This is a genomic window from Rossellomorea sp. FS2 (assembly GCF_047915635.1).
GTDB lineage: Bacteria > Bacillota > Bacilli > Bacillales > Bacillaceae_B > Rossellomorea > Rossellomorea marisflavi_A.
On sequence record NZ_JBLRVS010000003.1, the window covers coordinates 13,658 to 71,328 of the forward strand.

52 protein-coding genes (1 of these 52 cut by a window edge) are annotated in these 57,671 nt (G+C 50.9%); 42 read left to right on the forward strand and 10 right to left on the reverse strand.

Features of this window, described 5'->3' with window-relative positions:
• Positions 1–187: 187 nt before the first annotated feature.
• Positions 188–1,132: a polysaccharide deacetylase family protein gene (locus ACNA6I_RS10005; RefSeq protein WP_416313238.1), complete on the reverse strand. Its 945-nt coding sequence runs from the start codon at positions 1,130–1,132 to the stop codon at positions 188–190.
• A gap of 212 nt (positions 1,133–1,344) precedes the next feature.
• Between ACNA6I_RS10005 and ACNA6I_RS10010 the strand changes: the two genes are divergently transcribed.
• Genes ACNA6I_RS10010 through ACNA6I_RS10020 form a run of 3 tightly spaced genes read left to right on the forward strand, consistent with a single transcriptional unit; the run spans position 1,345 to position 4,669 of the window.
• Positions 1,345–2,577: an FG-GAP repeat domain-containing protein gene (locus tag ACNA6I_RS10010; RefSeq protein WP_148796169.1), complete on the forward strand. Its 1,233-nt coding sequence runs from the start codon at positions 1,345–1,347 to the stop codon at positions 2,575–2,577.
• Positions 2,578–2,595: 18 nt separating this feature from the next.
• Positions 2,596–3,285 carry a response regulator transcription factor gene (locus tag ACNA6I_RS10015; RefSeq protein WP_148796167.1) on the forward strand — a complete coding sequence of 230 codons (690 nt, stop codon included), beginning with the start codon at positions 2,596–2,598 and terminating at the stop codon, positions 3,283–3,285.
• Positions 3,275–4,669: a sensor histidine kinase gene (locus ACNA6I_RS10020; RefSeq protein ID WP_416313239.1), complete on the forward strand. Its 1,395-nt coding sequence runs from the start codon at positions 3,275–3,277 to the stop codon at positions 4,667–4,669. Before ACNA6I_RS10015 ends, ACNA6I_RS10020 begins: the two co-directional genes overlap by 11 nt.
• A gap of 45 nt (positions 4,670–4,714) precedes the next feature.
• On the opposite strand, the gene ACNA6I_RS10025 is transcribed toward ACNA6I_RS10020, so the two are convergent.
• Positions 4,715–5,974: an MFS transporter gene (locus tag ACNA6I_RS10025; protein WP_416313240.1), complete on the reverse strand. Its 1,260-nt coding sequence runs from the start codon at positions 5,972–5,974 to the stop codon at positions 4,715–4,717.
• Between the two features lie 642 nt (positions 5,975–6,616).
• Here ACNA6I_RS10025 and ACNA6I_RS10030 point away from each other — a divergent pair.
• The 4 genes from ACNA6I_RS10030 to ACNA6I_RS10045 all read left to right on the forward strand — a co-directional run bounded on the left by ACNA6I_RS10030 (position 6,617) and on the right by ACNA6I_RS10045 (position 12,043).
• A complete protein-coding gene (locus ACNA6I_RS10030; protein WP_416313241.1) occupies positions 6,617–8,194 on the forward strand; it encodes a hypothetical protein in 1,578 nt (525 codons plus the stop codon).
• The gene (locus ACNA6I_RS10035) at positions 8,191–8,619 is read left to right on the forward strand and encodes a VOC family protein (protein WP_156185319.1); all 429 of its coding nucleotides are present in this window, start codon (positions 8,191–8,193) and stop codon (positions 8,617–8,619) included. The genes ACNA6I_RS10030 and ACNA6I_RS10035 overlap by 4 nt, the downstream gene beginning before the upstream one ends.
• The gene (locus tag ACNA6I_RS10040; protein WP_416313242.1) at positions 8,603–9,715 is read left to right on the forward strand and encodes a serine hydrolase domain-containing protein; all 1,113 of its coding nucleotides are present in this window, start codon (positions 8,603–8,605) and stop codon (positions 9,713–9,715) included. The genes ACNA6I_RS10035 and ACNA6I_RS10040 overlap by 17 nt, the downstream gene beginning before the upstream one ends.
• A gap of 159 nt (positions 9,716–9,874) precedes the next feature.
• The gene (locus ACNA6I_RS10045; protein WP_053072086.1) at positions 9,875–12,043 is read left to right on the forward strand and encodes a right-handed parallel beta-helix repeat-containing protein; all 2,169 of its coding nucleotides are present in this window, start codon (positions 9,875–9,877) and stop codon (positions 12,041–12,043) included.
• A 38-nt stretch (positions 12,044–12,081) separates the two neighbouring features.
• Here ACNA6I_RS10045 and ACNA6I_RS10050 read toward each other — a convergent pair whose 3' ends face one another.
• Positions 12,082–12,441 (reverse strand): winged helix-turn-helix transcriptional regulator, encoded by a 360-nt coding sequence (locus ACNA6I_RS10050; protein WP_048007311.1) that lies wholly within the window; start codon positions 12,439–12,441, stop codon positions 12,082–12,084.
• A gap of 229 nt (positions 12,442–12,670) precedes the next feature.
• On the opposite strand from ACNA6I_RS10050, the gene ACNA6I_RS10055 reads away from it, so the two are divergent.
• The 5 genes from ACNA6I_RS10055 to ACNA6I_RS10075 all read left to right on the forward strand — a co-directional run bounded on the left by ACNA6I_RS10055 (position 12,671) and on the right by ACNA6I_RS10075 (position 16,244).
• A complete protein-coding gene (locus tag ACNA6I_RS10055) occupies positions 12,671–13,873 on the forward strand; it encodes an MFS transporter (RefSeq protein ID WP_048007310.1) in 1,203 nt (400 codons plus the stop codon).
• 109 nt (positions 13,874–13,982) lie between these two features.
• Complete coding sequence (locus ACNA6I_RS10060; RefSeq protein ID WP_262370547.1) at positions 13,983–14,111, forward strand: hypothetical protein; 129 nt, start codon at positions 13,983–13,985, stop codon at positions 14,109–14,111.
• A 127-nt stretch (positions 14,112–14,238) separates the two neighbouring features.
• Positions 14,239–14,697: a DinB family protein gene (locus tag ACNA6I_RS10065; RefSeq protein ID WP_416313243.1), complete on the forward strand. Its 459-nt coding sequence runs from the start codon at positions 14,239–14,241 to the stop codon at positions 14,695–14,697.
• A gap of 180 nt (positions 14,698–14,877) precedes the next feature.
• On the forward strand, positions 14,878–15,537 hold the full coding sequence (locus tag ACNA6I_RS10070) for a VOC family protein (protein WP_416313244.1): 660 nt from the start codon (positions 14,878–14,880) through the stop codon (positions 15,535–15,537).
• Positions 15,538–15,614: 77 nt separating this feature from the next.
• The gene (locus tag ACNA6I_RS10075; protein ID WP_416313245.1) at positions 15,615–16,244 is read left to right on the forward strand and encodes a LysE family translocator; all 630 of its coding nucleotides are present in this window, start codon (positions 15,615–15,617) and stop codon (positions 16,242–16,244) included.
• Between the two features lie 31 nt (positions 16,245–16,275).
• On the opposite strand, the gene ACNA6I_RS10080 is transcribed toward ACNA6I_RS10075, so the two are convergent.
• Complete coding sequence (locus tag ACNA6I_RS10080) at positions 16,276–16,755, reverse strand: DUF4306 domain-containing protein (RefSeq protein WP_048007306.1); 480 nt, start codon at positions 16,753–16,755, stop codon at positions 16,276–16,278.
• Between the two features lie 288 nt (positions 16,756–17,043).
• Positions 17,044–17,577, reverse strand: coding sequence for a GbsR/MarR family transcriptional regulator (locus tag ACNA6I_RS10085; protein WP_048007305.1), 534 nt, complete (start codon positions 17,575–17,577; stop codon positions 17,044–17,046).
• A 315-nt stretch (positions 17,578–17,892) separates the two neighbouring features.
• Between ACNA6I_RS10085 and proV the strand changes: the two genes are divergently transcribed.
• The 3 genes from proV to ACNA6I_RS10100 are packed head-to-tail and all read left to right on the forward strand — an operon-like array spanning position 17,893 to position 20,881.
• Positions 17,893–19,155, forward strand: coding sequence for a glycine betaine/L-proline ABC transporter ATP-binding protein ProV (proV, locus tag ACNA6I_RS10090; protein WP_048007304.1), 1,263 nt, complete (start codon positions 17,893–17,895; stop codon positions 19,153–19,155).
• Positions 19,152–19,985 carry an ABC transporter permease gene (locus tag ACNA6I_RS10095; RefSeq protein ID WP_048007303.1) on the forward strand — a complete coding sequence of 278 codons (834 nt, stop codon included), beginning with the start codon at positions 19,152–19,154 and terminating at the stop codon, positions 19,983–19,985. The genes proV and ACNA6I_RS10095 overlap by 4 nt, the downstream gene beginning before the upstream one ends.
• A 14-nt stretch (positions 19,986–19,999) precedes the next feature.
• The gene (locus tag ACNA6I_RS10100) at positions 20,000–20,881 is read left to right on the forward strand and encodes a glycine betaine ABC transporter substrate-binding protein (RefSeq protein WP_048007302.1); all 882 of its coding nucleotides are present in this window, start codon (positions 20,000–20,002) and stop codon (positions 20,879–20,881) included.
• Positions 20,882–20,936: 55 nt separating this feature from the next.
• On the opposite strand, the gene ACNA6I_RS10105 is transcribed toward ACNA6I_RS10100, so the two are convergent.
• On the reverse strand, positions 20,937–21,392 hold the full coding sequence (locus ACNA6I_RS10105; protein WP_416313246.1) for a GNAT family N-acetyltransferase: 456 nt from the start codon (positions 21,390–21,392) through the stop codon (positions 20,937–20,939).
• A 290-nt stretch (positions 21,393–21,682) separates the two neighbouring features.
• On the opposite strand from ACNA6I_RS10105, the gene ACNA6I_RS10110 reads away from it, so the two are divergent.
• Both ACNA6I_RS10110 and ACNA6I_RS10115 read left to right on the forward strand, forming a co-directional pair.
• Entirely contained in the window at positions 21,683–22,807 is a 1,125-nt protein-coding gene (locus tag ACNA6I_RS10110; RefSeq protein ID WP_048007300.1) for an ATP-grasp domain-containing protein, read from the forward strand.
• Positions 22,804–24,501, forward strand: coding sequence for a methyl-accepting chemotaxis protein (locus ACNA6I_RS10115; RefSeq protein WP_416313247.1), 1,698 nt, complete (start codon positions 22,804–22,806; stop codon positions 24,499–24,501). Before ACNA6I_RS10110 ends, ACNA6I_RS10115 begins: the two co-directional genes overlap by 4 nt.
• A 62-nt stretch (positions 24,502–24,563) precedes the next feature.
• Here ACNA6I_RS10115 and ACNA6I_RS10120 read toward each other — a convergent pair whose 3' ends face one another.
• From ACNA6I_RS10120 to ACNA6I_RS10130, 3 genes are all read right to left on the reverse strand, one after another.
• Positions 24,564–25,469, reverse strand: a complete 906-nt coding sequence (locus ACNA6I_RS10120) for a hypothetical protein (protein WP_048015201.1) — start codon at positions 25,467–25,469, stop codon at positions 24,564–24,566.
• A gap of 90 nt (positions 25,470–25,559) precedes the next feature.
• Complete coding sequence (locus ACNA6I_RS10125) at positions 25,560–28,139, reverse strand: ABC transporter permease (RefSeq protein ID WP_416313248.1); 2,580 nt, start codon at positions 28,137–28,139, stop codon at positions 25,560–25,562.
• A complete protein-coding gene (locus ACNA6I_RS10130) occupies positions 28,136–28,882 on the reverse strand; it encodes an ABC transporter ATP-binding protein (RefSeq protein WP_159643425.1) in 747 nt (248 codons plus the stop codon). The genes ACNA6I_RS10125 and ACNA6I_RS10130 overlap by 4 nt, the downstream gene beginning before the upstream one ends.
• 118 nt (positions 28,883–29,000) lie before the next feature.
• Here ACNA6I_RS10130 and ACNA6I_RS10135 point away from each other — a divergent pair, with 118 nt between their 5' ends.
• The 12 genes from ACNA6I_RS10135 (at position 29,001) to kduD (ending at position 41,006) form a co-directional block, all read left to right on the forward strand.
• The gene (locus tag ACNA6I_RS10135; RefSeq protein ID WP_416313249.1) at positions 29,001–29,696 is read left to right on the forward strand and encodes a response regulator transcription factor; all 696 of its coding nucleotides are present in this window, start codon (positions 29,001–29,003) and stop codon (positions 29,694–29,696) included.
• A complete protein-coding gene (locus ACNA6I_RS10140; protein ID WP_416313250.1) occupies positions 29,689–31,032 on the forward strand; it encodes a sensor histidine kinase in 1,344 nt (447 codons plus the stop codon). Before ACNA6I_RS10135 ends, ACNA6I_RS10140 begins: the two co-directional genes overlap by 8 nt.
• 230 nt (positions 31,033–31,262) lie before the next feature.
• Positions 31,263–32,084: a VOC family protein gene (locus ACNA6I_RS10145; protein ID WP_416313251.1), complete on the forward strand. Its 822-nt coding sequence runs from the start codon at positions 31,263–31,265 to the stop codon at positions 32,082–32,084.
• Positions 32,081–33,040: an aliphatic sulfonate ABC transporter substrate-binding protein gene (locus tag ACNA6I_RS10150; protein ID WP_079513798.1), complete on the forward strand. Its 960-nt coding sequence runs from the start codon at positions 32,081–32,083 to the stop codon at positions 33,038–33,040. The genes ACNA6I_RS10145 and ACNA6I_RS10150 overlap by 4 nt, the downstream gene beginning before the upstream one ends.
• Before the next feature lie 15 nt (positions 33,041–33,055).
• Positions 33,056–33,829 (forward strand): ABC transporter permease subunit, encoded by a 774-nt coding sequence (locus tag ACNA6I_RS10155; RefSeq protein ID WP_231888717.1) that lies wholly within the window; start codon positions 33,056–33,058, stop codon positions 33,827–33,829.
• A gap of 15 nt (positions 33,830–33,844) precedes the next feature.
• Positions 33,845–34,624: an ATP-binding cassette domain-containing protein gene (locus tag ACNA6I_RS10160; RefSeq protein ID WP_416313252.1), complete on the forward strand. Its 780-nt coding sequence runs from the start codon at positions 33,845–33,847 to the stop codon at positions 34,622–34,624.
• Positions 34,625–34,783: 159 nt separating this feature from the next.
• Positions 34,784–35,671, forward strand: coding sequence for an ROK family protein (locus tag ACNA6I_RS10165; RefSeq protein ID WP_416313253.1), 888 nt, complete (start codon positions 34,784–34,786; stop codon positions 35,669–35,671).
• A 1,182-nt stretch (positions 35,672–36,853) separates the two neighbouring features.
• Complete coding sequence (locus ACNA6I_RS10170) at positions 36,854–37,522, forward strand: bifunctional 4-hydroxy-2-oxoglutarate aldolase/2-dehydro-3-deoxy-phosphogluconate aldolase (protein ID WP_048007289.1); 669 nt, start codon at positions 36,854–36,856, stop codon at positions 37,520–37,522.
• Complete coding sequence (locus ACNA6I_RS10175) at positions 37,500–38,510, forward strand: sugar kinase (RefSeq protein ID WP_416313254.1); 1,011 nt, start codon at positions 37,500–37,502, stop codon at positions 38,508–38,510. Before ACNA6I_RS10170 ends, ACNA6I_RS10175 begins: the two co-directional genes overlap by 23 nt.
• Positions 38,511–38,553: 43 nt before the next feature.
• A complete protein-coding gene (gene kduI / locus ACNA6I_RS10180) occupies positions 38,554–39,384 on the forward strand; it encodes a 5-dehydro-4-deoxy-D-glucuronate isomerase (RefSeq protein WP_148796133.1) in 831 nt (276 codons plus the stop codon).
• 11 nt (positions 39,385–39,395) lie between these two features.
• The gene (locus ACNA6I_RS10185; protein ID WP_416313255.1) at positions 39,396–40,229 is read left to right on the forward strand and encodes a sugar phosphate isomerase/epimerase family protein; all 834 of its coding nucleotides are present in this window, start codon (positions 39,396–39,398) and stop codon (positions 40,227–40,229) included.
• Positions 40,230–40,250: 21 nt separating this feature from the next.
• Positions 40,251–41,006 (forward strand): 2-dehydro-3-deoxy-D-gluconate 5-dehydrogenase KduD, encoded by a 756-nt coding sequence (gene kduD / locus ACNA6I_RS10190; RefSeq protein ID WP_048014005.1) that lies wholly within the window; start codon positions 40,251–40,253, stop codon positions 41,004–41,006.
• Positions 41,007–41,056: 50 nt separating this feature from the next.
• Here kduD and ACNA6I_RS10195 read toward each other — a convergent pair whose 3' ends face one another.
• Positions 41,057–41,818 carry an IclR family transcriptional regulator gene (locus ACNA6I_RS10195; RefSeq protein WP_048007284.1) on the reverse strand — a complete coding sequence of 254 codons (762 nt, stop codon included), beginning with the start codon at positions 41,816–41,818 and terminating at the stop codon, positions 41,057–41,059.
• 258 nt (positions 41,819–42,076) lie between these two features.
• Here ACNA6I_RS10195 and ACNA6I_RS10200 point away from each other — a divergent pair, with 258 nt between their 5' ends.
• The 13 genes from ACNA6I_RS10200 to ACNA6I_RS10260 all read left to right on the forward strand — a co-directional run.
• Complete coding sequence (locus ACNA6I_RS10200; RefSeq protein ID WP_048007283.1) at positions 42,077–43,333, forward strand: ABC transporter substrate-binding protein; 1,257 nt, start codon at positions 42,077–42,079, stop codon at positions 43,331–43,333.
• A gap of 62 nt (positions 43,334–43,395) precedes the next feature.
• Positions 43,396–45,888 carry a hypothetical protein gene (locus ACNA6I_RS10205; protein WP_416313256.1) on the forward strand — a complete coding sequence of 831 codons (2,493 nt, stop codon included), beginning with the start codon at positions 43,396–43,398 and terminating at the stop codon, positions 45,886–45,888.
• A gap of 78 nt (positions 45,889–45,966) precedes the next feature.
• The gene (locus tag ACNA6I_RS10210) at positions 45,967–46,836 is read left to right on the forward strand and encodes a carbohydrate ABC transporter permease (protein WP_231579142.1); all 870 of its coding nucleotides are present in this window, start codon (positions 45,967–45,969) and stop codon (positions 46,834–46,836) included.
• Positions 46,833–47,660 carry a carbohydrate ABC transporter permease gene (locus ACNA6I_RS10215; protein ID WP_048014002.1) on the forward strand — a complete coding sequence of 276 codons (828 nt, stop codon included), beginning with the start codon at positions 46,833–46,835 and terminating at the stop codon, positions 47,658–47,660. Before ACNA6I_RS10210 ends, ACNA6I_RS10215 begins: the two co-directional genes overlap by 4 nt.
• A 90-nt stretch (positions 47,661–47,750) precedes the next feature.
• A complete protein-coding gene (locus ACNA6I_RS10220; RefSeq protein WP_416313257.1) occupies positions 47,751–48,866 on the forward strand; it encodes a glycoside hydrolase family 88/105 protein in 1,116 nt (371 codons plus the stop codon).
• Positions 48,867–48,914: 48 nt separating this feature from the next.
• Complete coding sequence (locus tag ACNA6I_RS10225) at positions 48,915–49,931, forward strand: LacI family DNA-binding transcriptional regulator (protein ID WP_048007280.1); 1,017 nt, start codon at positions 48,915–48,917, stop codon at positions 49,929–49,931.
• Between the two features lie 81 nt (positions 49,932–50,012).
• Positions 50,013–51,041, forward strand: a complete 1,029-nt coding sequence (gene iolG, locus ACNA6I_RS10230; RefSeq protein ID WP_148796127.1) for an inositol 2-dehydrogenase — start codon at positions 50,013–50,015, stop codon at positions 51,039–51,041.
• A complete protein-coding gene (gene iolC / locus ACNA6I_RS10235; protein WP_416313258.1) occupies positions 51,038–52,039 on the forward strand; it encodes a 5-dehydro-2-deoxygluconokinase in 1,002 nt (333 codons plus the stop codon). The genes iolG and iolC overlap by 4 nt, the downstream gene beginning before the upstream one ends.
• 25 nt (positions 52,040–52,064) lie before the next feature.
• A complete protein-coding gene (locus tag ACNA6I_RS10240) occupies positions 52,065–53,528 on the forward strand; it encodes a CoA-acylating methylmalonate-semialdehyde dehydrogenase (RefSeq protein ID WP_048007277.1) in 1,464 nt (487 codons plus the stop codon).
• 69 nt (positions 53,529–53,597) lie between these two features.
• Positions 53,598–55,517 (forward strand): 3D-(3,5/4)-trihydroxycyclohexane-1,2-dione acylhydrolase (decyclizing), encoded by a 1,920-nt coding sequence (gene iolD / locus ACNA6I_RS10245; protein ID WP_416313259.1) that lies wholly within the window; start codon positions 53,598–53,600, stop codon positions 55,515–55,517.
• 14 nt (positions 55,518–55,531) lie between these two features.
• Entirely contained in the window at positions 55,532–56,428 is an 897-nt protein-coding gene (gene iolE, locus ACNA6I_RS10250; RefSeq protein WP_063191103.1) for a myo-inosose-2 dehydratase, read from the forward strand.
• 21 nt (positions 56,429–56,449) lie between these two features.
• Positions 56,450–57,238: a 5-deoxy-glucuronate isomerase gene (locus ACNA6I_RS10255; protein ID WP_416313260.1), complete on the forward strand. Its 789-nt coding sequence runs from the start codon at positions 56,450–56,452 to the stop codon at positions 57,236–57,238.
• Positions 57,239–57,356: 118 nt separating this feature from the next.
• Positions 57,357–57,671, forward strand: the 5' end (the start) of a protein-coding gene (locus ACNA6I_RS10260; protein WP_416313261.1) for a hypothetical protein. It continues 414 nt past the right edge of the window; only the first 315 of its 729 coding nucleotides appear in the window; its start codon is at positions 57,357–57,359; the stop codon falls past the right edge of the window.

The window sequence follows — 57,671 nt, forward strand, 5'->3', positions numbered from 1 at the left end:
GCGTGCCGAGGAGGCTCACGGGCTACCCGCGGAAAGCGAAGTCTTGCACGGAGATCATGAGCGGCATTAAGATCCTATACTGATTGTGTTCGGCATTAAAGGGGCCTTTTTTAGTTTTGTCCCATGCTCTTTAGATCGTAAAAAGTCTTTGGGCGTTTCATGGGGACTGCGCGACCCTCTATTCCCTTTACCCCTTGAACGTCACAGGCTCCATCTCCTGATCGAGGGCCTTCATTTCATAGCCCTGTTCGGTCAGCTGTTGAAGGAGTTGGTCAAGGGAAGCGAGGGTCGTCTTTTTGTCGTGCATGAGGATGACCCTCGGTGTTTCGTGATATTGATAGTCTTCGAGTTGTTTCATCACGTTAGGGACGTAGGCGGGGCTCAGGAAGCGCCAGTCTTCGCTGTCGATATCCCAGTCCCACAGTCGGAAGCCGGCATCGTTCACGGCCTGTCGGTAGGCAGGTGTCATATTCGGCACAGAACCGTATGGGACGCGGATGAGATCGCTGGTTACACCGGTGAGTTCTTGAAGTGTCGCTTGCCCTTGTTTCATTTCCCCTACCACGCTGTCCTTGGATTGATAGATTTTCTTCACATCATGGCTGACGCCGTGCATCCCGACGGAATGACCGGCAGCAACCATCTCCTGAATGGCAGTGCTGTATGTCTTCATATTCGGTTCAAGCATGAAGAAGGTGGCTTTGGCATCGTATCGATCGAGCACCTCAAGGATGCCTTCGGTATTTTCATTCGGACCGTCATCGAATGTCAGATAGACGATTTTTTTCCCTGTCGCTTGTTCTTCTTGATTAGCGTCTGGTTCCGGTGCATCGGCATCAGGTGCTGGTTCGACAGGCTCCGTGGCTTCTTGATGATCATTCTGTGTCTGCTGGTCCGTGTCGTCCTTCGGTTCAGGATCAGCAGGCTGTTCTTTTTCGGTATCCTTGGTCTTTTCCGGTTTTTCCTGTTTGTTGATCTTGGCCGCTTCCCCACCTAAGGGGGATTCCGATTGGTTGAAGGCAATCCATTTGTCTCCGACCCCAGAGCTCTTGGCCACCACGATATCTTTGATCAATATACTGGATAATAGGATAAGTACGAGGGTCAGTGCGCTCAAGATGACCCGTTTCACGTTTAATCTCCTGTTGTATTTTCGTTCCTGCTGTTGCATTCCCCTCACCTTTCTTCTCGCTGTTTGTCTCTATTTCCCATGGTAAAACATTCTTGATGGAAAAGGGTTACTAATCGGTTACAAACATCCGTCGAACGCTGTAACTTTTTTGTTACTTTTGTCGAGAAGGTTTACACTATACTGATGGAAGCTATAAGTAGGAAGTGAATAGAATGAAGCGATTGATGATACAAGTGGTCCTTATACTATTGATATGCAGCGGATGCTCATTATTTCAATCGAATTCGTCGTTGATGAAGCCCCCTGAGCTCCCCGTCCAGCAGCAGGAGCTGAAGCAGGCGATCGGTCAGTATGTGCCGGCCCAGGCAGAGTGGCTCTCCCCTCTTGAAGGTGGCGACACAAACCGGATCATCGAACGGGATCTTGATGGGGACGGTGAGAAGGAGTTGATCGTCTTTTACCGGATGCCGGATAAAACGTCTCAGATGGAAGGGATCATCCTTGAGAATCGCAAGGGGAAATGGGAGAAGAAAATCCATTTCAGCGATCTTGGCAGGGAGCTGCAGAAGGTGGAGTTCGCGGATCTTGACGGAGATGGGGAGGATGAGGTCCTGATCGGGTTTTCCTATTCCAATGAGTCATCGGATAAAGCCCTCCTCGTCTTCAATGTGAGCGGAAAGAAGCCGGAGAAGCTGTTTGAATCTCAATACAGCGCCTTTTTTGCCGACGATTATGACGAAGATGGAACGGGTGAGCTGATGCTTGCGTCCCTTGTCCCGAACCAGGAACATAACGTCACCCTCTACTCGTTCCAGGACAAAATGGAAAAGGTCGATGAGCTCAAGCTGGACCCTTATGTATACCCTTATTATCATACGGTGGCGGGATACGTCACTCCATCCGTAAAGGGAGCTGTCCTGGATTCCAGTGTGGGGGCGCACTCCTCCACCTCTTTCATCGTGGGGGTGAAAGACGGTAAGCTGAAGGAAGTGAAACCGAAGGGATTGACGGAAGAAGATCTCTTCAGGGCAACAGCGGCGAATAGTATCGATACGAATGATGACGGGATCATTGAAATCCCTGTGCTTGTTGAAGGGAGCGCAGACAAGCCGTATGTGGATATGCCGTTCATCAGTGAGTACTACCAGCTGAAGGATGACGGAGAAGCCCGCTTCATCGAAAGCACATATGAAAATGTGAACTATCAATATACATGGAAGCTCCCCGATTCGTGGCCGGATGTTGAAATCGACACGAGCGGAGACCGTCGGTACGTCAAATTCATCTCCAAGGAAGATGGCAGTGTCCTGTACGATATCTATGCCGTCGAGAAGGATAAAGTCATCCCGGATGAAGGCTGGAATGAATTGAGTGAAAGCAATCAATTCATCTACCTGACCAAGTATTCGCCAGAGCGGTACCCGCAAAACTTCCAAGCGAACTAAGAAATGTAGGTGTGGTGTATGAAACGGATCATGATCATTGAAGATGAAGAATCGATCAGAGGATTCATCAAAGTCAATCTCAAACGATATGGATATGAGGTGCTCGAAGCAGGAAGTGCAGAAGAAGGAATCGAACTTCTGAAGGCACAGGGTGCGGATATCCTTCTCCTGGATGTCATGCTCCCTGGGATGGACGGGTTTGAAGCGTGCGGGGAAATCCGCAAGTGGAATCCGGCTGTCGGCATCATCATGCTGACGGCCAAGGTCCAAGAGATGGATAAAGTCCACGGGCTGATGAACGGGGCCGATGATTATGTGTCGAAGCCCTTCAGTCCGAACGAACTGATTGCGAGGATTGAATCTCTCTTCAGGAGACTCCGGCCAGCTCCAGTGCCGAAACCCGTGCCCGACTGGTTCCTTGATGAGAAGAAGCGGCTCTTCTATGTCAAGGGGAAGGAGATTGACCTTTCTCCCGTTGAATATGAGCTGGTCACCAGTATCATTAGGAAAAATGGACAGGCGGTGAGCCGGAACGATCTTCTGGATAAGGTGTGGGGTGTGAACTACATGGGCGACCCGAAGATCGTGGACGTGAACATCCGCAGGATCCGCCAGAAGATCGAGGAGAACCCGTCCAATCCACGCTTCCTCCTGACCGTTTGGGGCTTCGGATACCGATGGAATGAGGGCCGGGAACATGGGGATTAAAAAAAGGCTGCTGATCCAGAACCTGAGCATCATCACGCTGACGATCCTCCTCTTCCTCGGGATCCTCATATCTGGAATCTATCATTATTACTACAGCGGGACGGCAGAGATCCTGAAGAATCACGCTGAAAATTCAGCCCAGTTCTCAAAGAGGTACATGGATCTTTCCCCGTATACGATCAGGGATCAGGTGCAGGATATCCAGACGAATTTTTCCCTGCCCCAGGCCGAAACACAGGTGATCAGTACGGACGGGAAGATGCTGTCTTCCTCCGAAGGGTTCATCAGTCATGAAAAGCTCGACTTCCCTGATATTCAGGATGCCTTTAGGAAAGGGGAAGGGACGTGGATGGGGACGAACCCTGAGACGGACGAGCATGTGCTGGCCGTCTCGATCCCCCTGGAGTCTGATGGGAAAACGGTGGCCCTCCTGCGTTTCGTTTCATCCCTGGAACCGCTGGACGATAACTTCAAGACGATCCTCGCCACCTTGATCGGCATCGGACTCAGCATCCTCCTCATGGTGTTCGTGATCAGTACCTTCTTCTCGCGCATGATCACCGACCCCGTCGTGGAGCTGACGAACGCTTCGCAGAAGCTTGCAAAAGGAGACCTTGAAGCAAGAATGACGGGTACGTATAAAGATGAGTTCCGTACATTGAGCCAATCCTTCAATGATATGGGGCAGGAGTTGCTGAAAACGGAGAAGCTGAAGAATGAATTCATCTCCTCTGTCTCACATGAGCTCAGGACCCCCCTCACCTCGATTAAAGGATGGGGTGAAACCCTGCTGACAGGGGATATGAAAGATGAAGAAGAGATGAAGACGGGGCTCAACATCATCACAAATGAAACGGACCGCTTGATAGCCATGGTGGAGGAACTGCTGGACTTTTCACGTTATGCAAAGGGTACCTTTGAGATCTCACCGCACCCTTTCCCGTTTCATCGTCTGGTTCAGGAAGTGGTCCTTCAGCTCGATAAGAAGCGGCTGGCGAGGGAGATGGAAATCGTATTGGAGAATGGCGAGCCGGTCAATCTGGAAGCAGATGAATACAGAGTCCGGCAGGTCATCTTGAATCTCCTTGATAATGCGATCAAATATTCAGCCCCGGGTTCGACAATCTCAATCCGCTATCGCCGTGATCAAAGCAACCTTGTGTTCGAGGTGGAGGATGAAGGTGTCGGGATCGAGAAGAAACATCTCCAACAGGTGCTGACCCTATTCTATAAAGAAAATGAAAAATCGGAGGGAGTCGGTCTTGGTCTTGCCATCAGCAAGCAGATCATCGAACTTCATGGTGGACAGCTTTATGTAAGAAGTGAGAAAAATGTCGGGACGGTTGCCGGATTCACCCTCCCCTTGAATGATAAAACACAGTAAAACCCAGAGCCTGTATGGTTCTGGGTTTTGCTCGGTAAATGACTTCTACCGGCTTGATTCAGATGGGGGCACATCGAGGGCACTGACATCCGTGAATCGTAAAATGGGGTGAATGGCCACAACAAGGCCAAGAGTCATGGTCAGTACGCCACTGAACAGAATCGTCTGCGTAACACCAACCAGCTCAGCCAGGAGTCCCCCTGCATAGACCCCGATCGGGAAGCCGATCCCTGCAATCAATCCATACACTCCGAATACCCGGCCCCTCATCGCATTGGGTACAAGCTGTTGACGGAGGGTCGGTGACACAATATTGAAAGGCGCATAAACGATGCCGCCCAAAAACATAAGGACGTAGATGATCAAGATGTGTGTGTGAAAACTTAAGCTTGTCGGTACGAGTCCCCATAATAAGATGACCAGTCCGAGTGAATAGGAATACGGGAATTTCCTTCTCAGTCTGACCCATAGGATCGCCCCGGCAAAGGACCCTACCGCAAAAAATGACCACATTGTTCCTAACGTGCCCGGCCCTGCTTTGACGATCTCATCGACGAAGACAGGAAGCATCGGTTCTAAAGGGGCATAGGTGAAATTAAAGAGTAACGTGATCAAGGCAATGACGATGAGGATCTTATAAGAGAGGATATAGGTGAACCCTTCCTTGGTTTCCCTTAGGAAATGACGCCATTTCCATCTCGCTCCCGTCTGAGAACTTGTTTGACTGCTGTGATAGGCTTCAGGCGGAATCATAAGATACAATAGGGCTGCCATTAAAAAACAGATGACATTAAGCAATAAAGTCATCGGGGCCCCTACCAGAGCGGTACTGAATCCTCCCAGCGCCGGTCCGATCAATGACCCGATTTGGCCGGTCATCGTAAAAACCGCGTTCCCTGTTTCCAAATCCTCCTTATGAAGAAATTCAGGAAGGATAGATGCGGTGCCTATGGTCGTGAAGGATGAGAGACATCCCTCCACAAAAACCACCACGATGATCATCCAGATGGAGAGGACATCGAGCCAATAGAGAAGAGGGATAAGAGCTAAACATCCGCCTCTCACGACATTTTCCCACATCATAACGGTCCTCCGGTCGAAATGATCTAACATTCCCCCTACCAGGATGCTCGATAATAATGGAGAGACTGTAGCCACCGATATCACCATTCCGACGGCAACGGTTGAACCGGTTACTTGATAAACAAACCACCCCAATGCAATCCACGATAATTTCCTGCCGATATTCAGAACCGTCGAAGCGATAAGAAAGTTCCTGAAGTACGCATTTCTAAGTAATGTCACATATCCCCTCACTGAACCCCGCCTTTTCTGTTTGTTAGGTTCATTATCCACCAAAAACTGGGAATTACTGCTCCTGCAAAGGGTTGAATCCATTTCATCCTTTAGATGGAACTTCAGTTTTAACAACCTATCTCACTTGATTCCAACAATCATTCTTGAAAACAACCTAAACGCCGTGCGAGCTGGTCTCTGATTGTATTTCTCCACACGCTGTGGATGGATCGGTAGCCAGTAAAGCGAAGAAAAGTACTATCCACTGGTTACTCACACTTTATCCACAGATAATGTGGACAATAATCTTTCCGTAGGAGTTATTAACAGCCATTGGTACCCAAACCTCCAAAAAATTTGAAAATAAATCGAGTTTTCAACAGGTTGTCCACATATTCTGAATAATGTGATAGCCCTATTGCTTCAGGACAATGTGTATCTGATTGGAGCCGGTCCGCTTGATGACACGGTAGCCCTGTTCAGAAGCAGCCTTTCCATCTATCACTCTTTGCTTCGTAACTACTACTCTATGTTTCGAGGGGGAATGTGTCCGGGCAATAAAAAAGAGATGGAGAAAAATGAAAAAAAAGAAAATAAAAGGAGTGCAAATCCGTTATAATGGACCTATAAAATAGGACGGAGGAACAAACCATGGGGAAATTAGAATCGAAGGTAAAAGATGCCCTTTCCGAGATCAAGAGTGCGGATCCCGATGTGCGCCATGATGGATTGATGAAGCTGAAGGACATTACGGTGGAAAACAAAGGCGGAGAGTGTGACATCTCCCTTCTGAAGGACATGATAAAGCTCGCTGCCGGTCCCTTTGAGCGTACAGGGGAAGAATGGGATGATCCGAGCTTGGTCCTCCTTGAATTCGTGGTTGATTATATGGAAGAAAGGGTGGCACGCGACCTGACCCGTCACATAGCCGATTTCAGTGAGATGGGGAAGCAGTGTGTCCTTTATCATACGAGCATGCACGAACATGATGGTGCTGTGCGAGCCCTGATCGAAATGTACGAGATCTTGATTCCTCTTAATCAGGCATGGTTTCCCCATGCGGTCTTAGAACAAAACGGGGTCGTATCCAAAGCGTTGATCAATCATTTCTATACCCGTTTGGACGATAAAGCCTGCAGGCGAGATCTCTACAGAATACTGGCCAATCTCCACGAGGAAAAAGTATTCTATCAATTCAAGCCTGAGGTCATCAAGCCCCTCATCCATCGTCATTGGGAAGAAGCGAAGGCAGCCTATCTCCAGTATGATCGTGATTATAAAACCAAGCACGTCCATTGTTCGTGGAAAGACTCATACCTCCATATACGGGAGGAGCTGGAGAATTTCCTGAAGCTGATGGATGTGTATTGGGGCGAGGAATGGCTGCCGTATCTGGAGGAGGCAAAGGGGTGGAATGACCCCATTGTCAAGACGATTGCCGTCACGGTATCCCTCAAGCGGGGCATCCCCGTTGATCAGGAAGAGGTCTACTGGTGCGCCACCCATGTCGAGTCAGCGGAATTATTCCACTGGAGGCTCATCATCGATCGGATCGAACATCACAACCCGGTCAAGGATTCCCGTCAATCCGATGTGGCCCGGACCCACTTATTCTACTATCTGTTATTTGACCGTGAAGAGAGCCTCTACGCGGAGGAAATCACGATTTTGGATCAGATCGATACATTCACCGCTTACGAAGAGCCGGTCCGATACTACTTAGCTTCTTACCGCGACCTCTCAGGCCACGTGTACCCCGCGTGGGTTGGTGCGTTCAGCCTGGAAGAAGGACAGGATTCCCTCTTTAAATGGGATGATTCCACCATCCTTGAGGAGCCGTTGGAAAGCAGGAATGTGGAAGGCTGGAAAACGGCGTTCATGCAGGAGCGGAAGGAACGGATGGAGAAGGAAGCATCTGAAATCCATTATGAGGCGAAGACGAAGGAAGGAGCCGTCTTGATCAAAGGGAACTCCCTCATCGTCCACTCAAGGGAAGGGGACCGATCTATCTTCTTGAAGGACATCCAGACCTTGACGATCGAATGGAAGAAGGGCGGTTTATTCGGCCTGAAAAAGATCCCGATGGTGGCGGTATACGAGAAGGGCGGGGGAATGTTCATGACCTATCCGGAATCGGAGATCGACTATGAGAAATTCGCAGGGGCTGTCCATGAGCAAACCGAAAGCCTGGAAGAACCGCCATTCATCGAATTCTTGGAGGTGGGCTGATGGTCGGCCTGGTCCATCACATCGAACTGAACGTATCAGACTTAGATAAATCTACAGAATTCTGGGGATGGTTCTTAGGAGAACTCGGCTATGAACCTTATCAGGAATGGGCAAAGGGTAAAAGCTATCGCCTCGGTGAAACGTACATCGTATTCGTCCAGACGGAGGAGCGCTTCCTGGACGTCCCGTACCATCGGTCACGCGCCGGACTGAACCACTTGGCGTTCCACGGAAAATCCAGGAAGCATGTGGATGATCTGACAGCAACACTTGAGGAGAAAGGGGTACCCGTCCTGTACCGTGATCGGCACCCATATGCAGGAGGAGAAGGGTATTACGCTGTATTCTTCGAGGATCCTGATCGGATCAAGGTGGAGCTTGTGGCTCCGGGTAAAGGAGAGGACACAGATGAATCAACACGTTAAAGACAACTTGACACAGATGATTTCCAAGCAGCTTGAATCATCTGATATCGTGGGTGCGAGTGTGGCCATCGTGGAAGGGAGCGAGGTAGTGTATGCTGAAGGTTTCGGGTTCGCAGACCGAGACAGGGATCAACCAATGGATGCCGATACACTCATGAGCATCCAAAGCATCTCGAAAAACTTCATGGCGACCTCGATCATGCAGCTCGTGGAAGCAGGATCCATCGAACTGGATGATCCCGTAGTGAAGCATCTTCCGTATTTCAGGACAAAGGACCGGGCTGCGAGCGATCAAATCACCGTCCGCCACATCCTTTCGCACACGGCAGGTTTCCCGGAAGCGGGCATCGCCAATATGGTCGCACCGAATGTGAGGGAGATCTTCTCGGATACCCCGACGGAATTTCAGGAAGCGCTGGATCATTACGGACTGTCAGAAGAAGAGATTTCCGCAATTGAGACCCGTGAAGACATCACAAGGTGGTTCGAAAAGGTCGAACTCATTGGCTCCCCAGGCTCACAGTGGGCTTACTGTACGGACGCCTATGTCATACTCGCCGATCTCTTTGAAAAGGTGACAGGGATGGTATGGGAGTCCCATCTGAATTCCCATGTCTTCCGTCCACTTGGATTGGTAAGAACCACAAGCCACGGAGCTGAGGAAGCAGAAAATAGCGCTCGTTACTACATGGGAGAGGAAAGAACCGAAACGCCTTTCCCTAAAAACGAACTCGCGGCACCAATCGGTTATCTGTACTCGACTGCCAATGAGCTGGGATGCTACCTGGCCGCGCATCTTAACGGTGGAACAACGTTGTTAACGAATGACTCCGTCAAGATCATGCAAAAGCCCCACCATCTGGTCAGTGAAGAATGGCGATTCGGCAGTGAAGTCAGAAGCTATGGTCTCGCGTGGTTTACGGACAATTATAAGGATATGCCAATCATTGAGCACGGAGGCGGGCAGATGGGTGTTCGGTCCCTCATGACGATGGTGCCAGCCCTTCAACTCGGCATCGTTATCCTTATGAATACGGAGGGAACGGTACACTATGATCTCTGCGAAGGGATCATGGATTTTTATATGAATGAATAGAGAAGTGCAGCGGGAAACAGGTTCTCGCTGCTTTTTTAGTGGATCCTCCCCTGATAAAACCAGTCCAAACATCTTATTGACTCTAATACTGTAAGCGCTTACTATAAAATAACAACGTTGTTATATCTAGGCGGTAAAACAATCAAAGGAGTGGATGGAGTGAAAAAGGTTGGGAAAGGGATCTTGTTGTTCTTGGTTTCCGTTTTGGTGATGGGGGTGGCACTACCCATATCGGCGGTGGCGGACGATGTTCCGGAGTGGCAGTCGATCACATTCGGTCAATCGACCGATCTGAATTTTTCTGCAAATGTACTGCCGGATAAAGTCGGGCTGAATACAGCAGAGCCTGAACATCCGGGTACGATCGATGGGAAAATTCATTTGGAGAGCAGGGGAGGGAAACTGGCTCCAGGGCATGATGGGTTGACCTTTTATTACACCACCTTGAATCCGAATGCGGATAATTTTGTTTTGGAGGCCGACTTGACTTTCCATCAGCTTGGCCCGGAGACAGGGGCAAAGCAGAGCGGCCAAGAGGGAGCTGGCATCATGGTGAGGGACGTGAATGGAGCGGCCAGGCAGGACCCGATGATGGAAGGGTTTGAAGAAGTGACCGCTGCATCCAATATGTTTGCCGTCGGTTTGATGAGGGACGGGATGAGCGCCCTCTCACGGACGGGCGTAGAAGAACCGTGGGGAAGTACAGGGAGTAAGTGGGTGAATAAAGTCCTTCCGGGAGCGCCTGCAGTACCGATGAATACACCGGTCCGCGTGAAGCTTGAGCGGACGGATACAAGCTTTGTCATGTCTGCCACCTTCACCCATCTGTCGGGATCTCCTACGTTCAAACAGGAGTTAAAAGGAGCAGACCTTGTTCAGGTGATGGATCCCGACGGTATGCAAGTGGGATTCTATGCTTCACGGAATGCCTCCATGACCGTGGAGAATGCAAGCTTATCGGTGAGTGAGGCGAATACGGTGCCGACACCGGAGGAGCCTGTCCTTCAGCCGGAGCCATCCCTGACGATCCTTTCTCCGAAAGAGTCGGGCTCAAAGAAGTATTCGTTGAAAGTGACGTCGAACACACAAGGGAACATCTCCGTTTGGCAGGATGGCAAGCAGATTGTGAAGAATAAAAAGGTGAAAGCTCAACAAGTATTCGATGAAAAAGCAAAGCTGAAAAATGAAAAGACATCGTTCCGTGTCGAATGGAAGACGAATGATGGAGTGGTCCTGACCGAGGAATGGACCGTCACGATGAAGATGTTCAAGGGTGGGAAAGGCCTGTTCGTTTCACCGGATGGGAAAGCGACTGCTTCCGGTAAAAAGAACGATCCCCTGGACCTCGATACCGCCATCAAATACGTACAGCCGGGAGAGACGATTTACCTCCTGGAAGGGGTATATACAGAGCCCGTGACCATCGGCCGGACATACAGCGGGGAAAAGAAAAAAATGAAAACCCTGGCTCCGTATAAGGGTGCCAATGTTCTATTCGACGGGAAGAATGAGAAAGGAAATCTTCTAAATTTGAATGCCGACTATTGGGTGATCACGGGCTTTGAGCTGACGAAGTCGACCGGAAACGGTATGAGGGTGAATGGAAGTCATAACAAGATCGATCATATGACGTTCAGCTACAATCAGAATACCGGGTTCCAAATCTCGGGAAGTGGATCGGATCCCGAACTGTGGCCGAAACACAATCTTATCTCGAACAGTGAATCCCATGATAATCGTGATTCGTCTGATATCAATGCCGACGGCTTTGCGGCCAAGCTTGGTGTGGGGGAAGGGAATGTATTCAAGAATAATATTTCCCACCATAATATCGACGACGGCTGGGATCTATACAACCGTACCAATGAAGGTGCCAACAAGCCGGTTACCCTTGACGGGAACATTTCATATTCCAATGGGAAGCTCAGTAGTGGTTACAATGAAGACGGTACCTCGGGCAGTGGATTCAAGGTAGGCGGGGAAGGCCTCCCGGTCGCTCATATCGTTAAGAACAACCTGGCATTCGATAACAATATGGATGGGTTCACAGACAACTTCAATCCAGGCAAAATCATTGTTCACAAAAATATCGCCATCGATAATAAGCGCTACAACTTCATCTTCCGGATCAACCCGTATTTCAAACCGGAAGAGCAGGGGATTTTCACAAAAAATATCTCCATCAAAACCGATCCCGACCGCCTGAAGGGGGACTTTGTGTCAGGTGTCGTGGATGACAGCAACTACTTCTTTGACGGAGAAAGAACGGTAAACAGCAAAGGGGACGAAAAGGACCCGAAGCCTTATCTGAAAAAATTGCGCCCATAAAAAAGACGTCCATGCCTGGCATGGACGTCCTTTTTAATTTATTCTTCAGCGCCGGAAAGGACCATCACGTCCTCACCTTCCGATACCGCCTTCTCGATATGCTGTTCACCCCACGAGCAGAGCATCTGAAGGGCAGGAGCAAGGGATGTCCCGTAGTCGGTCAGCTTATACTCGACCTTCGGCGGTACCTGATTGTACACGATCCGCTCGAGGACCCCGTCGGATTCGAGCTCACGAAGCTGCTGGGTGAGCATCTTCTGGGTGATGTTAGGCATCCTCTTTTTCAGTTCGCTCGTGCGGAGGGTGCCGTGATCGATAAGGTGGCAGAGGATGACTACCTTCCATTTGCCTCCGATGACTTCAAGTGCTGCTTCGACCGGTATATTAAATGTCTTCATTTCCCGTCACTCCTTTATGGGATCTTTTTGACATGTACATGCCTGTATGATGTGTAGAATAGTATCATTCTATACCCGATCGGCACATGAAGCAAGTAGCGGCGCATGGGTACCTCCAGGTGTCTACCGTACTTTAAAGTGCGTACTTCCTTTTCGGTTGCATACTCCTTAAACTAACGATTACCGGCACATCACCGGTGAATTGAAATTGTTAAGGAGGAAAATCATTATGAGTTCTCATTCTACTTCTATAGATCAAAACGCCTCCAAGTCCAAAGGAGGCACTCCGGCGCTACTTGCCCTTGCCATCAGTGCGTTCGGAATCGGGACGACAGAATTCGTCCCTGTCGGTTTGCTGTCATCGATTGCAGATGACCTGTCGATCTCCATCACCCTTGCAGGTCTGCTGATTTCCGGATATGCCTTGGGAGTCGCCATCGGTGCGCCCGTCCTGACGGCCCTCACCAGCAGGATGAGCAGGAAGAGCCTGCTCATGTCCCTGATGCTTCTCTTCATTGTAGGGAATTCCGTCGCTGCCCTGTCCACGAGCTTTGGACTTCTGCTTGTGGCACGGTTCATCACGGCCTTCTCCCATGGGATTTTCTTCTCGATCGGATCCACGATCGCAGCAGACCTTGTTCCGGCACATAAGCGTGCCAGTGCCATCGCCTTCATGTTCACGGGTCTGACCGTCGCCACGGTCACCGGGGTACCACTTGGAACCTTCATCGGACAGGCCTTCGGTTGGAGAGCGACGTTCTGGGGAGTAGCCGCACTTGGTGTCATCGGAATCGTAGCAAGCTCGATCCTTGTGCCGAAGAATCTTAAAGAAGCACCACCTGCCAAGTTCAGTGATCAATTGAAGATCCTGACCAACGGTAAGCTCATGCTGGCATTTGCCATCACGGCCCTTGGATACGGCGGAACATTCGTTGCATTCACCTACCTGACTCCGTTACTGGAAGATGTGACAGGATTCAGCGCTAAATGGGTCAGCATCATCCTTCTAGTCTACGGAATTGCTGTCGCCATCGGGAACGTTGTCGGCGGGAAAGCATCGGATAAAAATCCGCTCAAGGCTTTATTCTGGATGTTTGTCCTTCAGGCCATCATCCTCCTCGCCCTGACGTTTGCTGCACCATTCAAAGTGGTTGGTCTGATTGCCATCTTCCTTATGGGTCTATTTGCTTTCATGAACGTACCGGGCCTTCAGGTACTCGTCGTCAACTTGGCAGAGAAATATGTGCCTACTGCCGTCAACGTGGCATCTGCACTTAATATCGCCGCATTCAACGTAGGGATCGCCATCGGCTCCTTCGTCGGCGGACTCATCGTCGACAGCATCGGCCTCATCCACACACCTTGGATCGGTGCCGTCATGGTAGCAGGCGCCGTCGCTCTCACAGCGTGGCTCCGAAAAATCGAAAAGTGACACATAGGGACGGTTCCGATGCACCATTTGGATGCATTGGAACCGTCCCTTTCCCTTTTGTATCAGGTGGTATATAATGGATAAAACGCAAACCTGGAGGGACAGTCAAATGAATAGTTGGCTTTGGTTGATCATTGCTGCTGGTGGACTTGTCGTGGTATTGATGGTCGTCGTTTCGTTGGTGATTGGCAAATTCTCTCCCAGTGAACAAAAAGGCGTGGACGATGAAGAGGGTTGACGCTGCCGTCCACAGATGATCCGCATCATCCATGGGGTGGTGTTTTTTTGTGTGGAAAAGCAGAGGAAAACGGGAGGAAAGGGCGAAGTGATTAATGGTGATACGTTCCTAAAGGAGGGAATCGAAATTGATTGATCGTCATGAAGTCTTGTTCACCCAACTGAGCGCCTATCGACGTGAGGTCCTGCATGCGGCGGCCTCTGTGACTCCAAAAGAAGCAGAGGTGATTCCACCGCCTTTCCGTAACAATATCCGCTGGAACCTCGGGCATATCTACCTCGATCAGTATCAGTGGATCGAGGCGTTGACGAAGGAAAAGCAGGAGGTGCCTGAAACGTATCCTGCCTGGTTCGGCTACGGAACCTCTCCGCAGAATTTCACTCAGGAAACGCCATCCCTCGAGGAGTTGTTCACCCTGCTGAAGGAGCAGCCCGGGATGATCAGGGAACGATGGGGTCACCGGATGGAAGAAGCGTTTCCTCAGACCGAAATGGGGATGAGGACGGTGGAGCAGGTTCTCATTCGCACGGTTTTCCATGAAGGGATGCACCTTCAGACGATCCTGGATATTAAAAAGGCTTTTTGAGGGATTGGAGATCGATTTCAAGAAAAGATGTCTATTTCCAATCTCCCGAAGGACATGGGTTCATATTGATTTAACAATTCCGGTTGAGATCCCCGCCTTATGGCTGAAAGAAGTTCATTCCATCGGTTGATGGTCCGTTCCTTTGCAGCATTTATGATTAGCATAAAGGAGGAGATGTCAATGAAGATCCATCAGCTGGAGCTTTTCATCGGCAACCATGAAGAAACGGTTGCTTTTTATCGGGATATAGTAGGCTTCACGTGCACGACAAATGGTGACAGCTCGACGGATATTGAAGTGGGCGACGGAACCCTGACCGTCCATAAGAAAGCTGGGGTGGACTGCTACTACCATTTTGCTTTCAATATTCCGGTCAATCTGTTCGAGTCGGCAAAAGCGTTTATGGCCGAGCGGGTGACGCTTGCAAGGGAGGATGATGAGGACGAGGTGTTTTTCAAAGAATCCAAGGCCAGAGCGTTTTATTTCCTGGACCCCGCTGGAAATATTGTCGAATTCATTGCGAGAGAAGGTGTGAACCCCGATTCACACGCGGGATCATTCAGTCCATCAGAGGTTCTGGGGATCAGTGAGATCGGTATTTCGTCGGAAGAAGTGTATCGTTGTTCACAAGAAGTGGTGGCAAAAGGGATCCCGGCGCGAAATGATGGGCCATTATCAAACGGGGAAACCTTGAACTTCATGGGGGAGGCAGGAGATGGTGCCTTCATCATCATCGCAAGGGCCGGGAGACGATGGATTTTCTCCGACAAATCAGGATTGCCCGCCCCGACGATCGTCAAGACGGACAGGGGCACCATGACGTTTCATCTTAGTGGTTGAAGACACCCATCTCTGAGTGTATAATTATACAAAACGGAGAATGAATGTGCATTTTACATGAAAGTAGACACAACTGAATGGATACATATTTAAAATTTGTACTCGTCGGATTTTCCATTGCCCTCCCCGTGGGGGCCGTAACCGTGGAAATGACCAAGCAGGGACTGAAAAACGGCTTCCTCCACGGCTGGGCAGTGGGCGTCGGCGGAATGACGATCGATTTCTTCCTTGTTCTTGCCATGTATCTCGGACTCGCCCAGGTCCTGTCCCTGCCGTATGTACAGCTGCCCCTATGGGTGGTAGGAGCCATCTTCCTATTTGGCCTTGCTTATGATTCAATCAAGAATGCCGACCATGGGATCACGATGGCAGGGGATCGCCCCCAATCCTCTTTATGGAAGACCTACCGGAACGGAGTGCTCGTGGCTGTATCGCCAGGTAATCTCGTTTTCTGGGTCTCTGTGTTCGGCACGGTCCTGGCCGATTCCTATTCAGGCTCGAAGATCGGATTAGTCCTGGCTGCAGCGGGGGTTCTTACGGGAATCTTGATCCATGACCTTGGACTGCTCTCGATCGTGGCCGCCACCCGCCGGGCCATGAATCGAGCGATGATCAAATGGACCTCGATCGCGGCCGGGATCCTGCTATTCGGCTTCGGATGTTACTTCTTATACCAATTTGTACACGACATCAAAGACTATCTGTAAATGAAAAACCGGCCTTCAATGGCCGGTTTTCTTATGAATGGTTCAAAATCGAGCGTGAGTGCCCCGACCTGAAGCTCCTGAAAGCAAGAAGCAGGGCAGCTGCACCGAGTAGAAGAAGCACAATACTGAAATAACTGCTTCCTTCTGTGACGCCGCTGATCAAGTAGAGGCCACCGATGATGGAGGCAAAACCTACAATCCCGTTACCGATCATATGGGCACGGGCCTTCAAGAAGCGGTCGATGACCCATAATGCAATGACAGCTGCGCAAATCGTCGTCACGATCGGGAAAAATGGCCGGAATTTCGCTGCATAGATGAAGAAGTCCACCTGATTAATATCCCCCGTTTTTGTCACTTCCCCCGCGCTCGCCGACACCTTCGCCGAATTCTTCCACTCGAACTGATCCTCAAGCAGCGCACTTCCTTCATACATGGAAAAGTAGAACGCGAATGGAAGGATCGTAAGGCAGACCAGGAATATCAAGGTCTTCACATTCCTTTTATTCAATTAAATCACACCTTTTTCAATGCTTCATCAGACATGAGGTGTTGCTCCGGGAGGCTCCTGCCTGCCCGTAAGCTGGGACCATTCAACTTTAGACACTTGATGTGCCCACCATCAACGCTTGTCCCTTCAATGTTAAGAAAACCCCCATAAGAATCACTGGGCAGATGAAGCATCCTGATTTGCCCATATTATACCATCTTCACCCAGTTGGATTGAAGTTACATTTTGTTAACATCGGAATGCATGAAAAAGGCCACAACAAAAGCCGGTTTCCATCGAAACCGGCTTTCATTCTTCATTATGTTGAGTGAGGTCGAAAATCTTCCTCGATTCAAAAAGGTCGATGACCTGATTCAGCCAATTATAGTATTCAATGGCGTAGGTGATCCTCTCGAGGTGATCCTTTGCCCTCTGAGCGGTTTCTTCGTCATCTGTGTCTGCTATGGCAGTTTCCAGGTCCCGCATGGATTTGACGGAGGCGTCGAGATTCATCTGGGTTCCCTTCCTCCATTGAGTGGTGAACCGGTCGATGAAGTTTTGATACCAGTCATTCTTCACCTGGTACAGATCCTTCCTCTCACCCTTTCGCCATACTTTTTCAACCATATTCAATTCCAACAACGTCCTGACACCGGTGGACATGCTGGTTTTACTCATTTCCAGCTCTTCCTTCAGCTCATCCAGGGTCATTGGTCTATTTTCAAAATAGAGGGTCCCGTAAATGCGTCCTATGGAAGGAGAAACCCCGTATAAATGCATGTTTCTCGCCACGGATTCAATGACTCTCTCCCGTGCCTGGGCGACTAAACCTTCATTATGCATAATACACCACCATTCTAATCACAATAAAAAAGGACGGAAACCATCCTTAACTATTCATCTTGATTTATTTTAAGGTTTGAATTCTTCAAAGTAAAGGGAACATAAAGAGAGGATATGGGAGGATATCCAAAGAAATCTAAGAATAAGATGATTTCGAACGTACAGTTTTAACTGTACGGACTATATACGTTGAATATGAAGGTTTATCCCATTTGTTACCTCCGACAAAAGTCCTTTATACTTTTAAGGTATGCTAGAAAAATCGCTCGGATTCGACAAAATTTGACGTTTTTAAACAAAGTTAGAGGTGGATTTATGGCTGAGAAGAAAATTAGCGTTCAAAACGTTACTAAAGTCTTTGGTAAATCGCCCCAACAGGGAGTCAAACTCCTGAACGAGGGCAAGACCAAACGGGAAATACTTGAAAAGACCGGCATGACCGTCGGTGTAAACAAAGCAAGCTTCGATGTATATGCAGGTGAAATCTTCGTAATCATGGGGCTTTCAGGAAGTGGAAAATCAACATTGGTAAGGATGCTCAATCGCCTGATTGACCCGACCGATGGAGAAGTCCTCATTGATGGCAAGAACATCGTTAAGCTCAAACCCAACGAGCTTAGGGAAGTAAGAAGGAAGAAACTGAGCATGGTGTTCCAACGCTTCGCACTATTCCCTCACCGAACTGTTCTCGATAATACTGAATATGGACTTGAAGTCCAAGGTGTAGAAAAATCCAAACGTAAGCAAAAGGCTATCGAATCCCTTGAGCTTGTAGGTCTCAAAGGATACGAAAACAGCTACCCGAGCGAACTCAGCGGTGGTATGCAGCAGCGTGTCGGTCTGGCGCGTGCCCTTGCAAACGACCCTGATATCCTTCTCATGGATGAAGCATTCAGCGCATTGGATCCGTTGATCCGTAAAGACATGCAGAATGAACTTCTCGAGCTTCAAGAGAAAATGGAGAAGACCATCGTCTTCATCACCCATGACCTTGATGAAGCCCTTCGCATCGGCGACCGCATCGCCCTTATGAAAGATGGGAACATCGTACAGGTGGGTACACCGGAAGAGATCATGACAAACCCTGCCAACGACTATGTTGAGCGTTTCGTAGAGGACGTCGACTTGTCTAAAGTGCTCACTGCTGAGCATGTCATGAAGCGCCCTGAAATGGTGCGCATCGACCGCGGACCGCGTGTAGCCGTGAAAGTCATGAAGGACGAGGGGATCTCCCACTTGTTCGTCGTGGACAGCAAACAGAAGCTGCTTGGTGCCGTCACCATCGAAGCTGCTTCGGCAGCGGTGAAAAATCAACAAACGCTTCAGGATATCCTGATCACGGATATCGAGTCTCTCAAACCTGAGACACTGCTTGTCGATATGTTCGAACAAGTCGCAACGGCAAGCCTGCCACTTCCAGTCGTGACAGAAGAAGGCAGACTGCGTGGAGTCATCGTAAGGGGTGCCGTATTAGGCGCACTTGCCGGTCTCGAATCAGACATGAATCTTACAACCGAAACAAAAGAACACTCAGATACAAATGTAGACGCTGAGGGAATCGAGGTGAATAACATATGACATTCCTACCGAAACTTCCGTTAGCAAGCTGGGTGGATAGCTTCGTCAACTGGATCAAAGACATCTTCGGACCGTTCTTTGACTTCCTGACTGATGCCATCGGATCTGTTGTTGATTTCTTCGTCATGGTTCTTGAATCGATCCCTACGCTTCTGTTGATTTTGATTTTTGTTGCCCTCGCCTGGTGGGTGAGCCGCTGGACCATCGCCGTATTTACGGCAGTCGGCCTGTTGCTCATTGACAATCTTGGTTACTGGGATGGAACGATCGATACGCTCGCCCTCGTCTTAGCATCCGTTATCATATCTATCATAATAGGTATACCAATCGGGATCTGGATTTCACAAAGTGACCGCGCGATGAAAATCATCACGCCGATCCTTGACTTTATGCAGACGATGCCTGCATTCGTCTATCTGATTCCGGCAATCATCTTCTTCGGAATCGGAGTTGTACCGGGTATCATTGCATCTGTCATCTTCTCCATGCCTCCAACGATCCGTCTGACCAACCTCGGGATTCGTCAGGTGCCGGAAGATCTCGTGGAAGCATCGAATGCATTCGGTTCAACACCACGTCAGAAACTGTTCAAAGTTCAGCTGCCGCTGGCTACAAGCACCATCATGGCCGGTATCAACCAAAGCATCATGCTGGCCCTTTCCATGGTCGTCATCGCTTCACTTGTCGGTGCTCCTGGACTAGGCGCAGATGTTTACCGTGCTGTTACCCAATTGAAAGTCGGTGTTGGTTTTGAAGCTGGTCTGGCCATCGTCATCCTGGCGATCGTGCTCGATCGGATTTCTCAAAATATAGGTTCATCTAAAAACTAAAAGGGGGAAACACAATGAAAAAACTACGTATTGCTGGTTTGGCTTCCATCCTCGCTCTATCTGTAGGATTGGCCGCTTGTGGAAATGATTCAAAAGAAGGCAAGACAATCGGTGATGAAGTGGACTACAAAATCACCGGGATCGAGCCTGGAGCCGGTATCATGACGGCAACGAACAAAGCCCTGGAAGAGTACGATAATCTTAAAGACTACAAATTGGTCGAGTCTTCTTCAGCTGCAATGGCTGCAGAGCTTGATAAAGCCATCAAAAATGAAGATCCAATCATCGTGACCGGCTGGACTCCGCATTGGATGTTCGCCAAGTATGACCTGAAATATTTGAAAGACCCTAAAGGTGTGTACGGTGACGCTGAAAAAATCGAAACCTTCGCACGTAAAGGTTTGAAAGAAGATCAACCGAGCGCCTACACCGTGCTGGATCAGTTCAGCTGGACGAATGATGACATCGGTGAAGTCATGGTCGATATCCAAGAAGGTACCGATCCTGCCGAAGCTGCTGATAAATGGGTAAAAGACAACAAAGATAAAGTCGATGAATGGACAAAAGGTGCTGACAAAGTAAGCGGCGAAGACATCACCCTTTCTTATGTAGCATGGGATTCCGAAATCGCCAGCACGAATGTTGTGGCAAAAGTACTTGAGAGCATCGGATACAAAGTGAAGCTTGTTCAGCTGGATGCAGGTCCAATGTTCACGGCTGTAGCTGAAGGAAATGCAGATGCGACGGTATCCGGATGGTTGCCATTGACTCATAAAGACTACCTTGATAAATATGGTGATAAGATGGACCGTCTTGGACCAAACCTTGAAGGTGCAAAAACAGGTCTTGTCGTTCCTTCTTATGTAGAAGCCGACTCAATCGAAGATCTTAAATAATGAATGAAATGAAAGAGGATGCCTCCTGATAACGGGGGCATCCTCTTTTTTATCCTTATAATTCCAATGTCATGAACCGGCTGTTCGGGTCATCGGTATATGATCCGAATGGTGGGCAGTAATGGAAGCCTGCGCGCTCATACAGGAGCTGAGCAGGACGGAAGGCATCCATGGAGCCTGTCTCAAGACTGAGCCGGCGATACCCCCGATTCTTTGCTTCCTGTATGATGTGGGAGAGAAGGGCGCCGGCCACGCCTTTCCGAAGGTGTCCGGGGTCGGTCTTCATGGATTTGATTTCACCGTGGGTGGGATCTAGTTCTTTCAAGGCTCCGCACCCGGCCAGGGATTCCTCTATCCAGGCACTCCAAACGGTAACATCCTCTCTCCTGAGCTTATCGATTCCCAACGCATGCACACTTTCCGGTGCGGACGTCTCATTCATGCTTGCTAGATGACTTGTAATCAATTCTTGAATGGCCGCTCCCGATACATCATCTACTATGATTTTCACTTCATTTCCTCCTCAAGGCTTAACGTATCTCTTTGGATCAACCGATTGTTTCATGTGAAACGTTTTGCGTCATATCCAACACAGATGCAATTGGCTATCACCATTTTATGAAAAATAAGAAGAAGTTTCCATAGAAGGAATATTAATTGGATATTATACCATTTATAATCCAAAAGAATCACTTTTATTTTCATGATTAGTCTTAAATACCTACAAATATAAGTGTAATTCTATTCAAACTCCATGAGGATGGCCGATAGTTATAGGGTAGAATCCACGGAGGTGTAAATGTGTTTATTATCAAAAAAGAAAATGTATCCCCCATGTTGATGGAAACGGCCCAGCGCCTTCATATACCCGTTATTGATGAAGAGTGCGAAGGACCATTGGAACTGGACGAGCATTCCAGAGTACTGACGAATTCCGAGGCATGCCTTCAGCGTCTGAATGAATGGGCGCCTCATCATCCTTTCACCCGGATTTCCCAGATGGTCAAACAAAAGGCAACGTTCAGAGCGATGTTGTCCGATCTATTCCCGGACTACTATTTCCAACTGGTATCCCTGCAAGAATTACGCTCCATGTCAAAAGAGATCCTGCCATTCCCCCTCGTCATCAAGCCGAATAAAGGCTATTCAAGTGTCGGGGTGAAGCTGGTTCAAGATCGCTCCGAATGGGATCGATCCGTTGCTGAGCTATATGGCGAGCTGACCCTGTCCAAGGGAGTCTACAGCGAGTCGGTCGTAGACCAGGACGAGATCATCATCGAGAAGTGGATTGACGGGGAGGAGTATGCAGTCGACTGCTACTTCGATCATGAAGGGAAACCGGTGATCCTGAACATCCTGAAGAGGATGTTTGCCTCTTCAACCGATACATCCGACCGTATGTACTATACGTCTACGTCCATCGTGGCAGAAGTATTCCATGAAGTGGAGGGATTCCTTCACAAACTTAGCGGGATGCTTGAAGTCAGTCACTACCCCTTCCACTTGGAGCTGCGTCGCAGTGAAGCCGGTATGATGGCAATTGAGTTGAACCCGCTCCGCTTTGCTGGAGCCGGTACGACGGATATCAGTACCCATGCATACGGCATCAATGGTGCAGAGGCTTATATGCTCAATGAACGTCCGGACTGGTCGGAAATCTTAAAGCGCACCGACGATCGCATCTATGGGTTCTGTTGCATAGAACTTCCTGTAGACATATTGAAACAGGACTTGCACAGCTTTGATCATGAAGCATTGAAAGAACGTTTCACGGATATCCTCGAATACCGGAACGTCGAATCATCTGATGATCAGATGCTTTCAGTGGTCTTTTTCAGAACGTCATCCATGGAAGAGGTCCACGATCTTCTGCACGTAGAGTTGAACCCGTATATCACCGAGAAGAAAGAGGGGGTACCGTCATGAAATCATTCAATCTGAATCCGAAGAAGTCACTGCAAGGCCAGATGTTCCTGAACTTCATGATTCCATTTGCAATCATCGGACTGGCGCTGTTCATTTTCGTGAAATCCATCACCGGATACATTATCGATGAACATGTGCTTCCGGAATTCGATCAGATCCTCGAGATGAATGGAGAGAATTTATCCGCGTTCACCGATGAAAACGTCGTGAATCAGGTGATAGCAGGCGAGGGTGGTGAATCCCAGCTCACAACATTCCTTGATGAGTACGCCAAGGGCAAGGAAGGCCTCGAGTACGTGTACGTGCTGACCCGGCAGAATGGGAAAGACTACATCGTCGGGATGAATGGATCGTCCGATGCCATGGTGGAATCTCCGTTCACGGATGATCAGGCACGTGCGTTTGAGGAGAAGAAATCCGTCCTTACCTCTATTTATACAGATAAATGGGGAAGTCATAAATCCTACTTCGTTCCGGTGGATGGATCTGATGCCATCATCGGCGTCGATATGAGCACGCAGTTCATAGATGACCTCATCACCACGATCAATCTTTTCCTCATCGGATTTGTGGTCATGGCCATCCTCATCGGCGGTGTCATTGCATACTTATTCGGACGCAACATGAATAAGCATATCCAGAAGCTTGTCCACTCCATGGATAAAATGGCCAGTGGAGATCTGACCAAAGAAATCACCACGTCGAGGCAAGACGAGATCGGGACCCTTTCCGATAAGTTCGAGCATATGCGCGGGAATCTTATCCGGATGATCGAAAGCGTGAAGACGAATGCAGACGCGATCGATGCCACAAGCGTTGATCTCGTGACAGGCTTCAGTGAGATGACCGAGGCTTCGGAACAAATCGCCACGGGAACGATGGAGGAAGCGCGGGCGAGCGAGAGCCGCTCACAGCATATCGAGCGGATCTCAGCCGGTACCACTTCCATGTCTGATGAAGTGAAGGCTTTGACAGAACAGACCGGACTCATCGACCAGTTCACACAGAGCACGAGCCAACGGGCAAAAGAAGGGTCCGATCAGATTGTGAGGATCACCGATCAAATCACCCGGATCCAGAAGAACAGCCAGATCAGCCACGAACGATTGATGACCCTGGAAAATAAAATCGTCGCCATCAACCGGGATATTGACCTGATCAAGGACATTTCAGATCAAACCAATCTCCTCTCACTTAATGCTTCCATTGAAGCAGCCAGGGCGGGAGAAGCTGGAAAAGGGTTTGCCGTCGTGGCAGAAGAGGTTCAGAATCTGGCGCGCCTGACTGATTCCAATGTAAAAACCATTAATCAGGCCATCCAAGAGATCAACCAGCAGACAGCCGAAATGATGGATGCCAACAAAGAAGTCAATTCCGATATCGAAGACGGAGTGAATCTTGTAGCTACAAGCGGAGAGCTGTTTGAAACCATCTTCCACGGTGTCCAGGGCCTCTCCGATGAAGTGAGGAAAATGGTATCGAGCATGGATACCGTGCAATCAAACACAAAAGATTCCATTGAATCCATCCATGAAATCGCGGCGATCTCAGAGGAAGGGGTGGCGACGCTTCAGGAAATCGCCTCATCTTCCGAACAGCAGAATACCACGGTCCGAACCCTTCAAACGAAAAACAGTGAGCTGAAGACCATGGCCGACTCATTGAAGGAAGAAGTCCAAAGGTTCAAATTGTAGGAATACAAAAAAAGGAAACCCAAGAATGAAGGAAACTCATTCTTGGGTTTTTTCGTTTGGCGTCAGCGGTCATTCAATGCAGCGAAGTAGGATCCAATTCTATCAAACGTGTCTGAGGTCCTTTCCATCAGCCATTCCTTCATCTCTTCGCGGTCCTTCAAGGGGGTCTGGTCAATGATGTTAGAGAGGAAGGCCTTCTTTACTGCGTCTATTGCCGGCTGGATGTCATCTCCATGCCGGATTCCTTCAAAGAAAGTGATGTACGTCTGTACAAGCTCATCCTTCAGGATCCGATCGGATTTCCCCAGGCGGTTGGTGATGCGCACTTCTTTTTCCTGTTCAGGCGTCAGACGTACATCAGGTACAGCGATTGATGCCCGTGCCTGGAAGAATCGCTCTTCCAACGAACTGTGATGTTCGACGACCGCACGGTTATGCTTTGCGTATCCATCGATGAGGTCATTGAATCCTGCCTGAGTATCACCGGTCAGGAACTTCTCGCTGAATCGATTCAATGCCGAAAGGGAAGCGGCATATTCCAGATGCGCTTCGAAGGAATCCAACTCTCTGGTGATTCCGCCGGCAAGATCGATTCCGCCGACGTGCAGACTGTCCAATCCATCCGTGATCCGCTTTAGATGCTCTTCCATGGATGCGACTTCTTCTCGTGATTTCCCCTCGAAAGCTCCCTGCTCCTGAAGGGATTGACTAAAGATCAGCCATTGATCCTTGGGCTTGTAGGAGAAAGGATCATCGGGATCAATGGTGGTCTTGGAATAAAGGTCCTCCATCCTGATCTTCTCCGTATCGGCGAACGTTCTCCACTCATTGGAAAGAGTGACAGTATACGCCTTGTCTTCTTTTGGAATCGTTACGGGGTCCTTCGGAAAAGCAGGTGCATGTCCATTCTGGTTCAGATCCTTGGGGGCGCCCATCAATGCCCCGGTATACGAAAGATCGATCTTCATATTCCTCCACCTCATTTACACATTTTTATTCCTGTTACTGTCATTATCGGAATAATCAGGATGTTATGAAGGCCGGGTGTGGAATTGACGTCAACGGGCCGCCAATTCTTGTAGAATGGAGGATCTCCTTAGCTTCCACAAAGGGAAAAGGACCGCCGCCATGCCGAGGAAGGGGGAGAGGATCAAACAACCCCCAGTGAATGCCCACGACATGACAAATGAATGATGGTCCAGGGCAGACAAGAGAAGCTGAAGCAGGATGGTCCCGTAAAGGGAGCCCAGGATGCCGCCTGCCGATGTAATGAGGACTCCTTCGGTCAGGATCAAGCGTGAAATCTTCCTGAACGATATCCCTAACGCCCTCATCGTCGCGATTTCCCTTCTTCGTTCCTTCAGGCTTCCTGTCATGTTGTTCATCAATCCGATCAAGGCCAATAGGCATATGAGGGAAATGGTAATCCCCAGAAAAGTGGTCCTTTGGAGGAATTGATGCTGCAAGAGCTCCAGTTCCTCGCCCTTATCCAACGAAATCGCCTCAGATGTTCCTTCATTTTGAACAAACGTTTGAATACGTGCTTCATGCTCCTCCTTTTTGGAGGAATCGGTAAGGGTGTAGTGGATTTCATCCAAGCTGACCGGTCCCATGTTCGCTTCCATCCAACTCGGTGAGGTGTAGAAGGAGAAATCCTCCCGATCGCCGAAAGGGAATGCCTGTATGATACCGGTTACCTTTAAGTCTACTGTTTCATATCCTCTCTTCCATTTACCTGAGCCATAGTCGTAGCTTGATTCTCTTACCATGGAGATGGAATCTCCAACCAGGAGGCCAAGTTTTTCCGACATAAAGGAAGTGATGACTACCCCTCCCTCATTGAAATCGGTCATCTTGATTTCCCCTGCTGAAATCATAAGGGGAAACGCCTGTTGAAGCACCTTCCAGTCCACGGGTTGAAGTGAGGTGAGCAATTCAGGCTTACCGTCCACATCAATCGTACTCATATTAGTGCCGCGCATCTTCCATCCATCGGTAATCATGAGCTTTCCTTTATAAATCGGCACGGCAGAGACCCCGTCAAGCTCTTGGATATCGTGGAATAATTCTGGACTGAATCCATCTTGATCCAATCCTGTATTCGACTGAAGGATATGATCGAGTGGATAACGATCCATGATGCTCTTCATCGTATCCTGTTTGACGGTACCGAGCACCCCCGTACCAACGATTCCGATCGAGCAGGCAAGCATCGCAACGGCCGCAATCTGGACGCTTCGTCGCGCCTGCCTTAGGGTGCTGCGCCTCGCCAGGGATGCCCCATTGCGGATCAGGGGTGCAAGAAGGGAGCTCAATGCACGGATGGTCCAGCTGAAAAGGGCAGGCAGTAGGAGTCCAGTCCCGATTGTAAGGAGGGCTGCTGAGGCAAGATGTCCCTTTGCTCCCCCTGATAAGAGTGCCGCTATCAGGGCGAAGGCGATGGCCACAGCCCCCAGCAAGTTCCTGACCCAACCGCCCTTGTGACCATGAATGCTCGCCTCACGGTATGCATGAAGCGGACGTTCGCGGCTGGCAAGGACGGCTGGGAGACAGCTGCCCGCTACAGTGACCATCATCCCCCCGACCAGACTCAGGAGGGCAAACGACGGATCGAATGTGAGCCCGGTAATGGTCAGTCCGCTCATGCGGGCCAGGAAGCCTTGCAGCATGAAGGCGAGACCTGCGCCAATGCCGATTCCGAGCAAGCCCGATACAAGCGCGAGGATGATGGCCTCGGTCATGACCAGCCATACGATCTGACGCCTTTTCGATCCGAGCAGGCGAAGGGTGGCGATTTCTTTCTTCCGTTCCTGGATCGACATCTGCAGGGTGCTGATGAGGAGAAGTGTACTCCCCAGCGTCACGGCGGCACCCAGTCCCTGGACGAGAGGTTTCAGTCCGCCAAGCTGGCTGCGTTCGGTATCCTTTGCAGCCTGCCGGTCGATATATAAATCCGGATCAATCTCATTCAGCTTCTGGAGGACAGCCTCCTTCTCTCTCAAATCACTGAGGTCGAGCATGACGGTCGTTGTATGACCTGATTGTCCGGTTGCATCTGCAAGCCATTTCCGCTCGAACAAAAAAATAAAGTTGGTATGCTCGCTCTTGGCACGGATCCCTGACACCCGTACGGTCCGGTCTTTACCCGGGGGGAACGGAAGGGTCAATTCTGAGCCGATGGAAAGATGATGTGATTTGGCCCAGCTGTATGGAATCGCAATCTCCCCGTTCCCCGGCAGCGTGCCCGAAGAAAGCTTCCCCAAGGGGTGCTCACTGGTCAACGGCACGCAATCCACACCGATGTACATGGGCTGGAGCTGGGTGACGGACTGGTACGGATGATCGTCCCCGATGTAGGGATAGAGAAACGAACTTGTGCGGGACACCTCCTGATAGGATTGGATGTCTTTCACCTGTTCATCCGTCAGGAACGATGAAGCGGTTTGATAGCCTGCGATGATTTCATATCGGCCATATTTCTCTTCGGCAATCCCTTCATTGGCGACCTCCAGGGACGTCATCAGGATGTTGGTGGCAAACAGCAGGGCGAATCCGAGTGAGATCCCTATGATGGATAAAATGGTCCTGCTCTTCCGGGAGAGCAGGAAGCGAATGGCTAAACGAAGGGCTGTCATCATAGGGAGAACCTCTCGATTTCCTGATTGAGAAGGGCCGTATTCTCCATGATGGAGTGTTTTCCTGAAAGGCGCGTGTCGTTTATAAGTACCCCGTCGCGAAGGAAGATGACCCGATGGGAGTGGGCGGCAACCTGAGCATCATGGGTGACCATGATGAGGGTGTGACCGAGCTCTTCGGTAAAAGCTCGCAGAAGCTGCAGGATCTCCTTTCCGGTTTTTGAATCCAGGCTTCCGGTCGGTTCATCGGCGAGGATGATCTTAGGCTCTGTCGCCAGGGCCCTCGCAATCGCCACCCGCTGCTGTTGTCCACCCGAGAGCTCGGAGGGGAACGAACCGGCAAGGTGGGAAATGCCGAGATGATCCAATAGATCCATGGCCCTTTTCTTTATGCCTTTCCTCTTTGAAGCCAGATCTGAAGGAAGGGTGACATTCTCCAGAACCGTAAGAACCGGGATCAGGTTGAAGAACTGGAAGATGAATCCGATGTGATCCCTTCTCAGTTCGGTGAGGGCACCGTCTCTCAATGAGTGGACAGGCTGCCCGTTCAGGTGGATGGTCCCCCTGGTCGGTTGATCGAGTCCGGCCATCATATTCAACAGGGTCGATTTCCCTGAACCGCTTGTCCCCATGATGGCAAGGAACTCACCCTTTTCCACGTTCATCGTCAGATCCTTCAGGGCATGGAAGGCGTTGGAGCCCTGCCCGTATACTTTTTCAAGATGGTTGATTTGCAAGATGGTCATATCATTTCCTCCTCTATGACCGTATCGTACAGAAGGGACCTCAACTCCCCATCGGGAAAGTATCAAGAAACTATCAAGTTTATCCAAGGATGGGATTGATATAATAAAAGAAAAACAGATGGGAACGAAACAGATGAGTAGACGAATATTGATCGTAGATGATGAAAAAGAGATCGCAGACCTTTTGGAAGACTTTCTTATGGTGGAAGGATTCGATGTCTTGAAGGCCTTCAATGCAAAGGAAGCAAGGGAGCACCTTGAAAGGGAAGAGATTTTTCTTGTTTTGCTGGATATCATGATGCCGGACGATTCAGGCTTTACCCTTTGCAAGGAGATCCGCCGGACATCGTCCATCCCCATTCTCTTCCTGAGTGCCTTGGATGATGATACAAGTAAGATCAGGGGACTCAGCATCGGGGCGGATGATTATATTGTCAAAAATGCTTCCCCCGGAGAAATCGTGGCACGAGTCAAGGCAGTGGAGCGGAGGATCGGTCCCACCCTTTCTTCGACCTTGTCCTATGCAGGTGTCTCGCTCCATACTGATTCACGTACATTCCAGGTCGGAAACGAACGGGTGAACCTGACGGGGAAGGAGTACGAGCTCATGCATCTATTCCTTGAGGGACCCAATCAGGTTTACACCTACGAACAGATCCTGGAGAGGATCTGGGGGTATGAAGGAGGGGACTTTCACACCGTCAGGGTCCACGTTGCCAAGCTGAGGGAGAAGGTTCAGGAAAAGACGTCACGCTTCCAGATTTCAACGGTATGGGGCGTCGGGTACAAAGCGGAGGAGCTGATCCATGCGTAAGGAGGCCCTTTCGATTAAACAATGGCTTCTGCTCTTCCTGCTTCTCTTCATGGTTCTCCCTTTATTGGTGACAAGGGGCGTCGTCTCCCTTTATGAGGGTTGGCATGCGTCAGAGGCCGAATCGTTCCTTCCGAGCCTGGAGCCTTGGGTGAACGAAGACGTCCTCTCAAAGTCTGACCTATGGAAAGACATCGGGTGGCAAGAAGAGATGGAGATGGAAGCTGAGGAGAAGGAAGTCGAACTGAAAATCTTCGACGGTGAGGACAAACTCTTATTCTCTAACATGAAGCCAGGGGGAAGCCAGGGCCTCTCCTTTCTTGAGGAATATCCGCTGATGGATGGTCAGGAACGGCAAGGGACGGTCTACGTCAAAGATTTGAGGAGTCCCGTCATGCCGGAGCGACCTTCCTGGCTGAACTATCTCGTTAATGAATGGGGGGGCGGGTTCATCTTTCTTGCGGTATTCGCCCTCATTCTTATTATCGGTTCACGCTTCATCAGGAAGAAGATCCTCCTGCCTGTAAAAGAACTGAAGGAGGCAGCGGAACTCATCAGCACCAGGCAGTTCCATTCGCAGCTGCCCTCTACTCCGGTCAAGGAACTGAATGACCTGTCCAGGTCCATCTCCGCCATGCAGGTGAAGCTGGAGGAATCCACGACCCGTCAGGCTCAGATGGAGGAGGAAAGAAAGATGTTCATCTCCTCCATCATCCATGATCTCCGGACCCCGCTTTTCTCGATCAGGGGATACTTGGAAGGGATACAAAAGGGAGTGGCCGATACGCCGGAGAAGAGGATGAACTATGTCGACATCAGCCACCGGAAGGCAAACGTCCTCAATCAGCTTATCGACGAGCTTCATACGTACACGAAGATGAATTTGCTCGATGCCAAGCTCTCTCTTCAACAGGTGGATATGGGCCTCCTGACAGAGGAGCTCGTGATCAGTCTCATGCCTTTGGCGAAGGAGAAAGCTCAGGCATTATCGATAAGATCTGAAGGGGATTTTGTAGCCGATGCAGATCCTTTTCTCTTTTCACGTGCCCTTGAAAACATCATCGGCAATGCCATCCGGTACACGCCGTCACACGGGGAAGTGACGGTGACTGTCAGTTCTTCAAGCATTGCAGTGGAAGACAACGGGGAAGGCATACCTCCTCACGAAATCCACTCCATCTTTCAGCCCTTATATCGCGGGGAACATTCACGCAACAGGGAGACAGGGGGAAGCGGACTCGGACTCGCCATTGCCAAGCAAATCGTGGAACGTCATGGGGGACAGATCGAGGTGGAGAGCTGTATGGGGAAAGGGTCGACATTCATTATCCGATTATAGATAGATTAAAGCGTTTACATAAATAAAGGGTCAGAATTTTATAAATAAAAGGTTGATTTTTCCTTGAAACCATATTAGTATAAATTTTATTAATCCGATGAATTTAATATGAATTAGCGGAGCTGATCGGACAAACCGAAGGCCCTATTACCCTTTCAAGGGGGTAGTAGGGTCTTTTTTTGCAGCGTCAAGCTTTTATCATGTAAAGCGTCAAAGAAGGGGAGAGGAATATGGGATTTCAATTTGATCATTTGGTCCATTTCGTCAATAGTCCTGAAGAGACCCGGGAAGAAGTCATTCGCGCCGGGATCCATGCAGTCGAAGGAGGAAGGCACGAAAACCATGGTACGTACAATGCCCTCGGATATTTTGGGCTGAGCTACATCGAATGGATCGGTGTATTCGATCAGGGACTGGCAGAGTCTGCCTCAGCGGTTCCTTACAGTCTGCGCGAAACGTTCCGGCATGACGGATACAAGGAAGGATTGTCACGGGTTGCATTGAGGTCGAAAGATTTGGAGCAGGATGCGGAACGTTTCAGAGAACTCGGTCTTGATGTACATGGACCGAACCCGATGAGCAGGAAACGTCCTGATGGGAGCGTCGTGAGTTGGAAGCTGCTGCATGTAGGAGATCCTGAAGGAGGACCTGAACTGCCCTTTTTCATTCAATGGGAAGAAGGAGATGGGGAGCGGCAGCGTGACCTCGAAGAGCGAGGTGTCATCTCTGCGCATCCAGCGGGGGGACTGACGCTCGAAGCTGTCGGGTTTGCCGTGAAGGATCTCGGGGCAGTCTCACGCTGGGCCGACATCCTGGACCTTCCCATAACAGAGGAGTTTGAAGACGAGTCCCTGCAGGCAAAGGGAAAGGGCCTGAAGTTGCAAGGAGGCAACCTCGTATTCTATACACCAAACGGGAAAGGCATCGTACAGAACGTGCTCGACGAACGGGGAGAAAAGCCGTTCCAGGTCCTGTTTGAAGGAAATGAATCCCGAACACAAAGAATTCGCGAAGGTGATTATCGATTCAAGGTAAAGGAGGAAGCCAAATGAAAAAGTACAGTGTCATAGCCATCATGATCTCGATCTTTCTCCTATTGGCAGGATGCAGCGGTTCATCATCGAGTGCGGAGAAGAAGGACTCGAAGGTGATCAAGATCGGGTATCAAAAGGGGAATACGATCAACATCCTGAAAGAAAGCGGGTTCCTGGAAGAAGCCCTGAAGGAAGAAGGATATAAAGTGGAGTGGAAGCTCTTCACCCATGGCGGAACCCTTCTTGAAGGAATCTATTCAAACGCCATCGATTTCGGTCATGCGGCAGATGGGTCGGGGATCTTTGCCCAGGCTTCTGGTAAACCCCTTGTGTATGTAGGGGCGGATGCCCCCAATCCGGAAGGTGTCGGGCTCATGGTCAGGACCGACTCTGGAATCAATTCCATAGAAGAGCTGAAAGGCAAAAAGGTTGGGGTATTGAAGGGTGGAAACCATCACTATCTTGCCATTCTTGCCCTCGAATCCGTCGGACTGACGGCTGACGATGTTCAATGGGTGTACCCGGAAGATGCGGCGCAGGGCCGTTCCCTCATTGAGACGAAACAGGTGGACGCCCTTGCTTCCTATGACCCATTCTTCGCCGGTATCGAAACCGAACTGGACGTGAAGACCCTGACGGAAAATAAGGATTATGATTATCCGAATCGCACATTCTACTACTCTACTCCTGAATTCGCCGAAGACCATCCGGAGCTCGTGGACGTCATCATAAAAGCCATCGACAAATCCGATCAGTGGGCGAACGAAAACAAAGACGAAGTAACGGATCTTCTTTCCAAAGCGCTCGGAATCGATGAGAGCATCATTTCCAAAGCGGTTGAACGCCGAACGTACGGTGCCACGGGCATTACACAGGAAATCATCGATGCCCAGCAGAGGCAGGCTGATAAATACTACGAAATCGGCTTGATTCCAAAAGAATTGGATGTATCAAAAGACATGCCGATCAAGTAAGGAAGGATGATAGGTTTGAAGAAGAATAATTGGTTCCATTCCGTCCAGCCGTGGATCATCCCGATCCTTCTCCTGGCCCTATGGGAGCTTGTGTCATCCCTTGAAATTGTCTCCCCGTCCCTTTTTCCGTCCCCTGTTGCCGTAGTAGTGAGTGGATGGGAGCTTGCGGTATCCGGAGAACTCTCCACACATATACTCGCAAGCCTGTCGCGTGCGGCCATCGGAATGCTGATCGGCGGTGTGATCGGGTTCGTCCTTGGCATCCTGAATGGACTGTCGGATGTTTCCTTCCGCCTGACGGATACAACCATCCAAATGATCCGGAATATCCCCCATCTTGCCCTGTTGCCCCTGGTGATTGTATGGCTCGGGATCGATGAAAGCGCGAAGATCTTCCTGGTGATCCTCGGGGTGATGTTCCCTGTTTACATCAACACATATCATGGCATCCGGACCGTGGATCCGAACTTCATCGAGATGGGCAGGATGTATAACTTGAAGGGATGGCAGCTGTTCAAACATATCCTTTTCCCTTGGGCTCTCCCATCCATCTTTGTCGGCCTCCGCTATGCCCTCGGCGTGATGTGGCTCACATTGATTGTGGCAGAAACCATACCGACGGAGCAGGGGATCGGCTATCTGGCAACGAACGCAAGGGAGTTCATGCAGACGGATATCATCATCCTGAGCATCGTCATCTACGCCCTCCTCGGAAAACTGGCCGACATCGTCGCTCAAGTCGGCGAGAAGAAGGCACTGAAGTGGAACGAAAGCTATGTGAAATCATAGAAAGGAGGAAGTCTTATGTCCAATCTGGAAACAAAACGCAACAGCCAGCCGGTCCGGATCGACCTGGTCGGTGCCGGTAAACAATTCGGCGATAAGGAAGTGTTGAAAGATATAGAGCTCACGGTGGAGAAAAATGAATTTGTCGCCATCATCGGAAAGAGCGGTAGCGGAAAGAGTACGCTGCTTCGCCTGGTGGCCGGACTTGAATCATTGTCCGATGGTGAACTGCTTTTCAACGGGAAGCCTGCGGGTGAAGATGCGTCCAAGATTACGATGATGTATCAGGATTCCAGGCTGCTTCCGTGGAAGACGGTCATCCAGAACGTCGGTCTGGGCCTGAAAGGGGACTGGAAGGCCAGGGCGGAAAGCGTACTTGAGGCCGTTGGACTCCTGTCCTACAAGGATCAATGGCCATCTAAGCTTTCCGGAGGACAGAAACAGCGTGTCGCCTTGGCCCGTGCCCTTATCCATGAGCCGTCCCTCCTTCTATTGGATGAACCGCTCAGTGCCCTCGACGCCTTCACGAAGCTTGAGATGCAGAACCTTGTGGAGACAATCTGGCAGGGGGTAGGATTCACTGCGCTCCTGGTCACACATGATGTACGGGAAGCCATCCGCCTCGCAGATCGGATCGTTCTGGTCGAAGACGGGCGAATCGCGTTGAATGTCAAGGTGAATGCTGCAAGACCAAGGCAGGTTTCATCACCGGAACTCGTCGCTTTGGAGGAAAGGGTGCTGTCCGCCATCATGAAGGAAGCACCTCCCTTACAAGAAAAGAAATTCAAAACGATCTGAAAAGAAGCCGCCGCTCCGCCAGTGGAGCGGCGGCTTTTGTGCATCATAGGAGAAATTCCGAAGAAAAATGTATGCCGAATCCGATAAAAGTAAAGGAAACCGAGCTTAACCTGAGGTAGAATAGAAGAAGATTGATAGAGAAGATGGAGGTAATGAGACATGCTAGGTGCAATTGAAGCTGGCGGTACGAAGTTTGTCTGTGCTGTAGGCGATGAACAGGGAACCATCATCGATAGGGTCCAGATCCCAACGACCCTTCCAGAAGAAACGATTCCGAAGGTCATTGAGTTTTTCAGGAAACATCCCGTCAAGGCGATCGGCATCGGATCATTCGGACCGATCGATGTGAATAGAGAAAGCGCTTCATACGGAAATGTCACATCCACGCCTAAGGTCGGGTGGAAGGACTATCCGTTTGTTCAAGCGATCAAAGACGCCATTCCCGTTCCGGTCGGATTCAATACGGATGTAAACGCCGCAGCCCTTGGGGAGGCAACATTCGGCGCAGCCAAAGGCCTCGACAGCTGCCTTTATATCACGGTCGGCACGGGCATAGGTGCCGGTGCCGTCGTCCAAGGGAAACTCCTCCAGGGACTCTCCCATCCTGAAATGGGCCATATCCTCATTCGCCGTCATGAAGATGATGCATATGAAGGCAAATGCCCGTATCATAAGGATTGTCTTGAAGGACTGGCAGCAGGTCCGGCCATCGAAGCAAGATGGGGTGTCAAAGGCGACCAGCTCGTAGACAAAGGGGAAGTATGGGAGATGGAAGGCTACTACATCGCCCAGGCCCTCATGCAGTATATCGTCATCATCTCACCGAAGAAGATCATCCTAGGTGGGGGCGTGATGAAGCAGGAGCAGATTTTCCCGATCATCTACAAGCATCTGGAGAAGATGATCAATGGATATGTCGATCTTCCGCCGCTGGAAGAGTATATCGTCTCACCAGGTCTTGGAGATAACGCCGGTATTACCGGGTCTCTCATGCTTGCACATGAAGCGTATGAAGATGAAATCAACAGGGAAGCAACACGGGTATAATAGTATTTGGGAGCAGGCTGGTCTTTTGGGATCAGCCTGTTTTTTTATATCAATGACAGATATGGGTTGCCTGCCGGTATTGAGGAGGTGGTAATGGAGAAGGGTCCGTTCCTCTGCGCTACAGGCCCTTGCTTTCCACGGGGAGGAAGTCGAGCCTCCTCATGCTTGCGGGGTCTCGATCATTCCTCATTTCCCGTAGGAGTCAAGAGCCTTCCGCTTCGATCCACTCTGTGGGTTAGAGGAGTTCCGGTGGAATTCTTCAAGGAAGGAGAGACGATCATGAATGCTTCTTGGTATAGAGGAAATGGCAATGTGGAAGAGTCCGTTCCTCTGCGCTGCGGGCACTTGCTTTCCACGGGGAGTGAGTCGAGCCTCCTCATGCTTGCGGGGTCTCGAACATCCCTCTATTCCCGTAGGAGTCAAGTGCCCTCCGCTCCGATCCACTCTGTGGGTTAGAGGAGTTCCGGTGGAATTCTTCAAGGAGGAGAGACAATCATGAGTGATTCCTAGTATAGAGGAAATGGCAATGTGGAAGAGTCCGTTCCTCTGCGCTGCGGGCCCTTGCTTTCCACGGGGAGTAGTCGAGCCTCCTCATTCTTGCGGGGTCTCGAACATCCCTCTATTCCCGTAGGAGTCAAGTGCCCTCCGCTCCGATCCACTCTGAGGGTTAGAAGAGTTTGATAGAAATTTCAAGTGGATGAGTCTATCATGGCAAGCATCCCTGAGCTAAAGAAATGTGATGTAGATAGGTCCGCTCCTCTGATTTGATCCACCATGTAGGTTGTAGGTTCAATATAGACAACTCGGACAAATCTAACCTATGAATCTAAGTTTCCGTTTCTTTCTCCCCATCAAACAAAAAAGAGTGAAGTGAAGCGGAGGGGGGCCGACTCCCGCGGGAAAAGTGGGCAGGTGAGACCCTGCAGGCGCAGCCGAAGCGGCTCACCGTCCACCCCGCAGGAAAGCGGCCACCCGCAGCGAAACGGAACGGTCTCCGTATAAATGATCCCTCATTTAATCAAGATTACAAAAATCTCCGAACACTAAGTCGAAAACAATTTTCAGAATTGTAAGCGTTTCTTATTGTGAAAATCCCAAACTTTGTTTATACTGAACTCATATATTTCTAAATAATAAATTAGATTTCCAAATAGGAAATTTAAAGAGTGCAGGTGGAGAACAATGAGAAAAATCGAAGTATTGAATGGAATCAAAGAATGCGGCGTCGTCGCCGTCGTCCGGGCAGACAGCAAAGAACAGGCCATCGTCATCTCCGACGCGTGCGTCAGCGGAGGAATCAAAGGTATCGAAGTCACCTTCACCGTGGACGGGGCCGCCGAAGTCATCAAAGAGCTTAGCTCCATCTACGAAGGAACCGATGTCCTCATCGGCGCAGGCACCGTCCTCGACGCCCAGACCGCTCGGATCGCCATCCTGGCAGGAGCCGACTTCGTCGTAAGCCCAAGCTTCGATGAAGCGACCGCCAAACTATGCAATCTGTATCAGGTGCCTTACATGCCGGGCTGCATGACCATCACTGAAATGAAGACCGCACTCGAGAGCGGAGTCGACATCATCAAGCTATTCCCGGGAAGTGCCTATGGTCCGGACTTCATCAAGGGCATCAAAGCTCCTCTTCCTCAGGTGAACATCATGCCGACCGGCGGAGTGAGCCTCGGAAATGTAGCAGAGTGGATTCGGAACGGCTGCGTGGCCGTCGGTGTAGGGGGAAGCCTCCTCGAGCCAGCCAAGACTGGTGATTTCGAGAAGATCACGGAGTACGCGAAAGAGTATATCCTGAAGGTCAAAGAAGCAAGGGGAGGATCGTATGAAGGTACTCACGTTCGGTGAAATCATGCTTCGATTATCCACCGGTGAAGGGGAGCGACTGATCCGTGCAGGTTCCCTTCAGATGAATTACGGCGGTGCCGAGGCCAATGTCGCCGTCTCCCTTGCCCACTTCGGGCATGACGTCCACTTTGTAAGTAAGATTCCGGCCCATCCCATCGGTGAGGCGGTCAAGCACCACCTCCGGTCCCATGGTGTGAGTACGGATTTGATCCTCCAGGGAGGGGATCGTCTCGGCACCTACTATCTGGAATCGGGTGTCGGGGAACGCAGTGCCAAGGTCATTTATGATCGCAAGTACTCAAGTTTTTCCCATTTATCCACTGGTGAAATAAATTGGGATCACACCCTTGACGGCGTCGGTCTCCTCCATGTATCAGGGATCACCCTGGCCCTCTCAGAGGAACTCAGGACGATTACATTGCAAGCGCTTCAAAAAGCAAAGGAACGCGGGATCACGACGAGCTTCGACTTCAACTACCGGGCGAGTCTCTGGAGCCAACGGGAAGCCTCCCTTGCGTATAAGCCACTGCTTCCATATGTGGATATCGCATTCTTCGGGGAACTGGATGCCCTACATCTCCTCGGATTGGAAAGAAAAGATCCGGCACTTCCGCGTGAAGAGAGACTGCTTCAGTATTACAAGGAGATGGAAAGGGAGTATCCCAACATACGCCATATGGCGTCGACGTTCAGGGATGTGAAGTCTTCCACCGTCAATGACCTGCAGGGGAATTACTTTGTTCACGGCGCCCTTCATCAATCGAAGCTCCACCACATCGATCCCATCGTCGATCGGGTCGGGGGAGGAGATGCCTTTGCTGCCGGAATTCTCCATGGCATCCTGAAAGGAAATGATCCGGACGTGATTGCCGCCTTTGCCACGGGGGCATCAGCACTGAAACATACCGTTCGCGGAGACAGCAGCCTTTTCACCGAAGAAGAGGTCCGTCAGTTTATAGATAGCGGATCCGGCATCATCGTCAGATAGCATCGCAACCTACCATACTATGAAAATGAAGGAGAGATGAGTCATGGAAACACGTTATGCCAACCATCCCGAGGAAATCAAACGCTACAATACCGAGGAACTGCGGAAGCACTTTTTGAAAGAGACCCTGTTCGAAGCCGGTCAGGTCCATCTCACGTATACGCATGTGGATCGCATGATCTTCGGTGGTGTGACACCAGCCGATCAGGAGTTGACGATCAAGCTCGATAAGGAGCTTGGAGTGAACTACTTCCTTGAGCGTCGCGAGCTCGGCATCATCAATATCGGGGGCGAAGGAAGCGTCATCCTCGATGGGGAAGAGTATTCCATGATCCGCTATGACGGACTGTACGTCGGGAAAGGGACGGAGCAGGTTCTCTTCCGTTCGGAGGATCCGAAGAATCCGGCAAAGTTCTATATCAATTCAACTCCTGCCCATCATAAATATCCGACGGTGAAGATCGATATCAATGAAATCAAACCGCTTGAAATGGGTGAACAGGGGACCCTCAACGAACGGAAGATCCACCAGTATATCCATCCGAACGTATGCGAGAGCTGCCAGCTGCAAATGGGGCTCACGATGTTGTCACCGGGAAGCGTTTGGAACACGATGCCGTGCCACACGCATGAGCGCCGCATGGAAGTGTATTTGTACTTTGATATGGAGCCGGATACAAGGGTGTTCCACTTCATGGGTCAGCCGGATGAGACACGCCACCTTGTGATGAAGAACGAGCAGGCCGCGATATCGCCGAGCTGGTCGATCCATACGGGTACGGCGACAAGCAACTACACGTTCATCTGGGGCATGTGCGGAGAGAACATCACCTATGACGACATGGACCATATCAAGATGGAAGACTTACGGTAAGGGGTGGTTCCATGAACATCGGGATGAGAGCACATGATATCGAAAAGCGTCCGCTCCCGGAACTGGTGGAGGAGCTTGGGAACAAGGGGGTAGCCTGCGTGCAGTTCGCGCTGGCGAAATCCCTTGATGTCCCATCTCACCATGGGGCGCTGAGCCCTGGATTCGGGAGGCGTGTGAAGAACGCATTCGACGCACGCGGGATCCAGATCGCCGTCCTCGGATGCTACTTCAATATGATCGACCCCGATCATACGGAGAGGAGAAAAGGGATGGACCGGTTCAAGGAGCATCTTCGCTATGCCCGGGACTTCGGCTGCAGCATCGTGGCGACGGAGACGGGGAACGTCCACTCCAAGATGGGGTATACGACGGATAATTTTGATGAAGAGCCGTTCCAGGAAGTGGTGAGGAGCGTCAGGGAAATGGTGGCCGAAGCTGAGAAATTCGGCGTCATCGTCGGAATCGAGGCGGGAGTCAACCACCCGGTCCATACAGTGGAGAAGATGAAGAGGCTGCTCGATGCGGTCGATTCACAAAACCTGCAGGTCGTCTTTGATCCGATGAACCTCATGACACTTGAGAATCATCAAGAGCAGGAGAAGGTGTTCGAAGAAGCGATGGAGGCTTTCGGCCACCGGATTGCCATCTTCCACGCGAAGGATTTCAAGGTCGAGGATGGGGTGCTCAGCACGGCTCCGGTCGGGACCGGTTTGATGAACTATGACTGGCTCTTCGGTTGGTTGAAGGCAAACAAGCCTTACATCAATATCATCATGGAAGAAACGGTGGAGCCGTATATCGATGATAGTCTGGCATTTTTGAAGAATAAGTACGAGCAGGCCTAACAGAAGGGAAGAGGGATGAGCATGACAGGATTGTTTTCATTGGAAGGGAAAGTCGCCCTTGTCACGGGTGCGAGCCGCGGACTCGGTCAGGGTATGGCCGTCGGACTGGCGGAAGCAGGGGCCGTCGTCATCGGTGCGGGCGTGAGTGCGATGAGTGAAACGCGCGAGAAGATTGAAGGACTTGGCGGAGTGTTCCATGAAGTGAAGGTCGATCTTTCAGAGAAGGGTGCAGCTTCCAAGCTTGCCCAGGAAGCGCTGGCAAAGGAAGGCCGCATCGACATCCTCGTCAATAATTCAGGCATCATCCGCAGGGAAGATGCGGAGAATTTCCAGGATGAAGATTGGTTCGATGTCATCAATGTGAACCAGCATGCCGTCTTCCAGCTTTGCCGAGAGGTCGGCAAGCAGATGATCGAGAAAGGGAGCGGGAAGATCATCAATATCGCGTCCATGCTGTCGTTCCAGGGTGGCCTGCGCGTCCCTGCATACACGGCAAGTAAGCATGCGGTAGCAGGATTGACGAAGTCATTTGCCAACGAGTGGGGCAAGAAGGGCGTCAATGTGAATGCCATTGCCCCTGGTTACTTCGAGACGGATAACACAGCGCAGCTCCGCGGGAACGCCGAGCGGAGTGCATCGATCACGTCACGCATCCCTCAGGGGCGCTGGGGTCGTCCAGAGGATCTCAAGGGAGCCGTTGTCTTCCTCTCTTCGGATGCTTCCAACTACGTGAACGGACATATCCTCTGCGTCGATGGCGGATGGATGAGCTCATAATAAACGGAAAAGCCCAAGAATGATTTCATTCTTGGGCTTTTCTATGCTCTTTATTCAAGGTCATTCAGGATATTGTTCCGGCACGTCTCGACTTCTTTGATCAGGTTCTGCAATACTTCGTCCGTGAGGCGATAGGTAGGTACACTGACGCTGATCGCCCCGACGTTCTTGCCGCCCGATGTCGTGATGGACGCTCCCACGCAAAATACTTCATTCTCGTGCTCGCTATTGTCAAACGCATACCCCTGAGCACGCACCTTCTCGATTTCGTCAAAGAATCCTTCATGGGTGGTGATGGTATTGTCCGTCATCCTCACCAGGTCGATGGAATTCAGGTAGCGCCTGATTTCCTCATCGCTCTGGTCGGCGAGGATCGCCTTTCCCATGGCAGAGCAGTAGAGCGGGATGTTTTTCCCCACCTTGGAATACAGACAGACCGGATTTTGACTTTCGATCTTTGCCACATAGACAACATGGATGTGGTCGAGTATCCCAAGGTGGACCGTTTCATTCGTCCGCGCCTGGAACGCTTCGAGATGGGGCTGGGCAATCTGTTTGATATCGAGCTGACTCAACGCCTTCAGGGCATATTTGATGATCGATGGCCCAAGGCTGAATCGCTTCAGCTCAGGATCCTTTTGTACATAGCCGATGAGAACCAGCGTATCAAGGATCTTGAGGGCAGTCGAGCTGGACAGACCCGTCTCTTTTGCAATGGATTGAAGGGACTGGGGGCCATTGCTCGAAGATAGGTGATCCAGAATGAGGGACGCCTTGATCAGCACGGTCCCGTAAGGTTTTTGAGTGGTCATGTTTTTCTCTCCTGTACCGCTTTTTATTTAGTATATCGAACAGATTATTGCTATACAAGACAATCGGTTTCCTATTTAGAAATAAAAAATAAATATTTAATTGTTCAAAAAATTGTTGTAATTCAAACGAACACAGAATATAATCAGTTTAAGTAAGCGCTTTCCCAAATATACTTACTAGATTTACACACGGAATCAAGCGGCTTTTTGCCATCTTAAGGTAAAACGCTTACCTAATCTAAACAATGGGGTGTTAGTGTGAGAAAATGGAAGGTCAGTTTGCTTGTAGTCGTATCATTTGTACTTTTGTTCATGACGGCATGTTCAAACTCTGAAAAATCATCTTCGGATAAGAAGAAGCTTCAGTTCTTCGTCTCCGGTGATAATGTCGAAGGGGCTGCGCTTGCGACCATGTCGAAGAAGTATACGGAAGAAACAGGGGTGGAGATCGAGGTCGTGGATGTGCCGTTCAGTGATATGGCGACACGGATCACGAACATGGTACAGGCAGGGAATCCTCCTGCACTGGCACGTACGGCAGAATTCAATCCGATCTGGAGTGATTCACTGGCAGATCTCAGCTCTACATTGAAGGATAAAAACGTAAGGGAAGACCTTGCGATTAAAGATGACGGCAAGATCAAAGCCATTCCAATCGATTTCACGGCAGTCGGTCTTTTCATCAATAAAGATTTGTTTGACAAAGCCGGAGTGAAGTACCCGACATCAGGTGATGATGTGTGGACATGGGATGAGTTTGTAAGCGCTTTAAAAACGGTGACTGAAAAAACGGATGCCAAATACGGAATGGTCATGGATCAATCCGAGCACCGCCTGAGCACCTTGCTCTATCAGTTCGGAAGCAAAGGATTCTATGAAGAAAACGGAAAGTACACCACAAATCCCGAAACGAAAAAAGGCCTTGAATATTTCGTGAAGCTGAACGATGACAAAATCATGCCGAAAGCCGTTTGGGCTGCGGGTGAAGATCCATCTTCCATGTTCAAGAGCGGACAGGTGGCAGCGTACTACTCAGGTGTATGGCAAGTAAAAGATTTCGAGAAGAACATCAAGAACTTCGAATGGGCAAGCGTCCAGATGCCGTATGAAACGGTCCGCTCCACAAACTTCGGTGGAAACTACATGGTGAAATTTGAAGGATCCGGAGTGGAGAAAGAAACGCAGAAATTCATCGACTGGCTTTACACGAAAGAAAACTATGAAGAGCTTGCAGGTCTCGGCGGATACCTTCCGGTTGTCCAGGATGCAGAAGTGGACTACGGTGTGGGTGATGCAGGAACACATGCGTACGAAGTATACAACGAAGAGATCAACTCTACGGCCAAGGTAGCTGCCAAGTCAAAATCAGAACGCGATACAATGCAATTGACGTCTGAAAAAATAGCCAATAACGTGCTCCGCGACAACATGATCAAGACGTTGAACGGCGAGCAATCCATCGATGACACCATCAAGACGGTGGAGCAAAAGTACACGGATGCGTATGTAAAGTAACATTAAAAACCGGTGCGGGAGTATGGTCCATACTCCCCGCTTCATGAAAAGAGGCTATGAAAATGAATGACTATCAATTCACCGTCCAGCCGGGCGAACCGCTAAACCGCTGGGTCCACACCGATTTAACCATCGCTCCATACCAATCCGATAAGGCCGTATTCGATCACCCTGTGAACATCACGGAAGAATATGTACAGATCGTTTATCCCGGGAGACAGCAATTCCTGGATCAGCGTCTGAAAGAAGAGATCCTTCTTCCTGAAACGGATTTTCACCACATCTACTTCCCTTTTGAAAATCCCCGATTAGAGTTTTCGGCTTTCATCCCGACACCACATCTCCTGAGCGTCTATGGCAGGACGTTCATCAAGCCCGACCAAGGCGGTACATTTCCGTTCACGGTCAGCACGTGCGGAAGCGTCGAGATCTGGGTGAATGGTACGAAGCAACTGAGCTGGACCCCCTATACAAGGAATCTTGCTTCCCATAAAGACATCACATTGACCCTTGAAGAAGGCTTTAATGAAGTCATTCTCTACATGGACGACCTTGCCGAGAGGGATGTGAACTATTTCACCGAGCTCCGATATACGGGGAAGACGGCCCTTGAAGGCTACATACAGGTTCCGGCCAAAGCGGAACAAATCGAACAGGCAGAGCGCCTACTGACTTCCCTGCACTTTTCGAAAGACATCTATCGATCAGGACGATTGGAGGTCTATATGAACCGGGAAGAGGCTTCCGGCATCGAAGAGCTGTTCGTCAATGTGAACCGCAATCATCTGTTGAATCCCGTGTTCGACAGTAAAGCCGACGACGAACTGGATGCCTTTGATTTCTCTTTTAGTGTGAATCTTGATGAAAGTGGATTCCAGAAGCTCATGAGCGTAGATGAGCTGTCCTCGAACGGTCTGCTGCAGTTCGATATCGGCGTGGTGCTCCCTGGTGGAGTGCAAGTGGCGAGGAGGATGGTGGCTTCGATCCTGACGAACGACGATCCGGGTCGGTCATTCTCCGATTCTCTTCCGGAACGAAAGCGCGAAATCCTCGAATTCTTCTCTCAAAGCGAAAAGCTCGATCTCAATGCCGGTTTCAGTCTCATCCACCTGAACGGAAAAGTGGACGAACAAGCGAAGCGTCATATCAGGAGCTGCTTCGATGAAATACAGAAAAAAGGCGACTGCGCCGATTTCCGCCTGGCACCGCTGCTTGGATTCACCATCAAGTATCAGGACACGATCCCGGCCGACTTTCATGAGGAGCTGAAGGAGCTCGCCGTGAACTTCCGATACTGGATCGACGAGCCGGGGAACGACGTGATGTGGTACTTCAGCGAAAATCATGCCCTGCTGTTCCATGTGTCCCAGTACTTCGCCGGACATCTCTATCCCGACGCAACGTTCAGCGTGAGCGGAAGGACAGGGCGCCAGCAGTATAAAAAAGGGAAGGAAAGGCTGGAAGAGTGGTTTGAGGTGTTCCTGAAGTATGGCTATTCAGAGTGGAACTCGACGACCTACCTTCCGATCGACCTGATCGGATTCTTCAGTCTCTATGAATCGGCCCCGGATGAGCATATCCGGAAGCTTGCGAAGGAGGCATTGGATTTCACCTTCAAGATCATTGCCGTGAACCTGCACGGAAAGACGATGAGTACGACCTATGGACGGGTGTATGAACACGATCTGAAGGCGATGGAGATGGGGGAGACGGCCAATCTGGCGTTCATCACGTGGAAAAAGGGCAAGCTCAACACGGCGATGAGGTGCACGACGCTCTTCTGTCTATCATCCTATGAACCGCCTACACTTGAAGACTATTTCATCGAGGATGCCTCAAAGGCCCTCGTGACCCAGTACAAACAAGGGATCAAAGAGGTCTATACGTACAATTACAAAACATCGAGCTACTCTATGAGCGCGGCAATACGCTTCAATTCCTATCAAAAAGGGCATCAGCAGCATGCCATGAATATCGCCCTCGACCAGGATAATACCCAGATATGGCTCAACCATCCCGGGGAAGCGGTCTACAGCGGTGAGAACAGGCCGAGCTTCTGGGCAGGGAACGGAGTCAGCCCGAACATCACCCAATATAAGCAGTATATGTTCCTCGAGTATCGCCTGAAAGAGCCGTTCCTTCCATATATACATGCGTATCTTCCGTTCTGGAAGCTTGACGAAGTGAGGGAGGAAGGCAACTGGTTGTTTGCGAAGAAGGATGATGCCTATATCGGCCTATATTTCAGCAATGGTTACGAGCTGCAGGAGAAGGGCGCGATTGCACACCGGGAAGCCCGTTCATACGGGGCACATCACCGGGTGGTCGCGACATGTGCTTCAGGAGCAGAAGTGGGTTCATTCGAGGCATTTGTGGAAGAACAGATGAATGCAGCCATTTCGATCGACAGCCATCAATGGTCGTATGCGACGGAAAGAGCCGGAGCGCTCCAGGTGATCGATGATCAGCTCCATGTGGACGGGAAGCCGGTAGAATACGACGCAGGCTATGAAGTCGAGGAAGAGCATATAAGCATTCCACAGTTTCAAAAGTAATCACTAACACATCATACCCTGGGACCCGCCTGCATGGCGGCTCCTGGGTTGGATGTGAAGGATTGAGGGGGAAGAACGGTGAGGAGAAAAGATAAAAACCAGAAATGGGCTCTGGCCTTCGTCATTGTCAACATGGTTTTATTCACGATATTTTTTGCCTGGCCCGGCATACTCGGCGTGTACTATTCGTTCACGGACTACACCGGGATCAGCGCTTCGTTTATCGGACTGGACAACTATATTCAACTGTTCCAGGACAAAAGCTTCTATAAATCCCTGGGAAGGACGATCCTCTATACAGCGGTCGGAGTGCCACTTCTATATGCATTCTCCCTGCTGATATCGGTCCTCCTGGTGAGCAAGTTCACAAAGGGGAAATCCGTGGCCAAGGTCATTTTCTTCTTCCCATGGCTGATTTCCTCCATCGTGACCGGGGTCATCTTCCGCTGGTTGTTCGGGGAAAGCTTCGGGTTCGTCAACTTTGTCCTTTCACTGATCGGAATGGAGCCCGTGGGCTGGTCCTCTGACGGGAATATGGCGTTCATACTCGTTCTATTCGCCACCGTGTGGATGGGGACGGCATTCAATATGCTCCTGATGATCTCGGCGCTCGTGAACATCCCGCAATCGTACTATGAAGCAGCCGACATCGACGGCGCCAGCGGCTGGCAGAAATTCATCCATGTGACGCTTCCCAGCCTGAAGCCGACGTCCTTCATGGTCATCCTGCTGTCGGTCATCCATCTGATGAAAGAGTTCCCGATGGTGCAGGCCCTCAATAACGGGGGACCCGGTACGGATAACACCTTCCTCGTCCAATATATTTACCAGACAGGATTCGACCAGCGGAATATCGGCTATGCAAGCGCGGTTTCCATGGTACTGTTCGTCATTCTCCTTCTCTTTGCGATCATTAATCTGAAGGTGGAAGAAAGGAGCAAATTATGATGAAGCGATATCGCGGCAGTACGATCCTGATGACGGCGATCATGGCCATACTGGCCATCGCCTACCTGTTCCCGGTCCTGTGGCTTCTGCTCAGTTCGTTCAAGCCGGGCAGCGAGCTGTTCAGCTTCCCGCTGAAGCTATTTCCTGAAGAGTTCACCCTGGATAACTACAAATACGCATGGTCGACCATGGAGTTTACAAAATATGTGCTGAACACTTCCTTTGTCACCATCGTGGCGACCCTCTTGACCATCATGGCGAGTGCTTCCTGCGGGTACGCACTGGCGAAATACAAATACAAGTGGCTCAGCGTCTTCTTCATCTGTATCCTGGCCACGACGATGCTTCCGACAGAGGTCATCATGAATCCGACGTTCACGGTCATCCAGAAGGTCGGGCTGTACGATAACCTGTGGGGTCTGATCATCCCGTCCATCAACACGGCAACCGGAATCTTCATGTTCAGGCAGTTCTTCATGACGGTACCCGATGATCTCCTCGAAGCAGCACGGATCGACGGAGCGAATGAAGGAAGGATCTTCTTCCGCCTCATGCTCCCGATTGCAAAACCGATCATCATCACGCTCGCCATCTTCTCCTTCCAGTGGAGATGGAATGACTACATCTGGCCGCTCATCGTCATAAGCGACCCGAACAAATACACCATTCAGGTCGCCATCCGGAGCATCGTCGGGGCGGATAATATCGACTGGGTCCTTCTATTATCGGCATCCGTCATCTCCCTCCTGCCGATGGTGTTGCTCTACGCGATCTTCCAGCGCTACATCATGGACACGGGAGCCAGTTCCGGTTTGAAAGATTAATGGAAAAGGATAGGAGATTTACAGTCTGTTAGCGAATGTATTTATTAAGGAATACGGCATGACGAAAAGATGCTATGCGAGGTGGAAGCAATGACACTACTGATAAAGAACGTCCAGGAAACGGTCAAAAAGGTGACCGGACAGCTGTTGGACCTGAAAAGACCAGAGAATGAATCGGAGCTTGAGGGGATTGGCGATGGAGCCAAGATCGGCTATTTCCCAAGGGATTTCGGAATGGAAGAATGGGATTGGCCACAGGGAGTCGGATTGTATGGACTGAAGAGCCTGTCGGGTCAAGACGGCTTTCCGGACTATCACACGTTCTTGAAAGAGTGGGCTGAGGATCAGAAGGAAAGGGGCCTTCCGCTCAAGAACATCAACACCACAGCCCCGCTCCTCACTCTCATGGATGTGGAGGGGACGGAGCAGCTTGCCCTGGAGTGGGCGGACTGGATCATGGAGAAGGCACCGCGTACCGAACGTGGAGGCCTTCAACACGTCACCAGCGGCGCCACCAAGAATGATCTGACGATGAATGACGGTCAGATCTGGATCGATACGCTCTTCATGGTCGTCCTTTTCCTCGGGAAGATGGGGGTCAGGTACGACCGTAAGGAATGGAAGGAAGAAGCGGCACGCCAATTCCTCCTTCATATAGAGCTCCTTTTCAGTGAAGAGGACGGCCTTTTCTATCACGGCTTCGATTTCAATGGTCACCACCGGTTCAGTGAAGCCTACTGGTGCCGGGGGAACAGTTGGTTCACTTTGGCAGCACCCGAGTTTCTTGCTATGATGGAAGGACAGCTGGATGACGGAACGTACAAGACCATTGCCCAAACCTACAAAGCCCAGGTCGACAAACTAGTGAAGCTTCAAGCACAGGATGGCCTTTGGCATACGCTGCTTGATGATCAGGATTCATACACGGAAGTATCGGGATCCTCTTCCATCGCGGCGGGCATCCTGAAGGGCATCCGCTATGGATTGCTGGATGAATCCTACCTGGATGTGTGCAGGCGAGCAGTTGATTCCATCCTACAGGAAGTCGACGATGACGGCACCGTCCTTAAGGTATCGGCGGGAACGGCAATCGGGGCCTCCAAAGAGGACTATAAGAAGATCATCATTGCTCCCACTGCTTACGGGCAGGCCCTGGCGATTGTACTATTTTCTGAAGTTCTTCAGCATGAAAAATTAGTAGCCTGATACAGTAGGAAATAGACATCGGAGTGGGCCCTGAAAGAGGAGTTAACTATGAAAACAACAATCTATGATGTGGCAAAGGAAGCGGGCGTATCCATTGCGACCGTATCAAAAGTCATCAATAATACAGGGCGGATCAGTGAGAAGACCCGCAAGAAGGTAACGAAGATCATGGGGGACCTCGAGTATCAGCCGAGCAGCGTGGCAGCAGCCCTCACGGGGAAACGGACGTTCACCATCGGCGTGCTCGTACCCGATATCGCCAACCCCTTCTTCGCAGAGATTGCCCGTGCCCTTGAGAATAACGCCAGGAAAAGCGGCTATACGATCATCCTATGCAGCACGGATTACCAGAAGGAGCGGGAACAGGATTATTTCGACCTGCTCATGAAGAAGCAGGTGGACGGAATGATCATCGCCACCGAACCGAAGGAGCTTCAGAAGTTCAAGAATCTGGAGAGCCGCGGCATCCCCTACATCATGTTCTCCTTCGATCACCTGGAGCTCGACTCCCATGTGGTGACGACGGATGACGTGAAGGGGGGCTACCTTGCCGGGAGATACCTTCTGGACCACGGTCATCGTCATGCAGCCGTCATCACGGAGCTGCAGCGTGCGAGTGGAAAGCTCAGGCTTGAAGGCTTTAAGAGGGCATTCGGAGCGGCGGGGATCGAGCTCGATCTCGATTCCGTAGTCAACTCCAAGTCCACTTTTGAGGATGCGAAGAAAGCAGCAAGGAAGATCCTGAAGAAAGAAAACCGTCCTTCAGCCGTCTTCGCCTCAACCGATCTGATTGCGGCCATTTTCATCAATGAAGCGCGGAAAGCAGGCGTATCGATACCCGGCGACATGTCGATCATCGGATTCGATAACACGATCTATGCCGAAATCGCGGATCCGGGATTGACGACGATCGCCCAGCCGATTCCAGAGCTTGCTTCCTATGCGATCGAGCAATTGATGAAATCCATCAAGGACCCCGACAGTCCTGCCCATCGCATCACGCTGGCTCCCTATCTTGTCGAGAGGGATTCAGTGAAGACAGTAGAGAACCATGAAGCTGACTGAATAAGTCGGCTTTCATTTAACCGAAAAGGGAAAGCGCTTAACTTAAAAGGCATATAGATAGGGAAAAGGGAGGAAGACAGAATGGAAATGACAGTGGGTATTATAGGTGCAGGCAGGATCGGAAAGATCCACGTGGAAAACTTGAGGAAGTTGAGGAATGTGAAAGTGAAGAGCGTGTCCGATGTTCAGGTATCACACCTGCAGGACTGGGCAAAGGAGACGGGGATCGAGCATCTGACAACGGATTACCGGGAGCTCCTTGCCGATCCGTCCATCTCTGTGATTTTCATCTGTTCCCCGACGAACACCCATGCCGATCTCATACGCGAGGCAGCAGAAGCAGGCAAACATATCTTCTGCGAAAAGCCTGTCAGTTTCACCGTCGAAGAAACCGAAGCGGCACTGGCAGCGGTGAAAAGGGCGGGTGTGAAGCTCCAGGTAGGATTCAACCGGCGCTTTGACGCCAACTTCCAGAAGGTGCGGGAGCTTGTGAGCGAAGGGAAAGTCGGGACTCCGAATATCCTCCGTATCACATCAAGGGATCCGGAGCCGCCGAATGCTGCCTACATCCGTACATCAGGCGGTCTGTTCATGGATATGACCATCCATGATTTCGATATGGCCCGGTACATCATGGGGAGCGAAGTGGTCGAAGTCCATGCCCACGGTGCCGTCCTTGTGGATCCTGCCATCGGGGAAGCAGGAGACATCGATACGGCCATCGTCTCCCTGAAGTTTGCCAATGGTGCCCTCGGGGTCATCGAGAACAGTCGCCGAGCTGCTTACGGATACGATCAGCGCCTTGAAATCTTCGGAGATAAAGGAGCCGCCCAGGCTGAAAATGTAAGGGCTAACACGGTGAAACTTGCAACGGAAGATTATGTGACGACGGAAAAACCGCTCTACTTCTTCCTGGAGCGTTACACCCAAGCGTATGTGGAAGAAGTGATCCAATTCATCCAGGCCATCGAGAATGATGCGCCGGTGTCATGCTCTGGATTTGACGGGCTGCAGGCCGAACGGATTGCCAAAGCGGCCAGGACCTCCCTTGAAACGGGCGTACCGGTCAAACTGACCCACGAAACGGTCAAAAGGAGTGAGATCGTATGAACCCACTATCGTTTCATGAAGACCGTCCCTTCGACCTGATCGCAATCGGCCGACTGTGCATCGATCTGAATGCGAATGAAACGAACCGTCCGATGGAAGAAACGAGCACCTTCACGAAATACGTCGGAGGATCACCTGCCAATATCGCCATCGGCTCTGCACGACTGGGCATGAAGACCGGCTTCATCGGAAAGGTATCCGACGACCAGATGGGCAGGTTCATCACCGGATACCTTGAGCGGAATGGAATCGATACAGAAGGGGTGAAGATCGACAACACCGGAGCCGTGACGGGCCTTGCCTTCACGGAGATCAAAAGTCCGGAAGACTGCAGCATCCTGATGTACAGGGACAATGTGGCCGACCTGCTCCTTCATCCGTCCGAGGTGAGTGAAGCTTATATCAGAAGGTCCAAGGCCCTGCTCATCTCGGGAACGGCCCTTGCCCAAAGCCCGTCCCGTGAAGCGGTATTCCTCGCCCTGGAGTATGCGGTGAAGCATGATGTCACCGTGTTCTTCGATCTCGACTATCGGCCTTACACGTGGAAGGATGAAGCAGAAACGGCGGTCTATTATAACCTGGCTGCCGAGAAATGCGATTGCATCATCGGCACGCGTGAAGAGTTCGACATGATGGAACGGCTCCTGAACCGCACCGAATCGGATGATCACTACACGGCAACACGCTGGTTCTCCCATCGTGCGGACATCGTCGTCATCAAGCACGGAGGGGCGGGATCGATCGCCTATACGAAAGACGGGGGTTCACACCGAAGTGGGATCTTCCGGACGAATGTACTGAAGACGTTCGGAGCGGGAGATTCCTACGCCTCCGCCTTCATCCACGGCCTGATGAAAGGAACGGATGTATCCGAAGCCATGAAGCGTGGAAGCGCATCGGCCTCGATCGTCATCTCCAGGCACAGCTGCTCCGACGCCATGCCGACAGAGGAAGAGCTTTTGGAACATATGGATTCAGCCTTATACGAAACAATCTAATACAAGATGGAAAGGGAGAGGTAGCATGACAGTGACAACCGTACGTACAGTGAAGAACTATATCGGGGGAAAGTGGATCGAATCAGCATCGGAGAATACGGAGACCGTCTACAACCCTGCCACCGGTGAAGAAATCGCCATCGTAAAGCTCAGTACGAGGGAAGAAGTGAATGAAGCGGTCGAAGTGGCGCATGAAGCGTTCAAGTCCTGGTCCCAAGTACCGGTGCCGAAACGCGGGCGCATCCTGTTCAAGTATCAGCAGCTCCTGGTCGAGCATTGGGATGAACTGGCGAAGCTTGTCACGATCGAGAACGGTAAGAGCTTCGCCGAAGCACACGGGGAAGTCCTCCGCGGCATCGAATGCGTCGAGTTTGCCGCAGGGATCCCGAACCTCATGATGGGCAAGCAGCTGCCTGACATCGCAGCCGGTTTGGAATCAGGCATGTACCGGTACCCGATCGGGGTCGTGGGCGGCATCACGCCGTTCAACTTCCCGATGATGGTCCCTTGCTGGATGTTCCCTCTCGCTATCGCCTGCGGGAATACATTTGTCCTCAAGCCTTCCGAACGGACCCCGCTTCTTGCGGCAAGGCTTGCCGAGCTCTTCGAGGAAGCCGGTCTACCGAGCGGCGTATTGAATATTGTCAACGGGGCCCATGATGTCGTGAACGGCTTGATCGAAGAGAAGAAGGTAAAGGCGATCTCCTTTGTCGGCTCCCAGCCGGTCGCAGAACTCGTCTACAAGAAAGGAACAGAGAATCTGAAGCGTGTGCAGGCACTGTCAGGTGCGAAGAACCATTCCATCGTCCTGAAGGATGCGAACTTGGAAGTCGCCGTATCCCAGATCACGGGAGCCGCCTTCGGTTCTGCCGGTGAACGCTGCATGGCCGCCGCAGTCGTCGCCGTAGAGGAGAGCATCGCCGACGCATTCATCGAGAAGCTGAAGCAGGCCGCAGACGACATCACGATCGGGAACGGTTTGGAAGAAGGCGTCTTCCTCGGGCCGGTCATCCGCCAGAATCATAAGGAACGCACATTGAGCTATATCGATTCCGGGATCTCACAAGGCGCGACCCTCCTCCGTGATGGCAGGAAAGACAAGGAGACGGAAGGGGAAGGATACTTCCTCGGACCGACGATCTTTGATCATGTGACGCAGGAAATGAAGATCTGGCAGGATGAAATCTTCGCCCCTGTCCTTTCCGTCGTCAGGGTGAAGGACCTTACAGATGCCATCGACCTGGCCAATGCCTCTGCGTTCGCAAACGGTGCGTGCATCTATACGGATAGTGCCTCAGCCATCCGCCAGTTCAGGGAAACGATGGATTCAGGGATGCTGGGCGTCAATATCGGAGTGCCGGCACCAATGGCGTTCTTCCCGTTCTCCGGCTACAAGGATTCTTTCTACGGTGACCTTCATGCGAATGGAACCGACGGCTTGGAATTCTATACAAGGAAGAAGATGGTCACGGCCCGTTACGTCAAATAATGGACGGAAGCGGCATTCGCCGCTTCCTTTTTTATCATATGGAGTGAATAACAGAAGGAGGGAATCAGTATGGAAACAATCCGACTCACCACTGCACAGGCCCTAGTGAAGTTCCTGAATGCGCAGTATGTCGAGTTTGATGGCAGGAAAGAGCGATTCGTCAAAGGGGTCTTCACCATTTTCGGACATGGAAATGTCCTTGGCCTCGGGCAGGCACTCGAAGAGGATCCGGGTGAACTTGAGGTGTACCAGGGCAGGAACGAGCAAGGGATGGGCCATGCAGCCATGGCCTTCGCCAAGCAATCGAAACGGAAGCAGATCATGGCCTGCACCGCCTCGGTCGGTCCCGGTTCTGCCAATATGGTCACGGCTGCCGCCACGGCAACAGCCAACCAGATCCCGGTCCTGTACCTGCCGGGAGACGTCTTCGCCTCGCGCCAGCCCGATCCCGTCCTCCAGCAGATCGAGCAGACCCATGATCTTTCCATATCCACCAATGACGCGTTCCGTCCTGTCAGCAAATATTGGGACCGGGTGAGCAGACCCGAGCAGCTCATGCAGGCGATGCTGAACGCCATGCGCGTCCTCACCAACCCTGCAGACACAGGAGCCGTTACGATTTCACTGCCCCAGGATGTACAGGGGGAAGCATGGGATTATCCACAATCATTCTTCCAAAAACGTGTCCATCGCATCGAGCGTCGCATGCCTTCCGTTGAAAGTGTAGAGGATGCCGTGGAATTGATCCGCTCCAAAAAGAGGCCCTTCATGATCCTAGGAGGAGGCGTCCGTTATTCGGAAGCAGGCGGGGCGTTCCTCCGATTCGCAGAAGCGTTCCGGATCCCCTTCGGTGAAACCCAGGCAGGGAAGAGCGGGGTGCCGGGAAGTCACAGCCTGAATCTTGGAGGGGTGGGTGTGACCGGCAATGCAGCCGCCAACCTCCTCGCATCAAAGGCCGACCTGATCATCGGTGTGGGCACACGATTCACGGATTTCACCACCGGTTCCAAGGGATTGTTCCAGGAAGCAGACGTCCTCACGATCAACATCTCTGATTTCCATGCCGGTAAGCTTGATGCGGTGAAGGTGGTCGCAGACGCAAAAGCTGGTCTTGAAGCCATTACGTCGGGTCTTGGAAACTACCTGTCTTCCTATCAGGACGAAATTGAAGGAGCACGCGGGGAGTGGGAAGCAGAACTTCACCGCCTCCACCAGATCGATCCAGGTGATTCATTCACACCTGAAATCGCCGGACAGCTTGACGGGGAGCTTCCTCATTACAAAGAATCATTGAAGACGAATCTGGCTCAAACCGCGGTCATCGGGGCCGTCAACCGTCTCGTTGATGAGGATGCGGTGATCGTCGGTGCGGCGGGCAGCCTTCCGGGTGATCTTCAGCGTATGTGGGTTGCCAAGGAGGAGGATACCTACCATATGGAATACGGCTATTCCTGCATGGGGTATGAAATCGCCGGGGCCCTGGGCGTGAAGCTTGCAGAGCCCGGACGTGAAGTGTATGCCCTGGCCGGTGACGGGAGCTACCTCATGCTCCACACGGAATTGATCACAAGCCTGCAGGAACGGAAGAAAATCAATATCCTCCTCTTTGATAATGCCGGATTCGGCTGCATCAATAATCTGCAGATGGACAACGGGATGGGAAGCTTCGCCACGGAGTTCCGTCATCGTAACCAGGCAAGCGGCCGCATGGACGGTCCCGTCATGACGATCGATTATGCAAAGGTCGCAGAAGGGTACGGTGCCAAAACCTATTCCGTCCGAACCCTTGAAGAACTGGAAACGGCCATCAGGGATGCCAAGGATCAGCCGGTGAGCACCCTCATCGACATCAAAGTCCTGCCGAAGACCATGACCCATGGCTATGATTCCTGGTGGAACACAGGGGTTGCCGAAGTATCGGAAAAACAAAGCATCCGTGAAGCGTATGATCGGAATCTGGCCAAACGTCAAACGGCGCGTCAGTATTGATGGGAGGGAAAGAGATGTTTAACGGGAGAGAGATCAAGCTGGCCATCGCCCCGATCGGATGGACCAACGATGACATGCCGGAGCTCGGCGGAGAAGTCACCTTCGAGCAGTGCATCAGTGAAATGGCCCTGGCCGGATTCCAGGGTAGCGAAGTGGGGAATAAATACCCCCGTGATCCGGATCAGCTGAGGAAGGCCCTTGATCTCAGGGGGCTGTCCATTGCGAGTGCATGGTTCAGCGCGCACCTGACCACGGATGGGTATGAGCGCACCGCTGCTGAATTCATTGCCCACCGTGATTTCCTTCATGAAATGGGGGCAAAGGTCATCGTCGTCAGTGAACAGGGGAAGAGCATCCAGGGACAGATGGATGTACCGCTATTCGACCATAAGCCGGTCTTTAACGAGGAAGAATGGGAACTCCTCACTGACGGGCTCAATCGGCTTGGAAGCCTTGCAGCAGAAAAAGGGATGAAGCTCGTTTATCACCACCATATGGGAACGGGCGTCCAGACAACCGATGAGATCAGAAAGCTCATGGAACGGACCGATCCCGCCAACGTGTCCCTTTTGTATGATACAGGTCACCTCGCGTTTTCAGGAGAAGATCCCCTTGTGATCCTTGAAGACTATATGGACCGGATCCATCACGTCCATCTGAAGGATGTCAGAGCGGAAGTCGTCGAGAGGGTGAAGCGGGAGAAATGGAGCTTCCTCCAGGCCGTGAAGGCAGGGGCATTCACCGTCCCCGGCGATGGAAGCATCGACTTCCGCCCTGTCTTCGGATTGATCGCGGAAGGTGCGTATGAAGGGTGGTTCGTCGTCGAAGCAGAACAGGACCCGGCCATCGCCAACCCCCTGGAGTATGCCATCAAAGCAAGGGGCTATATCAGGGAAACGGCAGGCATCTAGAACAGAAGGAGGAGAATCACCATGTATGAAAAGCTCGGAGAATTACAGCAAGGATACAATACCGTCACGGATATGGACTCCAAGCATCCGGATATGCTGCAGGATATCGGGGTGTACCGGCTGAGTGCCGGAGACAGGGAAACCCTGCATGACGAAGGGAAGGAAACCGCGGTACTCCTCATGGAAGGATCCATCACCCTGGAGTGGAACGGACACGTTCAGGACATCAGCCGGGGAAGTGTGTTCGATGAAGATCCGTGGTGCCTCCACGTCCCGAAAGGCGTCCAGGTCATCGTGACGGCCAAAGGGGAGAGCGAAGTGCTGGTGCAGAAGACCGATAACGCCGCAGACTTTGCACCGAAGCTTTATACGCCCGAGGATTGCTCGAGCACGGTGGCGGGAGAAGGCGTATGGAACGGGACCGCTGAGCGCGTGATCCGTACCATCTTTGATCACGGTAACGCTCCCTATTCGAATCTCGTCATCGGCGAAGTGATCTCCTATCCAGGAAGGTGGTCGAGCTATCCCCCCCATCATCATGATCAGCCAGAGGTGTACTACTATAAGTTCGACCGCCCCCAAGGATTCGGCTGCGCCATGGTCGGACCCGACGCCCACCGCGTCGAGCACAACAGCTATATCACCATTCCCGGCAGCCTGGATCATCCCCAGGCGACGGCACCGGGTTACGCCATGTACTTCTGCTGGATGATCCGTCACCTCGACGACAATCCGTGGACGGAACGGATCATGGAAGAGGAGCATACATGGCTCTTGGAAGAAAACGCAAAGATCTGGTCGGACCGATAAGTTGCTCTATATAAAAACTGTATAATCTTGTAAAATAGGACTATATCCGATTCATGGGTGCAGTCCTATTTTTCTGATTGTCGGGGTGGGAAAATGATGGATAGGAGATGGGGAGAAGATGAATAGATTGATTCTGCTTGCTTGCACACTGCTTCTATTCTTTATTTTGACCGCTTTCGAGTCTGAAAGAGAAGGAGAGTCCATCAAGCAATATGCCGAGGATCATGCCGTCCAAGATGTGCTGGATACCGTAAGATCGGGGGATCATGCCGATTATCACTTTTCCACCAGCGAAGACATCCGGGTAGGCCTGTTCCAGCCATCATGGAGTTACGGGGAGGCGTTCATTGATCAAGAGAGTGATGCCCTTGAACAAACAGATGAATGGTATGCTGTCGTGTATCAGGACGGCAAGCCTGTGAACGTCATGGCT

What these genes read in the sequence shown, in the direction of transcription:
- ACNA6I_RS10030 (WP_416313241.1), top strand. Translation starts at nt 6,617, where the DNA reads ATGGGGAAATTAGAATCGAAGGTAAAAGATGCCCTTTCCGAGATCAAG.
- ACNA6I_RS10085 (WP_048007305.1), bottom strand. Translation starts at nt 17,577, where the DNA reads ATGCATAATGAAGGTTTAGTCGCCCAGGCACGGGAGAGAGTCATTGAA.
- ACNA6I_RS10010 (WP_148796169.1), top strand. Translation starts at nt 1,345, where the DNA reads ATGAAGCGATTGATGATACAAGTGGTCCTTATACTATTGATATGCAGC.
- iolC (WP_416313258.1), top strand. Translation starts at nt 51,038, where the DNA reads ATGAACCCACTATCGTTTCATGAAGACCGTCCCTTCGACCTGATCGCA.
- ACNA6I_RS10195 (WP_048007284.1), bottom strand. Translation starts at nt 41,818, where the DNA reads ATGACCACTCAAAAACCTTACGGGACCGTGCTGATCAAGGCGTCCCTC.
- ACNA6I_RS10055 (WP_048007310.1), top strand. Translation starts at nt 12,671, where the DNA reads ATGAGTTCTCATTCTACTTCTATAGATCAAAACGCCTCCAAGTCCAAA.
- ACNA6I_RS10115 (WP_416313247.1), top strand. Translation starts at nt 22,804, where the DNA reads ATGAAATCATTCAATCTGAATCCGAAGAAGTCACTGCAAGGCCAGATG.
- ACNA6I_RS10125 (WP_416313248.1), bottom strand. Translation starts at nt 28,139, where the DNA reads ATGATGACAGCCCTTCGTTTAGCCATTCGCTTCCTGCTCTCCCGGAAG.
- ACNA6I_RS10135 (WP_416313249.1), top strand. Translation starts at nt 29,001, where the DNA reads ATGGGAACGAAACAGATGAGTAGACGAATATTGATCGTAGATGATGAA.
- ACNA6I_RS10140 (WP_416313250.1), top strand. Translation starts at nt 29,689, where the DNA reads ATGCGTAAGGAGGCCCTTTCGATTAAACAATGGCTTCTGCTCTTCCTG.
- ACNA6I_RS10165 (WP_416313253.1), top strand. Translation starts at nt 34,784, where the DNA reads ATGCTAGGTGCAATTGAAGCTGGCGGTACGAAGTTTGTCTGTGCTGTA.
- iolD (WP_416313259.1), top strand. Translation starts at nt 53,598, where the DNA reads ATGGAAACAATCCGACTCACCACTGCACAGGCCCTAGTGAAGTTCCTG.
- ACNA6I_RS10075 (WP_416313245.1), top strand. Translation starts at nt 15,615, where the DNA reads ATGGATACATATTTAAAATTTGTACTCGTCGGATTTTCCATTGCCCTC.
- kduI (WP_148796133.1), top strand. Translation starts at nt 38,554, where the DNA reads ATGGAAACACGTTATGCCAACCATCCCGAGGAAATCAAACGCTACAAT.
- iolE (WP_063191103.1), top strand. Translation starts at nt 55,532, where the DNA reads ATGTTTAACGGGAGAGAGATCAAGCTGGCCATCGCCCCGATCGGATGG.
- ACNA6I_RS10130 (WP_159643425.1), bottom strand. Translation starts at nt 28,882, where the DNA reads ATGACCATCTTGCAAATCAACCATCTTGAAAAAGTATACGGGCAGGGC.
- ACNA6I_RS10095 (WP_048007303.1), top strand. Translation starts at nt 19,152, where the DNA reads ATGACATTCCTACCGAAACTTCCGTTAGCAAGCTGGGTGGATAGCTTC.
- ACNA6I_RS10170 (WP_048007289.1), top strand. Translation starts at nt 36,854, where the DNA reads ATGAGAAAAATCGAAGTATTGAATGGAATCAAAGAATGCGGCGTCGTC.
- ACNA6I_RS10020 (WP_416313239.1), top strand. Translation starts at nt 3,275, where the DNA reads ATGGGGATTAAAAAAAGGCTGCTGATCCAGAACCTGAGCATCATCACG.
- ACNA6I_RS10060 (WP_262370547.1), top strand. Translation starts at nt 13,983, where the DNA reads ATGAATAGTTGGCTTTGGTTGATCATTGCTGCTGGTGGACTTGTCGTG.
- ACNA6I_RS10185 (WP_416313255.1), top strand. Translation starts at nt 39,396, where the DNA reads ATGAACATCGGGATGAGAGCACATGATATCGAAAAGCGTCCGCTCCCG.
- ACNA6I_RS10215 (WP_048014002.1), top strand. Translation starts at nt 46,833, where the DNA reads ATGATGAAGCGATATCGCGGCAGTACGATCCTGATGACGGCGATCATG.
- ACNA6I_RS10220 (WP_416313257.1), top strand. Translation starts at nt 47,751, where the DNA reads ATGACACTACTGATAAAGAACGTCCAGGAAACGGTCAAAAAGGTGACC.
- ACNA6I_RS10255 (WP_416313260.1), top strand. Translation starts at nt 56,450, where the DNA reads ATGTATGAAAAGCTCGGAGAATTACAGCAAGGATACAATACCGTCACG.
- ACNA6I_RS10160 (WP_416313252.1), top strand. Translation starts at nt 33,845, where the DNA reads ATGTCCAATCTGGAAACAAAACGCAACAGCCAGCCGGTCCGGATCGAC.
- ACNA6I_RS10050 (WP_048007311.1), bottom strand. Translation starts at nt 12,441, where the DNA reads ATGAAGACATTTAATATACCGGTCGAAGCAGCACTTGAAGTCATCGGA.
- iolG (WP_148796127.1), top strand. Translation starts at nt 50,013, where the DNA reads ATGGAAATGACAGTGGGTATTATAGGTGCAGGCAGGATCGGAAAGATC.
- ACNA6I_RS10100 (WP_048007302.1), top strand. Translation starts at nt 20,000, where the DNA reads ATGAAAAAACTACGTATTGCTGGTTTGGCTTCCATCCTCGCTCTATCT.
- ACNA6I_RS10175 (WP_416313254.1), top strand. Translation starts at nt 37,500, where the DNA reads ATGAAGGTACTCACGTTCGGTGAAATCATGCTTCGATTATCCACCGGT.
- ACNA6I_RS10240 (WP_048007277.1), top strand. Translation starts at nt 52,065, where the DNA reads ATGACAGTGACAACCGTACGTACAGTGAAGAACTATATCGGGGGAAAG.
- kduD (WP_048014005.1), top strand. Translation starts at nt 40,251, where the DNA reads ATGACAGGATTGTTTTCATTGGAAGGGAAAGTCGCCCTTGTCACGGGT.
- ACNA6I_RS10150 (WP_079513798.1), top strand. Translation starts at nt 32,081, where the DNA reads ATGAAAAAGTACAGTGTCATAGCCATCATGATCTCGATCTTTCTCCTA.
- proV (WP_048007304.1), top strand. Translation starts at nt 17,893, where the DNA reads ATGGCTGAGAAGAAAATTAGCGTTCAAAACGTTACTAAAGTCTTTGGT.
- ACNA6I_RS10225 (WP_048007280.1), top strand. Translation starts at nt 48,915, where the DNA reads ATGAAAACAACAATCTATGATGTGGCAAAGGAAGCGGGCGTATCCATT.
- ACNA6I_RS10120 (WP_048015201.1), bottom strand. Translation starts at nt 25,469, where the DNA reads ATGAAGATCGATCTTTCGTATACCGGGGCATTGATGGGCGCCCCCAAG.
- ACNA6I_RS10145 (WP_416313251.1), top strand. Translation starts at nt 31,263, where the DNA reads ATGGGATTTCAATTTGATCATTTGGTCCATTTCGTCAATAGTCCTGAA.
- ACNA6I_RS10040 (WP_416313242.1), top strand. Translation starts at nt 8,603, where the DNA reads ATGAATCAACACGTTAAAGACAACTTGACACAGATGATTTCCAAGCAG.
- ACNA6I_RS10070 (WP_416313244.1), top strand. Translation starts at nt 14,878, where the DNA reads ATGAAGATCCATCAGCTGGAGCTTTTCATCGGCAACCATGAAGAAACG.
- ACNA6I_RS10205 (WP_416313256.1), top strand. Translation starts at nt 43,396, where the DNA reads ATGAATGACTATCAATTCACCGTCCAGCCGGGCGAACCGCTAAACCGC.
- ACNA6I_RS10015 (WP_148796167.1), top strand. Translation starts at nt 2,596, where the DNA reads ATGAAACGGATCATGATCATTGAAGATGAAGAATCGATCAGAGGATTC.